The following is a 56,570-nucleotide window of genomic DNA, read 5'->3' as shown; positions in this document are numbered from 1 at the left end:
GCAGGCCGGCCAGCAAAAGGCGGTTCAGTGCGCGCATGGTAACCTTGTCCCTTCTCGTCAATGATCGGTCCATTCTACTTCGGGTCCGGTGAATAAAGGTTGAATTCACGCATGAGCCAAGCCCCCCTCGTCCTGGTGGACGGATCCTCCTACCTGTACCGCGCCTTCCATGCCCTGCCGCCGCTGACCACTTCGGCCGGCCTGCCCACGGGCGCGGTCAAAGGCGTGCTGAACATGCTCAAGAGCCTGCGCCGGCAGTTCCCGGACAGCCCCTTCGCGGTGGTGTTCGACGCCAAGGGCGGCACCTTCCGCGATGAGATGTTCGCCGAGTACAAGGCCAATCGCCCCTCGATGCCGGATGAGCTGCGCGTACAGGTGGAACCGTTGCATGCCAGCGTGCGTGCACTGGGGCTGCCGCTGCTCTGTGTGGAGGGCGTGGAAGCCGACGACGTGATCGGCACCCTGGCCCGGCAGAGTGCAGCGGGCGGGCGTCCGGTGGTGATCTCCACCGGTGACAAGGACATGGCGCAACTGGTCGACGGGCACATTACGCTGGTCAACACCATGACCGGTAGCACGCTGGACGTGGATGGCGTGAAGGAGAAATTCGGTGTCGGTCCTGAGCTCATCATCGACTACCTGGCGCTGATGGGGGACAAGGTGGACAACATCCCCGGCGTGCCCGGGGTCGGCGAGAAGACCGCCCTCGGTCTGCTCACCGGCGTGGGCGGTGGCCTGGATGTCCTCTACGCCAGCCTGGACAAGGTGCCCGCCCTGCCGATCCGCGGCGCCAAGGGCTTGCCGGCCAAGCTCGAAGAGCACAAGGACATGGCCTACCTGTCCTACAAGCTGGCGACCATCAAGTGCGACGTCGAACTGAACGTCGAGATCGACGCCCTGCACCCCGGCGAACCCGACCGCGAGGCCCTGGCCGAGCTGTATCGCACCCTGGAATTCAAGACCTGGCTGGACGACCTGCAGCGCCAGGCCAAGTCCGACGGCGAGCAACTGGAACTCGTCGAAGCTGCGCCCGCCAAGGCCGAGGCACGCTATGAGGTGGTCCTGGAGCAGGCGCAGTTCGACGCCTGGCTGAAGAAGCTGGAAGCCGCCCCGCTGTTCGCCTTCGACACCGAAACCACCAGCATCGACGCCCAGCAGGCGCAGGTGGTGGGCGTATCTTTCGCTGTGGAAGCCGGTGAAGCCGCCTACGTGCCCCTGGCCCACAGCTATATGGGCGTACCGGCGCAGCTCGATCGCGACGCCGTGCTCAAGGCCCTCAAGCCGCTGCTGGAAGACCCGAACAAGGCCAAGGTCGGCCAGCATGCCAAGTACGACATGAACGTCCTGGCCAACGCCACGACGCCTATCGCCGTACAGGGCATCACCTTCGACACCATGCTTGAGTCCTACGTGCTGGACGCCACGGCCACCCGCCACGACATGGACAGCCTGTCCCTCAAGTACCTGGGGCACAGCACCATCCGTTTCGAAGACATTGCCGGCAAAGGCGCCAAGCAGCTGACCTTCGACCAGATCGCCATCGAGCAGGCCGGCCCCTATGCGGCTGAAGATGCCGACGTCACCCTGCGCCTGCACCAGACCCTGTGGCAGAAGCTGGAAGCCATTCCCTCCCTGGCCAAGGTGCTGCGCGAAATCGAGATGCCGCTGGTGCCGGTCCTGGCACGCATCGAGCGCAACGGCGCCTACGTCGACGGCACGTTGCTGGGTCAGCAGAGCCTGGAGCTGGGCGAGAAGATGGTTGCCCTGGAGCGCCAGGCCTTCGAGCTGGCCGGGCAGGAGTTCAACCTCGGCTCGCCCAAGCAGCTCGGCGCCATCCTCTATGAAAAACTCGGCCTGCCGGTGCTGGCCAAGACCGCGACCGGCCAGCCTTCCACTGCCGAGAACGTGCTCGCCGACCTTGCCGAACAGGATTACGAGCTGCCCAAGGTGATCATGCAGTACCGCTCCCTGAGCAAGCTCAAGAGCACCTACACCGACAAGCTGCCGGAGCAGATCAACCCGCGCACCGGACGTATCCACACCTCCTACCACCAGGCGGTGGCGGCGACCGGGCGCCTGTCGTCCTCTGATCCGAACCTACAGAACATCCCGATCCGCACCGCCGAGGGCCGGCGCATCCGCCAGGCCTTCGTCGCTCCCAAGGGTTACAAGCTGTTGGCGGCGGACTATTCGCAGATCGAGCTGCGCATCATGGCCCACCTGGCCAAGGACGAAGGCCTGCTGGACGCCTTCCGCCATGACCGTGACGTGCACCGTGCAACCGCTTCCGAGGTGTTCGGCGTGCCGCTGGACGAGGTCAGCCCAAACCAGCGCCGCAGCGCCAAGGCGATCAACTTCGGCCTGATCTACGGCATGAGCGCCTTCGGCCTGGCCAAGCAGATCGGCGTCGAGCGCAAGGAAGCCCAGGCTTACATCGACCGCTACTTCGCTCGCTATCCGGGCGTGCTGGCTTATATGGAGCGCACCCGCGAGCAGGCCGCGCAGCAGGGCTTCGTCGAAACCCTGTTCGGCCGCCGCCTGTACCTGCCGGAAATCCACTCCAAGAACCAGGCCATGCGCAAGGGCGCCGAGCGCACCGCGATCAACGCGCCGATGCAGGGCACCGCGGCCGACATCATGAAGCGCGCCATGGTGGCTGTGGATAACTGGCTGCAGGAAAGTGGCCTGGACGTCCGCGTCATCCTCCAGGTGCACGACGAACTGGTGCTGGAAGTGCGCGAGGACCTGGTGGATCAGGTTTCCGAGCAGATTCGCCCGCTCATGAGCGGTGCCGCCGAGCTGGATGTGCCGCTGGTGGTGGAAGTGGGCGTGGGTGACAACTGGGATGAGGCGCACTGAGTGCGCCTTCGGGGCAAGCATCTGTTTCACGGCTGAAACAAATGCTTATTTCCTGATCGAATAACCAGATTTTTTTGATAGCAAACTGTTTTTAGGGGCGGTCTGAACTTTCTGCGAGGCGGGGGAGTCACACACATGAATGGCTGGTGAAGCCTTTCGATGCTCCTTTTGCTGTGTTTAGTGTTGGCAGATATCTGAACCCCGCCCTAGCGGTTCAGACTTAGACCCCGAACTTCCCCCTCCCCATACGAAGTCCGGGGTTTTTTTTGCCCGGAATTCAGGCGTCGGCCTCGCCTTCTTCCAGATCCAGCTGCAGCCAGTGCGCCAGCACTGCATGGGCTTCCTCGATGCCCTGGCGCTTGGGCGCCGAGAACAGCTGGATGCTCACGCCCTCGCCCCAGCCCTTGCGGATTTCCTGACGCACCTTGAGCAGGGCGTTCTTCGCCGCGCCGAAGGCCAGCTTGTCGGCCTTGGTCAGCAGGATGTGCATGGGCATGTTGCCGGCGGTGGACCAGTCCAGCATCAGCCGGTCGAAGTCGGTCAGCGGGTGGCGGATGTCCATCATCAGGATCAGCCCGGCGAGGCTTTCGCGGCTGCTGAGGTAGGCCTCCAGGTGATGTTGCCAGTGTTGCTTGAGGGGGATCGGCACCTTGGCGTAGCCGTAGCCGGGCAGGTCTACCAGGCGACGTTCTTCATCCAGGGAGAAGAAGTTCAGCAACTGGGTGCGCCCCGGGGTTTTCGAGGTGCGCGCCAGGCTGGCGTGGGTCAGGGTATTCAGCGCGCTCGACTTGCCGGCGTTGGAACGCCCGGCAAAGGCCACTTCCAGGCCGCTGTCCGGCGGGCACTGGTCGACCTTGGCGGCACTGATGAGGAAGCGGGCCTGTTGGCACAGGCCAAGAATGGGGTTCTTCAATGACATGGGGAATCCAGGGGTGCGACGCGGTGTCGCATAGGGCGGTTTCGTTTCCGTTTATGCCTCGCCAGTATATAATGCCGCAGATTTAGTGTGCGCTTTATCCCCCAGGGTCTGGTGTCCACGGCAACGACCGACGCACGAAAGAATGCGCGGCAATGCCCTCCCGATGAGGTTGATCATGAAGAAAGTACTGCTCGTCGCTAGCCTTGCGGCGCTGTCCTTCGCCGCTCAGGCGGCTCAGGATCCGGAAGCGGTTTTCAACAGGGCCTGTGGTGCCTGTCACTCTGGTCAGCTGCCGATGGCGCCGAAAAAGGGCGACAAGGCTGCCTGGGAACCGCGACTGGCCAAGGGCATCGACACTCTGGTGCAGAGCGTCACCAATGGTTTGAACGCCATGCCGCCGAAAGGCCTGTGCATGGATTGCAGTGCCGAGGACTACAAGGCCGTCATCCAATGGATGAGCCAATAAAGTAGCCCGGCACATAACACCTTTACCCTTTAGCCGTAGTTGGATTAGCTGATGAACAAAGTAATCGTGAGTCTGCTGTTGACCCTGGGCATCACCGGCATGGCCCACGCCGCTGGCGACGCCAAGGCTGGCCAGGCCAAGGCCGCTGTTTGTGGCGCTTGCCACGGTCCCGATGGCAACAGTGCCGCCCCGAACTTCCCGAAACTGGCTGGCCAGGGCGAACGCTACCTGCTCAAGCAGATGAAGGACATCAAGGCCGGTAACCGTACCGTGCTGGAAATGACCGGCCTGCTGACCAACGTCAGCGACCAGGATATGGCCGACATCGCCGCCTACTTCTCCAGCCAGAAGGGCAGCGTCGGTGCCGCCGACCCGAAAGTGGTCGCCCGTGGTGAAGCCCTCTTCCGTGGCGGCAAGCTGGACCAAGGCATGCCTGCCTGCACCGGCTGCCACGCTCCGGACGGCTCCGGCAACCCGACTGCCGGCTTCCCGCACCTGGGCGGCCAGCATGCCCAGTACGTGGCCAAGCAGCTGACCGACTTCCGCGAAGGCAACCGCACCAACGATGGTGACACCATGGTCATGCGCGGCATCGCGGCCAAGCTGAGCAACAAGGATATCGAAGCGGTTTCCAGCTACATCCAGGGTCTGCACTAAGACCCGTTGTCTGGAATCTGAACAAGGGTGGCCTCGGCCACCCTTTTTCGTTCTGCGGCCCGCTACAATGGCCGGAACCCGCTGTGTAGCCGCAGGTCGAATCATCGCCCTCGCGGCCCCATTACCCCTCAAGGAGTGAAGCATGCGTAACCTGATCCTTTCCGCCGTTCTTGCCGGTGCCAGCCTGCTGGGCATGAGCGCCGTCCAGGCTGACGACATCGAGGCCGGCAAGCAGTACGTCGAGCTGAGCAGCCCGGTTCCGGTATCCGTACCCGGCAAGATCGAAGTGGTAGAGCTGTTCTGGTACGGCTGCCCGCACTGCTATCAGTTCGAACCGACCCTCAACCCCTGGGCTGAGAAGCTGCCGGAAGACGTGAACTTCGTGCGCATTCCTGCCATGTTCGGCGGCCTGTGGAACGTCCACGGCCAGTTGTTCATCACCCTCGAAAGCATGAAGGTCGAGCATCAGGTACACAAAGCCGTGTTCGACGCCATCCACAAGGAAGGCAAGAAGCTGGCTACCCCGGAAGAGATGGCTGAATTCCTCGCTGGCCAGGGCGTGGACAAGGACGCCTTCCTCAAGGCCTACAACTCCTTTGCCGTGAAGGGCCAGATGGAGAAAGCCAAGAAGCTGGCCATGGCCTACCAGATCACCGGCGTTCCGACCCTGGTGGTCAATGGCAAGTACCGTTTCGACATCAGCTCCTCGGGTGGCCCGGAGCAGACCCTCAAGGTCGCCGAACACCTGATCGAGAAGGAGCGCGCCGCGAAGTAAGCGGCGCATTCGCCCGATGCTGCGACGCTGGGTGGGTGAGCGGGCGGCGAGCTCGTGCGATGCACGGGTGAACCCCCATTGCGACAGGGGCGGGTTGCCCGCCGATGGCCGCCTGCGCTTGCTCAGCTTCAACATCCAGGTCGGCATCAGCACCGAGCGATACCGTCACTACCTGACCCGTGGCTGGCAGCACCTGCTGCCGCACACGGGCCGCGCCGGAAATCTCCAGCGCATTGGCAGCCTGCTCGGCGACTACGATCTGGTCGCCCTGCAGGAAGCCGACGGCGGCAGCATCCGCTCCGGCTACATCAACCAGGTCGAGCATCTCGCCCAGCTTGGCGACTTCCCCTACTGGTACCAGCAGCTCAATCGCAATCTCGGGCGCATCGCCCAGCACAGCAATGGCCTGCTCAGCCGCCTGCAACCCAGCCTGCTGGAAGACCATCCCCTGCCGGGCCCACCCGGTCGCGGCGCGATCCTGATGCGCTTCGGCAAGGGCTCCGACGCCCTCGCCGTGGTGATGATGCACCTGTCCCTCGGCGCCCGTACCCGCACTCGCCAACTGGCGTACATCCGCGAGTTGGTGGCCGGCTATCGCCACCTGGTGCTGATGGGCGACATGAACACCCACGCCAATGACCTGCTGGAGCGCTCGCCCCTGCGCGACCTCGGCCTCCTGGCCCCGCAGGTCGAAGCGACCTTTCCCAGCTGGCGGCCACAGCGCTGTCTCGACCACATCCTGCTCAGCCCCAGCCTGACCCTGGAGCGGGTGGCGGTGCTCAGCCAGCCCATATCCGACCACCTGCCCGTGGCCGTGGACATCCGCCTGCCGGTCGAACTGCAGGCCGACCTGCCCCTTGCCCTCAGCCAACCCACGCGCGGAATCCCTGCATGAGCGACGACGCCCAGCGCTGGAAAACCAAATACCTGGAAAACCTCGAACAGCAGGAGAAGCTGGAAAGGCGCTGGGATGCCCGCCTCGACCTGCTGCGTCGCGGCCTGGTGCGCAGCTCCCTGGCGGCCGAGGGCTCCGACAAGGCGGTCGACCAGTGCATGCAGGAGCTGCGCGAAATCATCCGCGGCGAGCAGATGGACGCCGGCCTCGCGGCTCTGATTCCGCGCCTGGAAAAGGCGGTGCTGGACTCCGAGCAACGCCGCCAGCAGCGCGTGGAACAGAACGTCAGCGCCCTGACCGGTATCACCAGCCGCCTGCTCGCCCTCGACCTGCCCCGGGAAGTGCGCAAGGGCCTCAAGCAGTTCGCCAAGCGCATCGACGAGCGTGCGCGCCAGTCCCGCGAGCTGCCGGCAGTGCTGGCCGAGCTGGGTGTGCTCCAGGGCCAGGCACTGCAGGCGCTTACCAATGAAGACGCGACCGTCGCCAGGCCCGGTCTGCTGCAGCGCCTGTTCGGCAACGGACGCGACGAGCCTTCGGCCGAAGCCGCACCTGCGCCAGCCGCTCCTGCTGCTCCGCAAGCCGAAGAGCGTGCCCGGGCGGACGCACCTGCTCCCCAGGCAGACGCCCTACCCGAGCCCGTTGACCACCGCCCGCCGACCGAAGCAGAACCTGCCCCTGCCCGACCGCTGCCAGCGCCCGTCGAGCCCGTGCTAGCCGCGCCCGCCTCCACTGCCCCGGTGCGCAGCAGCACCCTCGACAGCCTGCCGCTGGCCGCCTCCATCCTGACTGGCGAGGGCGACCCCGAGTACGCCCTGCCGGCCCAGCCAGAGCCTGGCTACAGCGCCATCGCTCCCCATGTGGCCGACAGCCTGCGGTCACTGCTGGATGAGCTGGACCTGCCTGAACATCACCAGCCCCAGGCAGAAATGCTGCGCCAGCGCCTGCAAGGCGGGCTCAACTGGTACGAGCTGGTGCCGGTGCTGGATGACTTCGGCGTGCTGGTGCTGGCGGTAACCGACAATGGCCACCGCGAGTTCGCCGGCTACCTGAAACAGCTCAACCAGCGATTGGCGCTGTTCCTCGAACACCTCAGCGCCGCCCAGGAAGGTTATGCCGAGTCACTGGACAGCGCCCGCGCCCTGGACGACCAGCTGCGCGAGCACGTCAGTGGCCTGCAGGCCAGCGTGCAGGACGCCACCGACCTGAACCATCTGAAGCAGAGCCTGGAGCATCGCCTCGACGGCCTGCTCGACACCATGAACCGCTACCAGCAGCAGCGTTCGGCGCGCGAGCAGGAAGTGGGCGAGCGCCTGCAGGCGCTGATGGCACGGGTGGCGACCATGGAGGATGAAGCCAAGGTCTTCCACGACAACCTTGAGGTCCAGCGCCAGAAGGCGCTACAGGACCCCCTGACCGGCCTGCCCAACCGCGCCGCCTGGAACGAGCGGCTGGAGATCGAACAGGCCCGGCAGCAGCGCTACGGCGGCGACCTGCTGCTGGCGGTGATCGACATTGACCACTTCAAGCGCATCAACGACGGCTTCGGCCACCTGGCCGGCGACAAGGTGTTGAAGATCATCGCCGGCGAACTCGCCCGGCGCCTGCGCAAGACCGACTTCATCGCCCGCTTCGGTGGTGAGGAGTTCGTCCTGCTGTTGCCCTCCACTCCCGTGGAAGGCGGCAAGCAATTGCTGGAAAACCTGCGTGCGGCCATCGAGGCCTGCCCCTTCCACTTCAAGGGTGAGCGGGTGTCGATCACCCTCTCCGCCGGGCTGACGACCTTGATGGCCGGTGAGCCCAGTGATGTCGCCTTCCAGCGTGCCGACCAGGCGCTCTATCGGGCCAAGCACCAAGGGCGTAATCGCGTCGAGCTGGCGCTGGTGCAGTCGCCGGACGGACGCGGCGAATCCGGTGCCCAGGGCTTGCCTCAACCGGTCTGAATCCTCAGGCCGCGCTGGAGAGATAGGGCTTCCAGTGTTCCGGAATGCGCTCCAGGCGCGGATAGTCGAGCCCGGCGAACTGCGGCTCGCTGAGCATGAACGGCGTGTGCCGCTGTTCGATTGGCAGGCCGCGCAGCTCAGGTAGCCAGAGGCTGACATAGGTCGCCTCCGGATCGTACTGGCGAGCCTGGCGCAGGGCATTGAAGGCCAGTGCGCGTTGCGGGTCGCTGGCGACGCCGGCGAGGTAGGCCCAGTTGCCCCAGTTGCTCGCCGGATCGTAGTCCAGCAGGTGTTCTTCGAACCAGGCCGCGCCGTAGCGCCAGTCCTGCTGCAGGTCGTTGACCAGGTAGGCTGCGACGATCTGCCGACCGCGGCTGGACATCCAGCCGGTCGTCATCAGCTCGCGCATGTTGGCGTCCACCAGCGGCATGCCGGTGCGTCCGTTGCACCAATGCAAGTAGCGCTCATCGAGGGTTTTCGGCGCCCGTGCGGTGGCTTTCAGACCATCTGCGCGGAACAGCGCGCTGCCGTAGCGCAGCAGTGTCCAGCGGAAGAACTCGCGCCAAAGCAATTCCATCCGCAATTGCTGGGTCGACTCGCTACGACCGTGTTGCGCTTCCAGGCGGTGCAGCTCGGCGGCTACGCGGCGTGGCGACAGGCTGCCGTTGGCCAGCCAGGGCGACAGCTTGGACGAGTACTCGCTGCCGATCATGCCGTTGCGCGACTCCTGATACTGATGCACGCCCTGGGTTTCCCACAGGTAATCACGTAGCCGCGCCAGGGCCGCAGGTTCGCCGCCCGCGAACGGAAAGGCGGTGGCCGGCACCCCCAGGGGTTCGCCTAGACCCAGGCGAGACAGGGTCGGCAGTGGCTCCATCAGGCTGGCTGCGCCACTGGGCAGCGGTGGCAGGTTCTGGGGGATGGGGCGTGGCTGGAAGACATGCAGGCGCGCTTCCAGCAGCTCGCGGAATTGATTGAAGACCGAGGGCAGCTCGTTCAGAGGACGTGGCAGCTCTTCCTCGCGCAGCAGGTTATTGCCCTGCAGCTCGGTCAGTTGCACACCCAGGGCATGGCGCACCCGGCGCAGCTCGTCGCGCTCATAAGGAGCCATCTCTTCCAGGGTCAGCACCTCATCCAGGCCAAGGTGCTCCACCAGGGTGGGGATCACCAGTTCGGCGTGGCCCTGCACCACCATCAACCGCGAGCCGTGCTGGCGCAGGCCAGCATCCAGCGCCGCCAGGCTTTCCAGCAGGAAGCGCGCGCGATGTACGCCGAGTCGACGCGGGCCGAATGGCGAGGGGCGAAGCAAGGCGGGATCGAAGACGTAGAGAGGCAACAGGCGATCAGCCTGGAGCGCCGCCTGGAGCGCCGGGTGGTCATCGAGCCTGAGATCCTGCTTCAACCAGAGCAGCGCGCGGCGCATGTCGGTCTTCCTCGGCGAGGTTTCCCTTACCTACAACATTACCTGCGGCGGCCATTTCCAACTCGCCGTTCATCCTGGCCTGTAGGCCCCATGTCCGATAACCACAGTAGCATTCGGCTATAATTCGCGCCCTTTTTCTCCCGGGGCCTGCGAGCGGGGAAGATTTCGCAACAGCTTCACCATCCGCCCCAGGGACTGCGCGCAGACGCCAGCGCAACCGCCCATTACACTTCTGCCCATTGGTACAGGGGAGCACCCCATGGAAATCCTCGGCATTGCCGTACTGATCTTTCTGGTCACCGACCCCTTCGGCAACATCGCCATCTTCATCGCTGCCCTCAAGGGCGTGGCCCCCGAGCGCCGTCTCAAGGTGGCGCTGCGCGAGTTGCTGTTCGCCCTCGCCCTGCTCCTGCTGTTCCTCACCTTCGGCGACAAGATCCTCAGCGGGCTGGGCCTGTCACGAGAATCCATCGCCATCGCCGGCGGCATCATCCTGTTCATCATCGCCCTGCGCCTGATCTTCCCGCGTCCGGAAGGCGTGCTCGGCGACCTGCCCGGTGGCGAGCCGATGCTGGTGCCCCTGGCCACCCCGGCAGTGGCCGGCCCCTCGGCCCTCGCCGTACTGATGACCCTGCGCAACACCCACCAGGGCGAGCTTTGGGAACTCTATGTCGCGGTGATCCTGGCCTGGGCCTGCACTGCCCTGATCCTGCTGCAGGCCGCGTTCCTGCAGCGCTTTCTCGGTGATCGCGGCCTGATGGCCGTGGAGCGCCTGACCGGTATGCTGCTGATCATGCTCAGCGTCGACATGCTGCTCGACAACCTGCAAAGCGTCCTGCACCTGACCCCATGAAGACCTTCGTTCTAAGTCTCGCCTTGCTGCTACTCGGTGGTTGCGCAGGTGGGCTGCAAATCGACGACAGCCAGCGCTCGGTGAGCCAGAGCAGCCGCGTGCAGTACGTGGTGCTGCACTACACCTCCACCGATATGGAGCACTCCCTGCGCCTGCTGACCCGCGACGGCGTCAGCAGCCATTACCTGATTGGCGACCACCCGGCGAAGATCTACCGCCTGGTGGACGAAACCCGCCGCGCCTGGCATGCCGGGGAAAGCGAATGGCAGGGCCGCACCTGGTTAAACGCCAGCACCATCGGCATCGAACTGGTCAACGATGGCTATCGCGATGCCCCGGGCGGGCGGGTCTACCAGAGCTTCAGCGATGAGCAGATCGACGCCCTGATCCTGCTCCTCAAGGACATCGTCCAGCGCCACAATCTTCCGCTGGGTAGCATCATCGGCCACAGCGACATCGCCCCCCAGCGCAAGGTCGATCCGGGCCCGCTGTTCCCCTGGAAGCGCCTGGCCGACGCCGGCCTGGTGCCCTGGCCGGATGCCCGGGCGGTGGCCTGCGAGCAGGCGCGCTTCGCCGTGGCCCTGCCCACCGTCGGCTGGTTCCAGCAGCAACTGGCGCGCCAGGGTTACACCACGCCGCAGACTGGCGTGCTGGACAAGGAAACCCGCAACGTCATCGCTGCCTTCCAGATGAAGTACCGCCAGAAGCTGTTCGACGGCCAGCCCGACGCCGAAACCGCCGCGCTGCTGCTGGTGCTCAATGGGATGCGGCACTGAACAGTAGGGGCGAATTCATTCTCCCGGTCTGCGTTGAGTGCTGCTGTAACCTCTTGAGCCAGGCTGTTTGCCGAATTCTGTGGGTGTTTCTGGTTTCGCCCTCCCGGGCGAGTCCCTTTTGCAAACGCCCAAAAGGAACCAAAACGCTTGCCCCTGCATGCGGGTCCGGCTGCGCCGGACTTCCCTCGCTCCATCGTTGCGCCGGGGGCACGGCGAGAGGGGCCATCCATGGCCCCACACGCCTCTCGCGGCATCCATGCCGCTCGTCCCCTCTGCAACGATTCCGCTCGGCCTCCTGACGGGGCGCAGTCGCTGCCCCACCTCGGTTGTCCAGTTTCAGGCCACTGGCTGCTTCAGGATTGCTTGTGCCTCGCATGCGCGAGTCACCCCTCGCCCGCCTGCGGGAGAGGGGCGGGGGTGAGGGACGTGTCGGCTTGAGCGGAGTCCGGAAGGGCCTGCGTCGCGCGTTACAAGCCAGCGCAGAAATGGCCAATCAATTCGCCCCTACACCGGCAAGGTCATATAGAACTGCGCCCCCTGCCCCGGCCGTGAATAGAGGCCGACGCGCCCGCCGTGCAGCTGCACGATCTCCTTGCACAGTGCCAGGCCCAGGCCAGCGCCGCCCTTGCGGTGGCCGACCTGCACAAAGGGTTCGAAGATCCGCGCCTGCTGGCTGTAGGGCACGCCGTCGCCGTCGTCCGCCACGCTTACCAGCACCCGTTCGCCGTGACGCCGGGCCTGCAGGCGGATGTTTCCGCCGTCCGGGCTGTGGCGGATGGCGTTGCCCACCAGGTTGTCCAGTGCCCGCTCGATCTGCAGACGGTCCAGGCTCACCCGCGGCAGTGGCGGGTGCAGTTCCAGCTCGATCTCGATGCCGCGTTCGCTGGCCTGGGCGCTGTAGCGCTGGCGCAAGGCGCTGAGCAGTTCCTCCAGGTCGCAGGGTTCGCGCTCCAGGGCCTGCACGCCGCTCTGGTAGCGGGAGAAGTCCAGCAGGTCGTTGATCAGTCGCACCAGCCGCTGCATCTCTTCGTCCACGGTGGTCAGCAGGTCGGCCTCGCGGCTATCCGGGTCGAAGCGCAGGCGCTCGTTGAGCAGCCCGAAGGCCATCTGCATGCCGGTCACGGGCGTCCGTAGTTCGTGGGAGGCGCGCAGCACGAATTCCTTGCGTACCCGTTCGAAGGCGCGCTCCTCGGTCACGTCGCGCAGCACCATCACGCCTCCCAGCAGACGTCCGTCCTCCTGCGCCACCGGGACCATGCGCCAGCTCAGCAGGCGCTGCTCGGCGTCGGCCATGACCTCCAGGTCCTCGGGCTCGTCCTCCCGAGGGTCGCCGCGCAGTACGCGTTGGGCCTGCTCGTCCAGTTCCGGCCGGCCGAGTGCCTTCGACAGGAGGAGGCCGTGTGGTACCTCTTCCCAGGACAGCTGCCGCTGGGCCACCGGATTCGCGTGCTGGATGCGTCCCTGGCGATCGAGGATCAGCAGGCCGTCATCGATGCTGTCGAGCACCGCCTTCAGGCGCTGCTGCTCGGCCAGCAGCTTCTCCACGTTGGTTTCCTTGAGCATGCGCAGGGCCTCGGTCATCAGACCGAAGCGGCGGATCAGCGCAGCCATCTCGTTGACCGGCGACAACGGCAGGGTGACCTGGAAATCTCCCCGCCCCACCTGGTCCGCCGCCTTGGCCAGGGCGTCGATGGGCGCGCCGAAGCGACGGGCGATGCCCTGGGCGGTGATGAAGCCGATCAGCAGCACGGCGCCCACGACCAGTCCGAGCAGCCCGGCGATCATCCGGGCGCGGTCACGGGTCGCCGTTTCCGCAGTCCTGACGATGGACAAGGCATGGCTCTGCAGTTCCGCCATGTTGCTGCGCAGGGCCTCAAGGGCGCGGCCGGGTCCTCTCTGGTCCAGCAGGCTGTTGCGCAGGCCGGCAGGCTGACGCATGACATCGAGGAAGACCTGGTAGGAGGCCGCGATCTTCTCGAAATGCTGGCGGGATATCGGGTCGGACGACAGGTCCAGGCCTTCCTTCAGCGCCTCCAGGAATTGCTGCTGGGCGTTCAGGAGGGTGACAGGGTCCACATCCTCGCCCATCAGTTCGACCATCTGGTCGCCCAGGTGCTGGCGCATGCGCTGGACGAGCTCGAGGGTCGTGAAGGACTGGTTGATCAGCTGCTCCCGGGAGCCGGCGATCTGGGTCACGCTGACCAGCCCCAGCAGCAGGCCCACCAGGGCAACAGTGATCAGCGCCGAGATGCTCAGGAACAGCCGCGTGCGCAATCGCATGGCCGTTGCCTAGCTCAGAGGCCGTAGAGCTTTCGCTTGCGGTACAGGGTCGACGCGTCGATGCCGAGGGTGCGGGCGGCCTGGTCCAGGGTTTCGCTGCTGGCCAGCACTCCGGCGATATGCGCCCGCTCCAGTTCCTCCAGGCTCAGAGGCCCGCCCACTCGCGGCGCATTGGCGGCGGGTGCGTCGCCCAACCCCAGGTGGCTGACCTCTACCACCTCCTGGTTGCAGATGATGCTGGCGCGTTCGATCACGTTGCGCAGCTCTCGCACATTGCCCGGCCAGCGGTAACCCTGCAGCGCCGCCGTCGCCTCTTCACTGAAGGCACGCGCGGGGCGCCCGTAGTCGCCAACGAAGCGGGCCAGGAAGCGCTCGGCGAGGTCGAGGATGTCTTCGTGGCGCTCCCGCAGCGGCGGCATGCTCAAGGCAATCACATTGATGCGATAAAGCAGGTCCTCACGGAAGCGGCCGTCGCGGGACATCTCTTCCAGGTCGAGGTTGGTGGCGGCGAGGATGCGCACGTCGGCACGACGGGTCACCGGGTCGCCCACGCGCTCGTACTCCTTGTCCTGGATGAAGCGCAGCAGCTTGGGTTGCAGGCTGAGGGGGAAGTCGCCGATCTCATCGAGGAACAGGGTGCCGCCGTCGGCCTGGCTGACCCGGCCCAGGGTGCTTTCGCTGGCCCCGGTGAAAGCGCCGCGGTTGTGACCGAACAGCTCGCTTTCCATGAGGTCGGCCGACAGCGAAGGGCAGTTGACGGTGACGAAGGATTTCTTCGCCCGCTTGCTCCAGCCGTGGATGGCGCGGGCCAGTTCACCCTTGCCCGTGCCGGACTCGCCGAGGATGAGAATGTTGGCGTCGGTGCCGGCCACCTGCCTTGCGGTTTCCAGCACCGTCATCATCGCCGGGCTCTCGGAGGTCAAGCCTTCGCCGGTGCGGCGCATCTCGCCCTCCAGGGCTTCCAGGCGCGCGGTGAGCTGGCACATTTCCAGTTGCTTGGCCGCAGCCATGCGCAACTGGTCAGGGCTGCAGGGCTTGACCAGGTAGTCGGCGGCGCCTGCCTGCATGGCATCCACCGCCGTATCCACCGCCGAATGCGCGGTGACGATCACCACACGCATCCAGGGAGCCTGCACGCGCATCTGCGCCAGCACGTCCAGGCCGTTGTCCTCGCCCAGGCGCAGGTCGAGGAAACACAGGTCGAACACCTGCCGTTGCAGAATCGCCTCGGCCTGGGCCGCGCCGCCCGCCGTGGCAACGCTGTAGCCCTCATCTTCGAGGCAGTAGCGGAAGGTCCGCAGGATGGCGGCTTCGTCATCCACCAAGAGAATTCGTCCCTGGTTCTCGGTTGCCTGTTCCATGATCTCGCTCCATTTCCGAGTCATAGAAAGTTAGTCCAAGAATCATCGTGCAAGTTGCACGCGCTTTTCCTACAGGATTTGCAGGATGCAAGCGTAGGAAGACTCGGCTGGAGGTCCAGGTCGCTGATTTCCGTGGATTTCCTTCATCTGGAGGGCTGGCACGGGCATTGCCCCTGTTCCCTTACCTGAATGCAGAGAGGGTCCATTTCTGTGGGGGCCGTTTCCAAATCAGGTGCAGTCCGCCCGGAACAGGGATGCTCCGGGCCTTCGGCGGTGCGTGATCTACCCGAGGGATCACGCCGTATCGGTCCAGATTCCGTCGGGTCAGATTGGAAGACGCGAACAACCAGATCGAGTTCATGGAGGTTCATTCAAGGTTTTGAATGGCGTGGGGCAGTGCTGTCGAAGATCCAGCGCCGGCTCGTCCGGCAAATCCAACCCAAGGGAGGACCAGATAATGACCTCTTACCTTTCATACTCGCCCGAAACGCCCGAAACCCCGTTGACGGGTCCACACTTCTTGCTCGGCCTGATAGGGATTCTCGGTCTGCTCGGTCTGCTCTCTGAATGGCTGCCGTACGAGTGGGGTCAATCCACCTGGAGCGATTTCGGTCGCCTGACGCCATAAATCCAGGAACTGCCGGGGGGCGGTGAGGAACATCGCCCTCCCCCCTGGCTCCGCGCTGTGCCGCTGGCTCCGGCCGCGCAGCGCACCTCCAGTTACTCGACCGCAGCCGGTCCTGGCTGCCGGTCTATCCAGCCATCAAGAAATATCGTGCAAGTTGCACGCACTTTTCCTGCACGCCTTGCAGCATGCAAGCGTAGGAAGTCGCGGGCTGGACGCTAATACGCTGATTGATAAGACAATTCTTCAACCTGAGAGACTGGCACAGGCCTTGCGATGTCCCTGGTACCTGAAGGCGCGTCGGTCTTTCTACCTCTTGTGACCGTTGCGCACCCCAGGACCACTCCGCCTGGAACAGGGAGGTTCCGGGCCTTTTGTCAGCGGCGATCCGCCCGGGAGCAGGACGGGAATTGCCGTTGGGGCTGGCAGGGATGCCGGCGCAAGCGAGTGACTTCAGATGTATTCAGGGCCACGAGTGGTATGGCCGTGCGTCTGTAGTCTCGAGGTCGATCGAACATCCGCCCAAGGGGAGGATTCGAGGATGAAAGGTTTTCAGTGGTGGTCGCCCAGGTGGCTCATGGTGCTACTGATCGCGCTCGTGGTAGTGCTCGGAATGCTCGCCGACTACCTTCTGCGCGAGCGCGTCCAGCCTACGCCGCTGCAGATCCCCGCAGTGGAACAAAGCAGCAGGACGGCGCCGGTTCGTGCTGACGGGCCGTTGCATGAAGTGAGTCAGCCCGTGCAGACCGAGGTCGTCACCCAGGTGCGCTGGGTCTTCTGAGTCCGCACAAGGAGCATCGCCATGTGGAGCCTTGCTGTCTTCCGGATCTCTTCGCTGCGCTGCCTCGCCTTGCTGCGCAGCAGCTTCCACAGATTTGCAACACCCATCGACGCGGCGCCCTGCGCCGTGACGATTCTCCAGGGGCAGTCGTGCCGAAGGCCGTTGCGCTGAAAACGCCAAAGCAAAAGGAGAAAGGCCATGTTGAGTTGGGCACTTACGTTTCTCGTCATTGCCATCGTTGCCGCCGTGCTGGGGTTTGGCGGCATCGCCGGGACCGCCGCGGGCATCGCGAAGATACTCTTCATCATCTTCCTGGTGTTGTTCGTGGTGTCTTTCATCATTGGCCGACGAGCGCCCTGAGCAGGTTGCGTGGAGAGCCGGAACAAGGACGACGTCCGGGGACTCTATGTGCAGGTACCGGATGCTTTGCCGTCCGGTAAGTCGCCCAGTCGACATGCCAGTTTCCGCTGGCTCGGCGAGCCGGATCACGAAGTCCGGCGCATCCTCGACGAGCAATTGAAGGCGGAGCCGAACTGGTATTGGAGGTCAGACGGAACAAGGCCCGCTGATGGGCCGGGGGACCAGGGGGCCGGGTTGTTCCGCGTCGTCAGGAGCGGCGTGACCCAGGGGCAGAAGGGGTGCCTCCGCAGCCATGCGGGCCAGGTCAGGAGAGCTGCTGCCGGGAGCTGGATGACCTCCAGTTCCCGGTGGGCAGCGGAAGCACCACGCAGGTAAAGCACCCTCTGTAGGGGCGATTTCAATCGCCATGCAGACCGGAGGTCTGCCTGTTGGCCCATCGGGGATGCTGTGCATCCCTTGGCGAATGAATTCGCCCCTACAGGTTGTTCACCTTCCCCTCATTTCATCTTGCTTACCAAGGTCGCCACATGTGCGCCCTGGAACTTCGCCAGGGCCAGCTCCTTGGCGCTTGGCGTGCGCGAGCCGTCGGCGCCGGCCACGGTGGCTGCGCCATAGGGCGAGCCGCCGCGCAGTTCGCTGATGTCGGTGAGTTCCGGTGCCGAGTAAGGCAGGCCGGCCAGCAGCATTCCGTGGTGGGCCAGGGTGTGCCAGAAGGAGGTGATGGTGGTTTCCGAGCCGCCGCCGGTCCCGGTGGAGGTGAAGACGCTACCGATCTTGCCGATCAGCGCCCCTTTCACCCAGAGCCCGCCGGTCTGGTCGAGGAAGCTGCGCATCTGCGCACTCATGTTGCCGAAGCGGGTCGGCGTACCGAACAGGATCGCGTCGTAGTCCGCCAGCTCCTGCGGGCTGGCCACGGGCGCGGCCTGGTCCAGTTTCGCGCCGGCGTTGCGGGCCACATCCTCGGGCATGGTTTCCGGCACGCGCTTGAGGGTCACTTCCACGCCCGGAACGCTGCGCGCACCTTCGGCGACCGATTCCGCCATGCGTTCGATGTGACCGTACATCGAGTAATAGAGCACCAGGACCTTCTTCATTTCAGCTCTCCATCCAATCGAAATTCTGGGACCCGAGCGGGTCGGACCCAGTCAGCCTAGATGGTGCTCACGCACTTTGCCGCCGCACATTCGGGGATTTTACCCATGCCGAAAATGTTATTCCGCGGCCTCTGGAACCATCGTTCCATCTGATTTTCGTCATGCCGATTCGGCATAGGGTAGGCGGTTACGGCATTAGACGATCGTTAGCCTCCTATGAATCATGTCGCCCCTTTTGCGGTCCGCCCGGCCATCCCGGACGGTGCCGTGCTCCCGACTTCCACAAGAAATCAGAGGGTGACGACTATGACCAAGGCCAGACTGAGCCTCGCATGGCAGATTCTCATCGGGCTGGTGCTGGGTATCGCCATTGGCGCCCTGCTCAACCACTTCAGTGCAGAAAAGGCCTGGTGGATCGCCAACGTCCTGCAACCGGCGGGCGACATCTTCATCCGCATGATCAAGATGATCGTCATCCCGATCGTCATCGCTTCGCTGGTCGTCGGCATTGCCGGCGTGGGCGATGCCAAGAAGCTCGGCCGTATCGGCCTGAAGACCATCATCTACTTCGAGATCATCACCACGGTGGCGATCGTGGTCGGCCTGCTGCTGGCCAACTTCTTCCAGCCCGGCTCCGGTATCGACATGAGCACCCTGGGCACGGTGGATATCTCCAAGTACCAGCAGACGGCCCAGGAAGTGCAGCATGACCATGCGCTGGTCTCGACCCTGCTGAACCTGATCCCCTCCAACATCTTCGCCGCCGTGGCCCGTGGCGAGATGCTGCCGATCATCTTCTTCTCGGTAATGTTCGGCCTTGGCCTGTCCAGCCTGCCGGGCGAGACCCGCGAGCCCCTGGTGAAGGTGTTCCAGGGCGTGTCCGAGACCATGTTCAAGGTCACCCACATGATCATGGCGTACGCACCGATTGGTGTTTTCGCGCTGATCGCCGTGACCGTGGCCAACTTCGGCTTCGCCTCCCTGCTGCCGCTGGCCAAGCTGGTGGTGCTGGTCTACTTCGCCATCGCCTTCTTCGCCTTCATGGTGCTGGGCCTGGTAGCCCGCCTGTTCGGCTTCTCCATCATCAAGCTGATGCGCATCTTCAAGGACGAGCTGATCCTCGCCTACTCCACCGCCAGCTCCGAGACCGTGCTGCCGCGCATCATCGAGAAGATGGAAGCCTACGGCGCGCCGCGTGCCATCAGCAGCTTCGTGGTGCCCACCGGCTACTCCTTCAACCTCGACGGTTCGACCCTGTACCAGAGCATCGCCGCGATCTTCATCGCCCAGCTCTACGGCATCGACCTGAGCATCAGTCAGCAGCTCTTGCTGGTGCTGACCCTGATGGTCACCTCCAAGGGCATCGCCGGTGTTCCGGGCGTGTCCTTCGTGGTTCTGCTGGCCACCTTGGGCAGCGTCGGCATCCCGCTGGAAGGCCTGGCCTTCATCGCCGGTGTCGACCGCATCATGGACATGGCGCGCACCGCCCTGAACGTGATCGGCAACGCCCTGGCGGTGCTGGTGATCGCCAAGTGGGAAGGCATGTACGACGCCGAGAAGGGCCAGCGCTACCTGGCCTCCCTGCCGAGCGCCGAAGCCTCGCCCAAGGGGCGTGCGGTCATTGACTGAGGCACGCTGCGCTGAATGAGAAAGCCCCGACTTGATCGGGGCTTTTTTGTGGGCGCCCTGGCTCAAGTTCCAGCGGGGGCTCGACTGCCCTCACCCCAGCCCTCTACCAGAGGGAGAGGGAGCTGATCGTGCAGGCTGACACGAATTTGCCAATCGCGAGTCACCCCTCTCCCTTTGGGAGAGGGGCCGGGGGTGAGGGAGCTTTGGAATTGCTCGGACTTGAAGACAGATTGAATTCGCCGCTCTACCGGCTGCCCCGCTAGAATCCGCCTCACTGATTTCTGGGGGACTGCAAATGCTCAACGGCCTGTGGCTGAGCTTCTTCCTGGTGGCGGCGGTGGCCGCGCTGGTGCGCTGGATCGGGGGGGACCCGGGGGTGTGGGCGGCGATGGTGGAAAGCCTGTTCGCCATGGCCAAGCTCTCGGTGGATGTGATGGTCCTGCTGTTCGGGACCCTGACCCTGTGGCTGGGCTTCCTGCGCATTGCCGAGAAGGCCGGCCTGGTGGATATCCTCGCGCGCCTGCTTGGCCCGTTGTTCGCCCGCCTGATGCCGGAGGTTCCACGAGGACACCACGCCCTCGGCCTGGTCACCCTGAGCTTCACCGCCAACGGCCTGGGCCTGGACAACGCCGCCACGCCCATCGGCCTCAAGGCGATGAAGGCGCTGCAGGAGCTGAACCCCAGCAGTACCTCGGCGAGCAATGCCCAGGTGCTGTTCATGGTGATGAACGCCTCCTCCTTCGTGCTGTTGCCGGTGACCATCTTCATGTACCGCGCCCAGGCCGGTGCCACGGACCCTGCCCTGGTGTTCCTGCCGATCCTCCTGGCCAACGCGATTTCCACCATGACGGCGCTGCTGTCGGTGGCCTTCATGCAGCGGATCAAGCTGACCGACCCGGTCCTGCTCGCGTGGTTCGGCGGCGCTGCGCTGCTGCTCGGCGGGTTCATGGCAGTGCTGGCCGGCCTGTCGGCGACCGCGTTGACGGCGCTGTCCTCGCTGCTCGGCAACCTGACCCTGTTCGCCCTGATCCTCTGCTTCCTGCTGATGGGGGCGCTGAAGAAGGTGCCGATCTACGAGACCTTCGTGGAAGGCGCCAAGGAAGGCTTCGACGTGGCGAAGAACCTCCTGCCCTACCTGGTCGCCATGCTATGTGCCGTGGGTGCCCTGCGCGCCTCGGGGGCCCTGGACCAGTTGCTCGACGTCATCCGCTGGGCGGTGGAAGGCCTGGGGCTGGACAGCCGCTTCGTCGAGGCGCTGCCCACCGGCCTGGTCAAGCCCTTCTCCGGCAGCGCTGCGCGGGCCATGTTGATCGAGACGATCCAGTCCCAGGGCGTCGACAGCTTCCCCGCGCTGGTGGCCGCCACCATGCAGGGCAGCACCGAGACCACCTTCTACGTGCTGGCGGTGTATTTCGGCTCCGTGGGCATCCAGCGTGCCCGCCACGCCGTGGGCTGCGCCCTGCTGGCAGACCTGTCCGGCGTGCTGGCTTCCATCGGCGTCTGCTACTGGTTCTTCGGCTGATTCGTTACGGCGTCAGCCAGGACCGTAGGGTGCGCTGTGCGCACCGATTCCGGGATCGGCTTCGGCATCAGGTGAAACCGCCGGTGCGCACGGCGCACCCTACCGCTTCGGCCTGATGCTCAATGGGGCTTGGGCGGCAGCTCGGAGGGCGTGACCTTGAAGCGCAGGGTGCCGATCATCTGCCCCGCCTCGGTAAGAACCTGAACCTGCCAGCGCCCCACCGGGTTGCTGGGAAAATTCTGCTTGTGGGTCCAGGCGCGGTAGCCGGCCTCACGGCCGCCGTGGATGCCCAGGGCGATGCGGTCCACTTCGCGGCCATTGAAGCGCCACACGTGGTAGATGCGCTCGTTCAGCCCGCGCGGCGCATTGATCGCGGTGTAGGCATAGAGCCCCTTGCTGCGCAGTTCAGCGGCGCTGACTTCTTCCACGCCATCACCCGGCGTGCGCTGGTGGTTGTCCAGGTCCGGTGTCACCGCCACTTCGGTGAGCCAGAGGGTCGCCGGCGGCACCCAGACCCGCGTCACCCAACCCAGCCCGCCCAGGGCCAGGATCAGTACCGCCAGGCCCAGCACCCGCCACCAGCGCTGCCCACGGAACACCCCGAGCAGGCTCACGAAGGACAGCGCGATGGCGGTGCCCAGCGCCCAGCGGTAGCTCTGTGCGGTGGTCTGCTGGAGGATCAGCGGCAGCGCGGCCAGCAGCACGGCGAACAGCGTCAGCGTGTGATAGGCCAGGAACAGCCAGCGGCGCGGCGCCAGGTGGCGGTTGTAGATCGGGTCGGTGATCGAGCACAGCGCCGCCACACCCAATAGCCCGGTGAACAGGGCCTGGCCGCTGTTCCAGCTGGTGGTGATGGCGAAGAACGGCAGCACGAAGAACAGGCTTTCCTGGTGGATCAGCTGGGTCAGGAAACGCATCAGGGGTGGCGGCAGTTCGATGCCGAAGAGGCGCTCGACGCTGCGTCGGAACAGGTTCTCCAGCATCAGCCAGACCCAGCTCACCAGCAGAAGGATGGCGATCACCTTGGCCACCCGCGCGCCCCGCTCCACCAGGAAGAAGCTCGCCATGCCGGAGCAGAAGCCGTAGAGGGCGATCAGCCGTGGATGGCGTTGCAGCAGCTCGATGAGCTTGAGCACTTGGGGTTTGAAGGTGGACAGCAGCATCGGTCGCGACTGGGCTGTGGGCGAAGGCGCGCAGGATACTGCCCACCGGGAGCCCTGAGAAGGCGCGCCGGACGGCCTGCGGCTCAGCCCAGCAGCAGGCGCATCTTCTGCGGCTGGTCGGCGCGGCCGTTGGGCAGGGTCACCGGAGGCAGGTCCGACAGCCAGCGAAAGGCGAAGCGCTCATAGAGGCGGATGGCGGTCGCGTTGGACTTCAGCACCGTCAGCTCCACCCGACGCATGTCCAGCTGGCGGCAATGTTCGAGCGCCGCCTCCATCAGATTGCCGCCCAGGCCCCGGTTGCGATGGGCCTTCCTCACCTGCATGCCGAGCACGCCGAAGTCTTCCCCGGAGCCATCTTCCATGCGGCAGAAGCTGGCGGGGAAAACCTCGATGGACCCCACCAGGTCGCTGTCGACTTCGGCGACGAACTGCGGCAGATCCAGCGGCAGCGAGCGCAGCAGCATCGCTCGCATCTGCGCGATGGGCGGCGCCTCGGCCCGCAGCAGGAACTCACCCTCGGCACAGACCTCGGCGAAGAGGCGATGCAAGGCTTCGATATCGCTGATGCGCAGCTTCCTGATCGACATGGGCGTCCTGCTCCGGGGAAATGCTGGCACTCTCGCCCAGGGCTCGTTGTCTGGCAATGCCTCAACCGTGCCGGTGGCGTCTCTCCCAGAATTGCTGGGCCAGCGTCTGCAGGTCCGCCGCCAGCTCCGCCACCTGGTGGGCGCTGTGCTGGCTGTGCCCACCGCTTTCGGCATTGCTGTCGGCGGCGATGCGGATGCTCGCCAGGCTGTGCTGGATTTCCTCGCTGGCGGCGCTCTGCTGCTCCACCGCGCTGGCGATCTGCAGGCTCATGCTGCTGATTTCGCTGACCTGGCCATTGATCCGGGCCAGGGAATCGCTGGCGCGCAACGCCTGTTGCAGGCTTTCGGAAGCCTGCCGGCAACTTTGCTGCATCGCTTCCACGGCATCGCCGGCGCCCTGCTGGAGTCTGGCGATCAGTGTGTGGATTTCTTCCGTGGAGTGCCGGGTCCGCGAAGCCAGGGCACGTACCTCGTCGGCGACCACCGCGAATCCCCGGCCGGACTCGCCCGCGCGGGCCGCTTCGATCGCGGCGTTCAACGCCAACAGGTTGGTCTGTTCGGCAATGCTGCGGATCACCTCCAGGATCTGGCTGATATCGCCACTGTGGCTACGCAGTGCCTGCACGGTGCTACTGGCCTGACGAACCTCTTCTTCGAGGCTGGCGATGTGCAGGCGGGTGGCATCCACTTCCTCCCGGCCAGCGCTCGCGGCGGCGTCGGTCTGGTCGGCGGCGCTGGCGCCTTGCTGGGCACTGCGCGCCACTTCCTGGACGCTGCAGGCCATCTGCTCGATGGCACTGGCGACATGCTCGGTATCCAGCTGCTGGCGGCGGGTCGCCTCGCTGGTGCTGGCCACCGACGACGCCAGGTGGCCGGCATGGCCCGCCAGTTGCCGCGCGGATTCAGCGATACGCCCGACCACGGCGCCCGCCTCGGCTTCCAGCATGCGCATGGCGAAGTCGAGTTCGCCGAATTCGTCAGTCCGGCCGCAATAGAGCCACTGGCCGATAGGGTTGTCAGCGATGCGCCTGGCCTTGTCCAGCAGTGCGTTCAGGGGGCGCAGCTGCCAGTGGATCCAGGCACCGCAGGCCCCGAGGCTGGCGAGGGCGGCGGGAACCTCGGCGAAGGGCAGCATGCCGTCGAGTATCAGGGCGAGGCCCAGGCCGGAGAGGCCGGCGGCGCCGCAACCTGCCAGCAGGCGTGCACGCAGGCCCAGGAGCGGACGCCGCAGGGCACCTGGCAGGCGCCCTTCCCGCAGGTTCGCGTAGAGCCGTTCCGCCGCTGCGGCCCGGGCGGGTTCGGGACGGGTCCGCACCGACTGGTATTCCACCACCTTGCCGTCCCGCACCACCGGCGTGACATAGGCACTGACCCAATAGTGGTCGCCGTTCTTGCAGCGGTTCTTCACCAGCCCCATCCAGCTGCGGCCACCCTTGAGGGTCTGCCAGAGATGGGCGAAGGCTTGCGGCGGCATGTCCGGGTGACGCACCAGGTTGTGGCTGCGCCCCAGCAGTTCGTCGCGGTCGAAACCGCTGATGGCCAGGAAATCATCGTTGACGTGGGTGATGACCCCTTTCAGATCCGTGGTGGAGAGGATGTTGGCATTGGCGTCGAACTCGACCGCGCGTCCGCTGACCGGCAAGTTGATCTTCATCGGCTGCTCCCCTGGCTATCTTCGCGGGTGCTGGTGGCCGGACCCGGCAGGCATCCTTCGCCTTCGAACCCTTCTGCGCCCAGCAACAGCGGTTCGAGCATGTCCGGCGGCCGTGGACGGCTGAACCAGTACCCCTGTGCGTAGCGGCAGTCCTGGCCAAGCAGGAAGTCCAGGTGCGCCGGGTCTTCGACGCCCTCGGCCACCACTTCCAGGCCGAGGCTGCGGCCCAGGCCGATGATGGCTCGGGAGATGGCGTTCAGCTCGGGGTCGTCCGGCGCGCCGCCGATGAAGCTGCGGTCCACCTTGAGGATCTGCAGCGGGAAGCGCTTGAGGTAGCCGAGGGAGGAATAGCCGGTGCCGAAGTCGTCCAGGGCAAGGCGGACCCCGAGCACAGCCAGTTCGCGCAGGCAGGCCAGGGTCTCGGCGCTGTCCTGCATCAGCAGGCTCTCGGTGATCTCCAGCACCAGGCTGGTGGGACGCAGCCCGCTCTCGCGCAGGATGGCCGCGACCCGCTGGGCGAACCCCGGCTGCAGCAGCTGTCGACTGGAGAGATTCACCGAGCAACTCAGGTCCTCCTGGCCGACCAGTTGCCAACGGCGTGTCTGCCGGCAGGCTTCCCGCAGCACCCAGTCGCCCACCGCGATGATCTCGCCGGATTCCTCCAGCGCGGGAATGAACTGCAATGGCGATTCCAGCCGGCCATTCCGGCGCCAGCGCAGCAGGGCCTCGACTGCGGTGACCTGCGGCCGGCTGCCATCGATGCGGCAGATCGGCTGGTAATGCAGTTCGAACTCGTCGCGAGCCAGCGCGTGGGCCAGGGCGTTGTGCAGGTCGAGGCGCTTCTGGGCCGCTGCCTGCAGTTCGGTGCTGTAGCGGGCGAACTGGGCCTTGCCGGCTTCCTTGGCGCGGTACAGGGCCAGGTCGGCGGCCTGGAGGGTGTCCACTGCCTGCCCCTCGGCCAGCAGTCCGGTAATGCCGATGCTGGCGCTGACCGCCAGGCTGTGGTCGTCCAGGTGCAGGGGTTGGTGCAGGCTGTCGAGCATGCGTTGGGCGACCTGTTCGGCGTCGGCCAGGCAGGCCAGGTCGTCCAGCAGCACCACGAACTCGTCGCCGCCGAAACGCACCAGGTGGTCCCCCGGACGCAGGCAGCGGGTAAGGCGCTGGCTCACCTCCACCAGCACGCGGTCACCCATGGCGTGGCCCAGGCTGTCGTTGATCAGCTTGAAGCGGTCGAGGTCGATGAACAGCAGCCCGGCGTCCCTTGCTCCGGGACGCTGGCGGCGTTGCAGTGCCTGTTGCAGCAACTCGTCCAGGCGCAGGCGGTTGGCCAGGCCCGTCAGGGGATCGTGGCGGGCGGCGTGGCGCAGTTGCTGTTCGGAGAGCTTGCGCTGGCTGATGTCGGTCTGCGAGCCGGCCATGCGCCCTTCTTCCGCCACGCCGCGCACCAGTACCCAGAGGTAGGCGCCGTCGCGACGGCGGATACGGTACTCGTGATTCAACCAGGGTGTGTCGCCGCGCAGGTGGGCATCCACCGCCTGGCGCAGGCCCGGCAGATCGTCCGGATGAACCCGGCCAAACCAACTGGAGCTGCCCTCGCCCAGGCTGTCGCGGCCCAGGCCAAGCATCGCCGCCCAGCGTTCGGAAAGGTAGATCCGGTCCGTTTCCAGGTCCCAGTCCCAGAGGCCGTCGTTGGCTCCGCGCAGCGCCCGGGCAAAGCGCGCTTCGCTGTCCTCCAGGGCCTGGCGTTGTGCGCTGCTGTAGGTGTCGATGGCCAGTGCCATGTCGAAGAACACTGCCTTCAGCAGGCTCGCGTAGATCGTTTGGTCCTCGCCTTCGCCCAGCACTGCGCCGAGCATGTGGTCCAGGTACAGGCGGTAGGCGCCCAGGTACCACTTGAGGTCGACCCCCACGTGCTGGTGCACCAGGCCCACGCGCAACCGGTCGAGCACGTAGCCACGGTCGTAGGGGCCACGCCAGAGCCGCTGGTAGTAGTCGAGCTGGCTGTGCTTGAGGCGTTTAAGGGTGACCGGATCGTGGAGGATGCCGGCGATGGGCTCGAACTGCGCCAGGTGGTCGTACAGGCGTTCGACGAAGGCCTGGTGGCAGTCGTCCAGACTCGCGCCCCGGCTGGCCAGGTGTGTCGCGTCCTTGTCCTGCCAGTCCAGGTAGCGGCAGCGCATCGTGACTTCCGCGCGTGACAGGCCGATGCGGCCAAGCATTCCCTCGAGTTGTCGTTCCAGGCCCATGCATCCTCCCTTGGATGTTTTCTGCGGGCATAAAAAAAGCGCCGTGATCGACATCCCTCGGAGGAGATGCCGATCACGGCGCTTTGTCTTGCAGGCCCCTTGCGTCCTGCCCGGCAAAGCCGGCTTCCGCATTGGCGGAACCTTGCGGTCCCGTTTTTACCTCAGTCCTCGGGAGGCGGCAACTCCCCCAGTGCCTGTTCGAGTCGTTTGCGCAGGCGGCCCAGTTCACTGGAACGGAAGGCGTGGCGGGTGCGGTCCAGCACCTCCACCGCCTCGTCCAGCAGGGCCTGCACACGACCGGAATGGTTCAGCGGCGCGTCCTTCAGCCAGCGGCACAGCGGGGCCTTCGAGCAGTCGCTGCTGGTGGTCAGCACGGTGCATTCCAGGGCGTTGTACGTCAGAAGCTGGCGCGCCTGGTCGGCGAGCACACGGTCATCGCTGATCAGCAACAGGGGCGGGAGGATGCGGGGCATGGCGGATTAGTCTGATATCAATTGGCCATCGACTTTATCTGCGCGCCTGTGGACAAATATTGATCCGCATCAGTTGTCGCGATTGGCCACTCGTGCTGGCGATGTCGGCCACTGTCGCTCCCGGGACGGACGACTAAGCTGCTCTGGCCTTGCGCCCGTGAGCGGCGACAGAAGAACAACAAGAGAACCCATCGATGAACTACGACAGTAGTCAGCAACTGATACTCGGGCTGGTGCTCGCCGCGCTGATCTTCGGCGTGGCGCTGGAGCTGCGCCTGGCCCATTTCCTCCTGGTCCTGCGACGGCCCCTGCCGGCACTGCTTGGGCTGCTCTGCCAGTGCCTCCTGCTGCCCTGGCTGACCTTCGTGGCCACCCTCTTCCTCGACCTGCGCCCCGGCCTTGAGCTGGGCATGCTGCTGGTGGCCGCCTGCCCCGGCGGCAACCTGTCCAACGTCATCACCCACCTGGCACGGGGCAATACGGCGTTGTCGGTGAGCGTCACCAGCCTGTCGAGCCTGCTGGCGATCCTCAGCCTCCCGCTGAACTTCGCCGCCACCGCCAGCCTCAACCCGGACACCGCCGCCTTCCTGCATGGGCAGATGAGCAGCCTGGACGTGGACGCCAGCGGCATCATCGGCGGCCTGGCGGTGCTGCTGGTACTGCCACTGCTGGCCGGCATGGCGGCGGGCAACCTGGCGCCGGCCTTCAGCGCCCGTGTGCTGCCCTGGTTCAAGCGCTTCTCGCTGCTCGCCTTCGGCCTCTTCCTGGTGGTGGCTGCAGCGGGCAACTGGCAACTGCTGGTGGCCAACGCCGGGTTGGTGCTGCTGGTGGTGGTCGGACACAACGCCGGCGCCCTGCTGCTGGGCTGGAGCGCCTCGCGCCTGGTCGGCCTCGCCGACGCGGACCGCCGCGCCCTGACCATCGAGGTCGGCATGCAGAACTCCGGGCTGGCCCTGGGGCTGATCCTCACCCAGTTCGGCGGCCAGGTGGACATGGCCCTGGTGGCCGGCTTCTGGGGGCTCTGGCACATCGTTTCCGGCCTGGTGCTGGTGGCCGTCTGGCGGCGCAATCCGCCGCGCGGCAAGGAGGAACTCTCATGCGCGTCCTGATCACCGGCGCTGCCGGTTTCATCGGCCAGCAACTGCTGCGCGACCTGGCCCTGCGCCACCCGGACTGGACGCTGGTGGCTGCGGACATCCGCCCGCTGAGCCATCAAGGGCTCAAGTCGAGCATCGAGCCGGTGTCGCTGGACATCAGTCTTCCCCGCGAAGTGGATGCCTGCGTCGAGCGCTGGAAACCCGATGCCATCGTGCACCTGGCCTCGGTGGTGACGCCGCCACGCGGGATGAGCGAGGCGCGCCTGCATGCCATCGACGTCGGCGGCACTCGCGCCGTGCTGGATGCGGCAGTGGCCGAGGGCGTCAGCCAGTTGATCGTTACCAGCTCGGGCGCTGCCTACGGCTATTACCCGGAAAACGCCGAGTGGATCGATGAACAGCATCCGCTGCGCGGCCACGACCTCTTCGCCTATGCCCGCCACAAGCGCGAGGTGGAACTGCTGCTGGCTGACGCGCGCAAACAGCATCCGCAACTGCGCCAACTGGTCCTGCGCCCCGGCACCATCCTGGGTGAGCAGGTGAATAACCAGATCACCGAGCTGTTCCAGAAGCGCTCGGTACTGGGCATCAAGGGGCATGACAGCCGCTTCGTGTTCATCTGGGACCAGGACGTGGTGGCGATCATCCGCGAAGGCCTGGAGCGCAGCGCAGAAGGCATCTACAACCTGGCGGGCGATGGCGCGCTGAGTATGGCCGAGATCGCCGGCATCCTCGGCAAGCCCTATCGACCACTGCCGGCGGACCTGCTGCGTGCCGCCCTGGCCCTGCTCAAGCCCCTGGGCCTGACCCAGTACGGCCCGGAGCAACTGGACTTCCTGCGCTACCGCCCGGTGCTGGACAACCGCCGCCTGAAGGACGAGTTCGGCTATCGGCCGCAGTATTCGAGCCGTGAGGCGTTCCTGGCGTTTCTCAAGGCGCGTGGAATAGCGTCGAAGCTGAGCTGAATCCTTGTAGGGGCGAATTCATTCGCCAAGGGATGCGCAGCGTCCCCCCTGTTCATCCTCAGGGCCGCCCTTCGGGCTGCTTGGCGAATGAATTCGCCCCTACGAAGAGCAAAAGAAGCTCAGCTCCTGTGCTTCTGCCGGTACTCCCCCGGCGTCAGCCCGGTCCACTGGCGGAAAGCGCGGAAGAACACGCTGGGCTCGGAATAACCCAGCAGCACGGCGATATCGGCAATCGGCAGGCGGCCCTCCTCCAGATGGCGCTCGGCCAGGTGGCGGCGGGTGTCGTTGAGCAGTTGCTGATAGCTGCTGTCTTCTTCCGCCAGGCGCCGTTGCAAGGTCCGTTCGCTGATGCCGAGGGCCGCAGCCAGGGCGCCGCGATCGGGTTCGCCACGGGCCAGCTGGGCGCCGAGCAGCGCGACGACCCGCGCCCGCAGCCCTTCACTGGGCAGGCGCGCCAGTAGCGCTTCGGCGTGCTGGCGCAGCACCGCCTGCAGTGGCGGGTTGGACTGCTTCAGCGGTGCCGTGCGCAAGGCCAGGGGCAGCACCAGGGCGTAATCCTCAGCCTCGAACTGCAATGGGCAGGCGAAGCACTGCTGGTAGAGGCTGGTGTCCGCGGGCGCGGCGTGCACGAAGCAGGCCTTGAGCAGACGCAGGTCCGCCAGCAGCGGACGCATCAGCTCCAGCCAGAACGCCATCAGCGCCAGCACCCGCGCACGGGTCGCCGGCAGCGTCGGGTGCAGCGGGCGGTACAGGGTCCAGAGTTCATCGCCGCGCACTTCCAGGGCCAGGCTGCCGCCCTCGCCCACCAGCCGCTGGTAGCGCAGCTCGGCCTCCAGGGCTTCGCCCAGGGTTGGGCTGCTTTGCAGCAGGTAGCCGAGCACACTGAACTGCCCGGGCGCCAGGGCGCGGCCGATGGCCAGGCCCGGTTCGGGATGCAGCAGGCGGCTGTGGATGGTTCCCCAGAGCGCTTCCTGGGTGCTGAAGGGGATACGCGCGTCCGGGTCGGCGAGGCGGCTTTCGTCGAGGTTGCTGGCGCGCAACAGTTCTTCCCGGGCGAGGCCGAGCTGGGTGGCGGCGTGCAGGACGGCCTGGGTCAGACTGGCGCTGACCGAGGCGCTGGAAGGGTCATGAGGCGTCATGCCCGGATTCTGCCCAAGCGGCCCGCACGCTGTGAAGAGCGTGATTCAGCGATGCGAACCGATTTCCGGCTCGAAGAAGCGCGAGGGCGCGACAGACTCGTGCTCGTCCTCCACCACATCGGGGGCGTCCGGGTTATCCAGCACCGCGTAGGCGATGGCACAGAACAGCGAGTTGAGACGCTTCATGTCGCCGATCAGGCCCAGGTGCAGGGCGCTGGTCTCGATGCTTTGCACCACCTGCTGGTGCAGCCGCGAGACGTGGGCGTGGGCGAAGCGCCGTTCAAGGATGCGGAAGCGCTGTTTCGCGCGGCGCAGGCGCTTGGCGTTTTCCAGGTCGCCATTGAGGAACACCGAAAGGGCCAGGTGCAGGTTCTCCACCAACTGGTCGTGGAGACTGACGATCTCTCCCAGGCCCTCATCGGAGAAGGCCCGGCCCTGGGCGTTGTTCTTGCTCTGCACGTCGTCGAGCATGCGCTCGATGATGTCCCCGGCCTGCTCCAGGTTGATGGTCAGCTCGATGATTTCCGCCCAGCGCCGGCTGTCGCGCTCGCCCAGGTCTTCGCGCGGCATGCGCGCCAGGTAGAGCTTGATGGCGGTATAGAGGGCGTCGATGTCGTCGTCGAGGCGGTGGATGTCCTTGCCCAGCAGCGGGTCGCCACCGCGCAGCAGGTGCAGCAGGTTGTTCAGCATCTGCTCGACGATATCGCCCATGCGCAATGTTTCGCGCACGGCGTTGGCCAGCGCCAGGCTGGGGGTTTCCAGGTCGGCGGGGTCGAGGTGGCGCGGCTTGGCTACATCGTCGGGCTGCGGGCGGTCTGGCAGCAGCCAGTCACAGAAGCGCGCCATCGGCACCGTCAGCGGCAGGCAGAGGGCGCAGCGCACGCTGTTGTAGAGCAGGTGGAAGGCGATCACCAGTTCGGCGGTGGAAATCGGCCAGCTGTCGATCCAGTTGGCCAGTGGCCCCACCAGCGGCAGCACCAGGATGCAGCCGGCCAGCTTGAACAGCAGGCTGCCAAGGGCCACGCGGCGCCCGGCGGGGTTCTGCAGGGTGCTGCTGAGCAGGGCGAGGACGCCGCTGCCGAGGTTGGCGCCGATCACCAGGCAGAGCGCCACCTTGAGGGAAATCACCTTGGAGGCCGCCAGCGTGGCGGTGAGCAGCACGGCCGCCAGGCTGGAGTACGAGACCATGGCGAACAGCGCACCGGTCAGGGCGTCCAGCAGCACGTCGCCGGTCAGCGAGGAGAACAGCACCTTCACCCCCTTGGCGGTGGTGATGGGTTCGGCGGCGGCGATGATCAGCTGCAGGGCGAGGATGATCAGCCCCAGGCCGATGCCGACGCGCCCCAACTGCCCCAGGCGGGTCTGCTTGCGGGAGAGAAAGAAGATCACCCCGAAGAAGATCAACAGCGGCGACAGCCAGGACAGGTCGAGGGTCAGCACCCGGGCCATCAGCGCCGTGCCGACGTCGGCGCCGAGCATGATCGCCAGCGCCGGCGCCAGCAGCATCAGGCCCTGGGCAACGAAGGAACTGACCAGCAGTGCGGTGGCGTTGCTGCTTTGCACCAGGGCGGTGACGCCGATACCCGAGGCGAAGGCCAGGGGTCGGCGGCGTACGCTGCGGCTGAGCAGGCGGCGCAGGTTGGAGCCGTACACGCGAAGAATGCCCGTTCGCACGATGTGCGTGCCCCAGATGAGCAGGGCGACGGCCGAGAGGAGATTGAGCAAGGTCAGCATGGTGGCCCTCCTGGCGATCTAGAAGGCGGCTCTGCCCATGGGCGGGAAGCGGCGGCCCCGGCAGGCGATCTGTAACAATATTGTCATCGTTGGACCGTCCCGGCCCTGACTGATTACCGCTGCGTGCCTGACTTTTTCTTCACCTGCTGACAAGTAAAGCCCGTCTCCGGGGTTTGTGCTCGTTGCCGATCAATAAGTTGGCGCAAAAAGCTGAGGTGGTTTCCGCATGGGTTTTCCCGATCCCGTGGCGCGTGATGGGGGCGACGGTCGCCCGGCGCACCCTACCCACAAACAAAAAGCCCGGCATCCGCCAGGCTTTGAGGTTTTGCAGGCTGCGATCAGCTGATGCGCTGGGCCTGCAGCAGACGGTCGGCACCGCCTTCGGCGATACGGTTGGCACCGGTACGGTCGGCACCGCTTTCAGCGACGCGGTTGGCACCGGTGCGGTCGGAACCGCTTTCAGCGACGCGGTTGGCACCGGTGCGGTCGGAACCACCTTCAGCCACGCGGTCCAGGACCATGAAGCTGCCTTCGGCGGCAACCGGGTCGATGACCTGGAGGGTGGTGCCTTCCTTCGCTTCACCCAGCACCGGCTGGTAGGCGGCCGGCAGGGCAAAGGCGGAAGTGCTCAGGGCGGCGATGAACAGGGCAGCGAAGGCTTGGGTTTTCATGATCTTTGGCTCCGTGAAGGGGGAGGAAACTTCTTCTGGAGCTCATGTTACGGATGGGGTTCTGATTAAAAAGTGATCACTCGGCATAGAGAACATCAACGCTGTTGATGTGAGTGCCGGGCCTTTCGAATCAATGAGTTGGCGTGCTTCGGTGCTTGCGCCCAAATAAAAAACGGGGCCATTCGGCCCCGTTCTTCATTGCTTCGGCTTACTGCCCAGGAATGTCCTTGCGCAGTTTCACCGGGTCTTCCTTGCGACCGCGAGCGATGCGCATGCGGATGTTGAGCGCCTCAACGGCCAGGGAGAAGGCCATGGCGAAGTAGACGTAACCCTTCGGTACGTGGACTTCGAAGGACTCGGCGATCAGCACGGTGCCGACCACTACCAGGAAGGCCAGGGCCAGCATCTTCAGGCTCGGGTGCTTGTCGATGAAGTCGCTGATGGTGCCGGCGGCCAGCATCATCACCAGTACGGCGACGATGATCGCAGCGACCATCACCGGCACATGGGAAACCATGCCGACGGCGGTGATCACCGAGTCCAGGGAGAACACGATGTCGATGATGGCGATCTGGATGATGGTGCCGATGAAGTTGCGCGCTGCGCCGTTGGGCGCGGCTTCGGATTCATCTTCGCCTTCCAGGCTGTGGTACATCTCGGTGGTGCTCTTCCACAGCAGGAACAGGCCGCCGAAGAAGAGGATCAGGTCACGGCCGGAGATGCCCTGGCCGAACAGCTGGAACAGGTCGTTGGTGAGCCGCATGATCCAGGTGATGGAGAGCAGCAGCAGGATGCGGGTGATCATCGCCAGCGCCAGGCCGAAGAAGCGGGTGCGCGCCTGCATGTGCGGCGGCATGCGGCCCACGAGGATGGCGATCATGATGATGTTGTCGATGCCGAGGACGATTTCCAGGGCGGTCAGGGTGAAGAAGGCGACCCAGATTTCCGGGCTGGTCAGCCATTCCATGATGCGTTGATCCTCACAAGTTTCTTGGTCTAGGGATGGAACACGAACAAGCCGGAAAGAGCTTACGCAGTTTCCGGCTTGAGCGAATGTCAGTTAGCGACTGTCAGTGTGATCCGAAGAGCGGGAACACACCCAGCAGCAAGGCGGCGACGAGGATACACAGACAAATCATCACCGCCCACTTCAACGTGAAGCGCTGGTGGTCGCCGAACTCCACCTTGGCCAGGCCCACCAGCAGGTAGGTGGAGGGCACCAGCGGGCTCAGCAGATGCACCGGCTGGCCTACGATAGACGCCCGCGCCATCTCCACCGGACTGATGCCGTAATGGCTTGCCGCCTCGGCCAGAACCGGTAACACGCCGTAATAAAAAGCGTCGTTGGACATGAAGAAGGTGAACGGCATGCTCACGACCGCCGTGATCACCGCCATGTACGGGCCCATGGACGGCGGGATGACCGCCAGCAGGCTCTTGGACATGGCTTCCACCATGCCGGTGCCGGACAGGATGCCGGTGAAAATGCCGGCGGCGAAGATCAGGCCAACCACCGCCAGCACGTTGCCGGCATGGGCCGCGACCCGTTCCTTCTGCTGCTGCAGGCAGGGGTAGTTGATGATCATGGCCAGGCTGAAGGCGATCATGAACAGCACCGGCAGCGGCAGCAGCCCGGCGATCAGGGTCACCATCAGGGCGGCGGTCAGCGCGCCGTTCACCCACAGCAGCTTGGGACGACGGGCTTCCGGGTACTGCGACACGCTGATTTCGTCATGGTTGATCTGGTCATCCGGCAGGTGCAGCACGCCGAGGCGGGCGCGCTCGCGTTTGCCGTAGGCCCAGGCGAGGCCGAACAGGGCGATGGCGCCGACGATCATGGCCGGGATCATCGGTACGAAGATGTCCGACGGGTCCACGTGCAGGGCGCTGGCGGCGCGGGCGGTAGGGCCGCCCCAGGGGGTCATGTTCATGATGCCGCCGGCGAGGATGATCAGGCCGGCCATGATCAGCGGGCTCATGCCCAGGCGGCTGTACAGCGGCAGCAGGGCGGCAACGCAGATCATGTAGGTGGTGGCGCCGTCGCCGTCGAGTGAGACGATCAGGGCCAGGGCGGCAGTGCCCATGGACACTTTCAGCGGGTCACCCTTCACCAGCTTGAGGATCTTGCGCACGGCCGGGTCGAACAGGCCGGAGTCGATCATCAGGGCGAAGTAGAGGATGGCGAACATCAGCATCACCCCGGTGGGGGCGAGCTTGCTGATGCCTTCCAGCATCATCGGGCCGATGCCCGCGGCGAAGCCGCCGATCAGGGCGAAGGTGATGGGGACGATGATCAGGGCGATCAGGGCGGACAGGCGCTTGGTCATGATCAGGTACATGAAGCAGATGACCATGGCGAAGCCGAGCAGAGTCAGCATGGCGGTTCTCCGGACGTGATTCGGGCGGGGCGGGTGGAAATCAGCGCTGGGCCGAAGACGTGCGGAGGACGGGCGGAGGAGTGCCGGGCAGGCAGCGGGAGCAGAACATATCGATCACCAATCTTGTTGTTTTCGGGTTACCGGTCTGGTGCCGGTAGTGGGGCGGATGCTAAGCCCGCAACCTTTCAGCCAGCTTTCGGCGGTGATCGGTACCGATTACGTGGCGATTTGTCGACGAACGGTGGACTTGCCTCTGTGGCGTCAGGCGGACAGCGTGCGCATCACCAGCAGCAGGCTGCCGGCGGCGAGCAGGGTCTGCAGGGTGATGATGCCGGCCATCAGGTGGCTGTCGCCGCCGAGCTGGCGGGTCAGCACATAGGCCGTGGGCGCGGTGGGCAGGGCGAAGAACAGCACCAGGATGCTGCTTTCCATGGTCGGCAGGCTGAGCACGCGGGCCACCAGAAAGGCGAGGGCGGGCATGGCCAGCAGGCGCAGGGCGCAGTTCCAGGCCAGGGCGGGAGCCTCGCCGGCCAGTTCCTGTGGCCGCAGCGCCGCACCGACGCAGAGTAGGCCCAGTGGCAGGCTGGCCACTGCCAGCAGGTTGAGCAGGCGGTCGGTGCCGCCGGGCAGGCCGATGCCGGCCAGGTTGACCAGGGCGCCGGCCAGGCAGGCGAGGATCAGCGGGTTCTTCGCCACCGGCAGCAGCAGGCCGCGCAGGTTTACGCCGCGCTCGGCGGTCAGGGCCCAGACCGACATCAGGTTCACCGTCGGCACCATCAGGGCCAGCATCAGCGCCGCAATGGCCAGGCCATCCTTGCCAAAGAGGCTGCCGATGGCGGCCAGGCCCAGGTAGGTGTTGAAGCGCAGGATGCCCTGGGTGATGGCGCCGAAGCGCGCGGCTGGCCAGTTCAGCAGGCGTCGTGCGAGCAGCAGGGCGGCCCAGCCGATGCCGAGGCCCAGGAACACCGCCAGGGCCAGGCGGGGTAGCGCCGGGTTGTGCAGCGGTGCGGTGGCCAGGCTGCTGAAGAGCAGGGCGGGGAACAGGATGAAGTAGTTCAGGCGCTCGGCGGCGGGCCAGAAGGCTTCGCCGGGGAAGTCCCAGCGGCGCAGCAGGTAGCCGCCGATGATCAGGGCGAAGAGGGGCCAGAGGGCCTGGAAGAGGGTGAGCACAGCGACATCCAGTCAGCGGGAAGCCTTCATCTTCGGTATGCAGACGGCCCTGCGCAACCGCCTGCTAGCGTTATTCAGGACCCAGCGAACGGAGACTGCCATGTCCGAACTGCACACCGGCGGCTGCCACTGTGGGCAGCTGCGCTACACCGTCGAGGCGCCCTTGACCGATGTTGCCCACTGCCATTGCTCGATCTGTCGGCGGACCACCGGCGGCATCGTCACCACCTGGGCCACGGTACCTCTGGCGAGCTTCCGCTGGACCGACGGCACGCCGGCCGAATACGCCTCGTCCGCCAATTGCATCCGCTACTTCTGCGCGAACTGCGGCAGCCAGTTGGCGTTCTTCACCCAGCTTGCCCCGGACACCCTGGACCTGACGGTGGCCACCCTGGACCGGCCCGAAACCGCTCCGCCGGACCGGCATATCTGGGTGAAGAGCCGCCTGCCGTGGCTGCACCTGGACCCGCAGTTGCCGGAGGAGGATGAGGAGCAGCTGTGAGTCGGGACCGCGTAGGGTGTGCTGCGCGCACCGAAATCTCTGCACGGGGTGCCGGTGCGCATTGTTCAGCCGCAATGGCGGGCCTTTCGTAGGTTGGGTAGAGCTCCGCGAAACCCAACGGCCCCGAGTGCGGAATCGTTGGGCTTCGCTTCGCTCTGCACCAACCTACGGAGAGCACATGGCGTGCTTTACGGAAGGACCAACCCGCCGGACTGCTTGTGCAACTGGCGCAGGTGCGTGCCAATGGCCTTGAGGTTGGCTTCGGTGGCATTCAGCTCGGCCATGCGCTGGGGTTCCAGCAAGCTGCGGACTTCGCGGTCGAGGTCGTCGTTGAGCTTGCGCATGGTCTGCTGGCGGCTGCTGCTTTCGGCTTCCAGGCGTTGCCACTCGGCGCTTTGCGGCAGGCCGTAGCCACCTTGCAGCAGTTCAGCCGGGCGGCTGAGGAAACCGCTGTTGGCGAGCATCTGCTCCAGGGTGCCGCCGGCCTTGGCGAATCGGGTCTGCCCGGCCTGTTCGCGGGAGTTGAGGTAGTTTCGCTTGAGCTCGTCCTGGGCCAGCAGCAACTGGCGACGTTGGGCGGCTTGTTCCAGCAGGAGCAGGGCGGCGCTGGCGCGAAGGTCAGCCTTGTCGAACCAGGGGCGGCGCTGTTCGGCGGGCAGTTCCAGCCAGTCTTCCACTTGTTCCTGCGGCACGTTCAGGCGCTCGCGGAGGATCTTGAACATGGCCTGGTAGCGATCACGGAAGGAGTCGAAGCGATAACCCAGGCGCAAGGCCTCCTTGGGATCTTCCAGGGGCGTGGGGTCGGCCACGCCGCGGCCTTCCAGCAGCTTCAGGAGGCCGTTAGGCATGATGCTGTCGAGGTCGCGCAGGGCCGGGTGGTCGGTGCCGCTGCGCAATAGCTTGAGCGTTTCCACGGCGCAGTTGTTGGAGAGGAACCAGTAGTCGCCGTCGTAGCTCCAGTGCATCTCGGCGGCGTGTTCCACCAGGGTTTCCACTTCCGCGCGGCTGAGCTTGAGCGGCACCGAGGCCAGGCTGCGCAGCTCGACCTTGGTGTACTCCTCGATCACCTGGTGCAGCGGCAGCACGAACAGGCGCGACGGATAGGCGCCGGTGAGGCCGTCCCAGCTGGAGAGCTGCACGTCGCCAACGAAGGCGCGGTAAGACAGCACCAGGTGCTGGTCGAGATCGAGGCGGCAGTCCGGCCCGCGCGGGCGGCCGGGGGCGCAGATCACCAGGCGCAGCATGCTGTGGCCCCAGCGGCTCACCCAGTTCTGGTTGGCTTCGGCGAACAGGTAATCCACCTCGTAGACGCGCTCGGGGTCGAGCTTGCCCAGGGGCTGCTTGTCGAAGTCGCGGCCGGCGTTGAGATAGGCGTAGCCGTCGTTGCAGGTGCCTTGCCGTTCCGGTGCCCAATCGAAGTGTTCGCGGTAATAGCGATAGAGCGTCGGGCGGCGGCAGCCATAGGCCGGGTCGAGGAGGAAGTACTCCATGTTCACCGCGACGAATTCGCGGGGGTTCGACAGCTCGTAGATGTCCGGGCTGCGCGCCACCTGGTGGTTGTCCTGCTCGCGCTGGCCACGTCTGCCCACGTACTGCGGCCAGCCAGCGAGGTCGAGCAGGCGCGGGTCGTCGCTCAGGGTGAAGCGGCGTTCGGTCTGCCCGCGGCAGTTGCCGGGCAGCCCCACCAGGCCGTTGCTGCCGGCCTGGTTGCGGCAGCGGAACTGCTGCGTCTTCTCGGCGGCGGACCAGAGCCGTGCGCGGTCGTAGAGGTGGGTCAGTTCGTGGAGGACCGTTGCCAGCAGTTCGCGGCGCACCGTGCCGTGCACGCGATTGGTCTTCTGGGGCGCCGCGCTGCCGTCGGTGAGACCCGCCAGCAGGCTGCGGTTGAGCACCAGGGCATCCAAGCGGGTGGCCCGGCCGTAGCCGTTCTCCGGCAGGTCGTCGCTCCAGCCCACTTCCACTTCCCGATCCAGGCGCTGGATGAAGGTCGGCGGCAGGGCCGCAAGGGCCTCGTCCAGCAATTGCTGGCTGGCCTGACGCTGGGCTGCGGTCAGCCCTTCGTCATCCAGTGCCAGGCGCAACTCGGCCTGGGCGCTGCCTGCCAGTAACAGACTGCCCAGGCAGATTCGGCGAAACCAGGTGTTCAGGGGCTGATGCTCGTGAGGGTCAGAGGGCGACGATGGTTTCCGCCAGGGCCATGTCGCTGGCCTCGCGGGCTTGCGGGAACTGTTCGCGCAGGGCGGCGAAGGCGGCTTCCAGCTGGGCGCCACGGATCTCGCCGGCGCTGGCGACGAAGCTGGCGGCGTCGTCACGGGCCGCCACGACGACCTTCATGTCGCGGATCGAGGTGGTGGTGTCGGAGGTGAAGTCGAGGGTGCGATCCAGCGCGCGGACGATGATGTTGCTGGTCGCCACCAGGGTCTGGGCCTGGGCGGCACCGGCAACGAGGGAAAGGGCGATGGCTGCGACAGACAGCGAGCGGCGCATGGAAGCTCTCCGTTGGAAATTTCTAAGGCATTGGACGGAATTGCCCGTCGGCAGTTCTCAGCCTCGGGCGCAGGGCGCGAAGGTTAGCGGAATGGGCGGACGAGAGCCAGGCGGCATGCGGCGTGCAGCCTGTTGGGCCGCGACTGGCGCGGCCCGGCGGGTGCCGTCAGAGGGCGAGGATGGCCTGGGCCAGTTGCAGGTCGCTGGCCGCCAGTTGCGGCTGTGCGCTGCGGATGTGCTTGAACGCGGCTTCCAGTCGGGCCCCGCGGATATCACCGTTGCTGGCAACGAAGCTGGCGGCGTCTTCGCGAGCGGCGAGCACGATCTTGTCGTCGTCGAAGGACGAGGAGGTAACGTCGGACGTGGCATCCGAGGTGGCCTTGACGGCGTTGACCACGGCGTCAGTGGTAACCACGAAGCTGGTGGCCGAGGCGCTGGTGGCGAGCGCCAGCAGGGCGGCCGCGCTGAGCAGGCGAATAGAGGTCATGAGGGGCTCCTTTTACTGACCGGGACGGCGGCGTGATAAATGCCACCGGCTGGGAGGAAAGCCTAGTCAATATGGCTGTTCCAGGCCAGTACTGGCTAAGCGCTCATGAATGGCGACTGCGCGTCGGCGAGGTGATGGGTTCGCCTCGATGCGTCCGACGCGCGGGGCCGCACATCCGCACTCAACGCCAGAAGGGACGCTCCAGCTCCTGGTAGCGTTCGCTCGGACTGATACCCACATCGGCCAGGGCGCGGGCGTCCAGCTGTGCGAGCTGGTGCCGCGTGCGCGCATTACGCTGCCATTGGGCCAGGGTGGCGAACAGGCGCAGGTACCAGTGGGTGCGCAGGCGGCTGGATTCGAACTGGGCAGTGGCAGAGGCAGTAAGAGTGCGGTCCATGGCGCTTTTCCTTCCCGCAGCAATGCGGGGATTGGTTATGGGAGGCCATGATCTCGTTCTGCTGAAAAACTGTGCAGTCACAGCGAGGGTGAATTGTGCTGTAGCAGATGAGTTTTCTTGGAAACTGTATCGGTCTGATCCAGTGCAGCTGTGTTGGGGCTGCGTCGTAGGGTGCGCCGCGCGCACCGGGAAGTCCGGGAATGTCGGTGCGCCGCGCACCCTACAGTTCGCTCTTCAGTTGCCGGAAAATTCCGGGCCCCAGAAACGACGAAACCCGTCGCGGGCGGCGACGGGTTCTGTCTGGGGTGTTGCATCCGGGCCTCTAGACCCGGCGAACTGCTTAGCGCCAGAAGGGCTTGTTCAGTTCGGCTTCGCGCTGTGCTTCGCTGATGCCAGCGTCGGCCAGCAGGCGATGGTCCAGCATGGCCAGTTGATGACGGCTGGCGATGCGGCGCTGCCACAGCAGCAGGGTGGAAACAGTGCGCAGGGCCCAAGAAGATTTCGGGGATTGTTCGGCACTTTCGAAAATCAGGTCGGAACTGAGGGTACGTTCCATGGCGGCAGGTCCTTCCCGCTTGTGGCGGGGCTTGGTTATCAACTGGTGCCTATGATGGACCCGGAACAGCCGCCTCTGTAGTCACAGTTGCTCTAAATTGTGCTGGCCTTTATTAGCATGCTTATCAACTGTTTTGCTGAAATATTGCACAACTGTATGGGTTACCCGTTGAATCACTCGTAATTCAACAGGAAACCACAGTTTTTTCTGTGCAAATAACGAGCAGCAGGGTTTTTGAACAGTACAGTTCTGAATTTTCAGAAACTGTTTTTAGGCCACACCGTCAGAATCAATGGTTACAAGCCCATAACTGTTTTGCTCCAACCGGATCAGTTGGCCAGCATCCGACCGGTTTCTTCCAGATTGATATGCCAGGACATGGCTTCTCGCAGTACATGGGGGGTATGGCCGCCCTTCGTGCAGGCTGCGTCGAAGTAGTTCTGTAATGGTTGGCGGAAATCCGGGTGCACACAGTTTTCGATGATCACCCGCGCGCGCTCGCGGGGTGCCAGGCCGCGAAGGTCGGCCAGGCCTTGTTCGGTGACCAGGATGTCCACGTCGTGCTCGGTGTGGTCCACATGGCTGACCATGGGCACCACGCTGGAAATGGCGCCGCCCTTGGCGATGGACTTGGTGACGAAGATGGCCAGGTGGGCGTTGCGGGCGAAGTCGCCGGAGCCGCCGATGCCGTTCATCATTTTCGTCCCGCCCACGTGGGTGGAGTTGACGTTGCCGTAGATATCGAACTCCAGGGCGGTGTTGATGCCAATGATCCCCAGGCGCCGCACCACTTCGGGGTGGTTGGAGATTTCCTGCGGGCGCAGGACCAGCTTGTCCTTGTAGCGCTCGAGGTTGCCGAAGACGTCGCTGTTGCGACGGGCGGAAAGGGTGATGGAGCTGCCCGAGGCGAAGCTCAGCTTGCCGGCGTCGATCAGGTCGAAGGTGGAGTCCTGCAGCACCTCGGAGTACATGGTGAGGTCCTGGAAGGGCGACTCGATCAGGCCGCACATAACGGCGTTGGCGATGCTGCCGATGCCAGCCTGCAGCGGCGCCAGGTTATTGCTCATGCGCCCGGCTTCCACTTCACGCTTGAAGAAGTCGATCAGGTGATCGGCGATGGCCTGGGTCTCGTGATCCGGCGGCAGCACGGTGGACAGGGAGTCCGGCTGGTCGGTGATGACGATGGCAGCGATCTTGGCCGGGTCGATCGGGATGGCGGTGCCACCGATGCGGTCGTCCACGCGGGTCAGCGGAATCGGTGTGCGGGTCGGCCGGTAGGTCGGGATATAGATGTCATGCAGGCCTTCCAGGTTGGGGTTGTGCGCCAGGTTGATCTCGACGATCACGCGCTTGGCGAAGATCGCGAAGCTGGCGGAGTTGCCCACGGAGGTGGTCGGCACGATATGGCCTTCCTCGGTGATGGCCACGGCTTCGATCACCGCGATGTCGGGCAGCTTGAGCTGGTGGTTGCGCAGTTGCTCGACGGTTTCGGACAGGTGCTGATCGATGAACATCACCTCGCCGGCGTTGATCGCCTTGCGCAGGGTGCTGTCCACCTGGAACGGCATGCGGCGGGCCAGCACGCCGGCCTCGGTGAGTTGCTTGTCGAGGTCGTTGCCGAGGCTGGCGCCGGTCATCAGGCTGATCTGCAGCGGCTGCTCCTTGGCGCGTGCGGCCAGCGCCTGGGGCACGGCCTTGGCCTCACCGGCACGAGTGAAGCCGCTCATGCCGACGGTCATGCCGTCTTCGATCAGGGCAGCGGCCTCGGCCGCACTCATCACCTTGTCCAGCAGGGAGGACAGGCGCACGCGCTCGGAGTACATGGGGGAAAACCTCGGACAACGGGGTAGGAGCCGCGCAGTCTAGGGACTGGCGGGGTGCCCGGCTTCTATACCAAGGTCGAAGAAATGGCTCTATTTTGGGCCTTTTGTCGGTTAATGGCTCGGCGGGTCGGAATACCTGTAGGGGCGATTTCAATCGCCAAGCAGGCCGAAGGTCTGCCATCTGCAATCTATTCGGGGCCGCTGCGCAGTCCTTGGCGAATGAATTCGCCCCTACAGGGAAAGCAAAGACAAAACCGTCCCCCAAAAGAAAAACCCCGGCACCAGGCCGGGGTTTTCGGTATCGCGGGACAGGGCTTAGTCGACAGCCTTGACCATGTCCTCGATCACCTTCTTGGCGTCGCCGAACACCATCATGGTCTTGTCCATGTAGAACAGTTCGTTGTCCAGGCCGGCGTAGCCGCTGGCCATGGAGCGCTTGTTCACGATGATGGTCTTGGCCTTGAAGGCTTCCAGGATCGGCATGCCGGCGATGGGCGACTTCGGATCGTTCTTCGCGGCCGGGTTGACCACGTCGTTCGCGCCGAGCACCAGCACCACGTCGGCCTGGCCGAACTCGGAGTTGATGTCTTCCATCTCGAACACTTGCTCGTAAGGCACTTCGGCCTCGGCCAGCAGGACGTTCATGTGGCCCGGCATACGGCCGGCAACCGGGTGGATCGCGTACTTCACGTTCACACCACGGTGGGACAGCTTCTCGGACAGCTCCATCAGCGCGTGCTGGGCACGGGCCACCGCCAGGCCGTAGCCGGGGACGATGATCACGCTGTCGGCGTTGGTCAGCAGGAAGGCCGCGTCGTCGGACGAACCGGACTTCACCGGACGCTGCTCCTTGCTGCCACTCGCTGCACCGGCATCCGCTTCGGCACCGAAGCCGCCGAGGATGACGTTGAAGAAGGAGCGGTTCATCGCCTTGCACATGATGTAGGAGAGGATCGCACCCGAGGAGCCCACCAGGGAGCCGGCGATGATCAGCATCGAGTTGTTCAGCGAGAAGCCGATACCGGCCGCCGCCCAGCCCGAGTAGCTGTTCAGCATGGACACCACCACCGGCATGTCCGCGCCACCGATCGGGATGATGATCAGCACGCCGATGACGAAGGCCAGCGCCACCAGCAGGGCGAAGGCGCCGATGTTGCCGGTGAAGGTGAAGTACAGACCCAGGCCGATGATCGCCAGGCCAACCAGCAGGTTCAGCTTGTGCTGGCCGGCGAACTGCACCGGGGCACCCTGGAACAGGCGGAATTTGTACTTGCCGGACAGCTTGCCGAAGGCGATGACCGAACCGGAGAAGGTAACGGCACCGATGGCCGCGCCGAGGAACAGTTCCAGGCGGTTACCAGCCGGGATGGCGTCGCCCAGGGCAGCGACGATGCCCAGGGATTGCGGCTCGACCACGGCAGCGATGGCGATAAATACCGCAGCCAGACCGATCATGCTGTGCATGAAGGCGACCAGCTCCGGCATCTTGGTCATCTCGACGCGCTTGGCCATGATCGAACCAGCGGTACCGCCGACCAGCAGGCCGACGATCACGTAGCCGATGCCCTGGGTGGCGAGGTCCGCGCCCAGCTTATAGATGAGGCCGATGGTGGTGAGCACGGCGATGGCCATGCCGACCATGCCGAACAGGTTGCCGCGACGCGACGAAGTCGGGTGCGACAGGCCCTTGAGCGCCTGGATGAAGCACACCGAGGCGACGAGGTAGAGAACAGTGATCAGGTTCATGCTCATGGTCAGTGTTTCTCCGCAGCCGCTTTCGGCGCTTTCTTCTTGAACATTTCCAGCATGCGACGGGTGACCAGGAAGCCACCGAAGACGTTCACCGCGGCCAGTGCCACCGCCAGGGTGCCCATGGCTTTGCCCAGCGGGGTGACGGTGAGGGCGGCGGCCAGCATGGCGCCGACGATCACGATCGCCGAGATGGCGTTGGTCACGGCCATCAGCGGGGTGTGCAGGGCCGGGGTGACGTTCCACACCACGTGGTAGCCGACGTAGATGGCCAGCACGAAGATGATCAGGTTGTAGATGCCGTCGGAAATAAGGTCCATGGTCTCTATCCTTATGCGTTTACTTTTTGCGGAGCAGCGGTCCCGGCGGGAGCGCCGTTGCTACGCACGACATTGCCGTCGCGGCACATCAGGCATGCGGCGACGATGTCGTCTTCGAGGTTGACGTTGAGCTGGCCGTCCTTGTCGATGATCAGCTTGAGGAAATCCAGCAGGTTGCGCGCATAGAGGGCGGAGGCGTCCGCCGGCACCATGGCAGCCAGGTTGCTGTGGCCGACGATGGTCACGCCGTGCTTGACCACTACCTGGTCGGCTTCGGTCAGCGGGCAGTTACCGCCCTGGGCAGCGGCCAGGTCGATGACCACGGAGCCCGGCTTCATTTCGGCAACGGTGGCCTCGTGCAGCAGGGTCGGTGCCTTGCGGCCCGGGATCAGCGCGGTGGTGATGACGATGTCGGACTGCTTGGCGCGCTCGTGCACGGCCTTGGCCTGACGCTCCATCCACGAGGCCGGCATCGGACGGGCGTAACCGCCAACGCCTTGGGCGCATTCGCGCTCTTCATCGGTCTCGAACGGCACGTCGACGAACTTGGCGCCGAGGGATTCGATCTGCTCCTTCACCGCCGGACGCACGTCGGACGCCTCGATCACCGCGCCCAGGCGCTTGGCCGTGGCGATGGCCTGCAGGCCTGCTACGCCGGCACCGAGGATGAGGATGCGCGCGGCCTTAACGGTGCCGGCGGCGGTCATCAGCATCGGCATGAAGCGCGGGTAGTGGTGAGCCGCCAGCAGCACGGCCTTGTAGCCGGCGATGTTGGCCTGGGACGACAGCACGTCGAGGCTCTGGGCGCGGGAGGTGCGCGGCGCCGCTTCGAGGGCGAAGGCGGTGATGCCACGAGCGTTCATGCGCGCGATGGTCTCGTTGCTGAAGGGGTTGAGCATGCCCACCAGCACGGCGCCGGCACGCATGTGGGCCAGCTCGCCTTCGGTCGGGGCAATCACTTTCAGCACCAGGTCGGCACCGAAGGCGGCGGCGTCGTTGCCGATGGCGGCACCAACGGCTTCATAAGCGCTGTCCGGAATGCTGGCGCTGACGCCGGCACCACTTTGGACCGTCACCCGGTGGCCTTGGCTCACCAGCTTCTTGATGGTTTCGGGCGTCGCGGCAACCCGCGTCTCGCCAGCATGGCTTTCGAGAGGAACACCGATGTGCACTTCAAATCTCCTGCGTGATCGATCTGGTGAACCAGTGCACTGCGGATGGTGCTCTGGCGAGGCGGATCCGCCTTTCAACAGCCTGGTATCGCAACAGCCGAAACCTGGTGGCGCGGCATTCTGCAATCGGAACCTCAACTGCTTCAAGCAGTTCTGGAGTAAAACGGCACAATAACTACAAGTCACGATTAGACTTGTTGTCCCTGGCTTCCGTTCCAGCCCCCGCCATCACTGATGGAGGCAGGCCTTCACCAAGGAATCCGGTGCCGGTCTCCATCCCCAGGCTGAATGACTATCCATCAAAGCAGCGCCAGTACAGGCTTTGGGTACGTGACATCCTGCCGTTAATGGCTGGCGCACTGTTAGTAAGACTTTTTAATAGTTGCCATAAGGCTGCGGAAAATGGGCGTTCTGTAGCTTTTGAAAATGTTTGACTACAGAGTCAGGATTGCGATTTCAGCCGATTGGCAAGGAGAAGGGTAGTTCGCGCGCAACCCAGTCGCCTCGCGGGCTGCGCCAATTTGTCGCGGGTGCCGTAATGGGAACGGACGATGTCGCTCGGGTGAAATTCGGGCAGGCGATACCAGGGGGTGTCCGGCTTTTGCCGGCGGTTGCGTACGCAGGGTGGAAACCACGGGAAGGATTTCCACCCCGCCGGGGGATGCAAGGCGCGTTGCCGATTGAGGCCCCTAGACCAGCAATCCCAGGGTCTTGGCGCGCATCACCGCCTGGGTCCGGCGTTTCACGCCGAGCTTGCTGTTGATCTTCTTCGTGTGGGTTTTAACCGTGTTCACCGAAATGAACAGGTAGCCGCCGATTTCCTGGTTGGAGAAGCCTTCGGCCAGCAATTGCAGGACGGCACGTTCGCGCTGGCTGAGCAGGCTGCCCTGGTCGTTGTCGACCGAGCCGGCGCTGTCGCAACGCGGGTAATCCCGCAGCAGGCATTGCATGCCCAGGCGCTCGGCCTGTTCCAGGGCCTGGCGTTGCAGCTGGCTGGCCTCGGCACGGCCGAGGGCGTGCCAGGTGGTGGCCAGGGCGAGTTGCACTTCGCAGGCCAGGGGCACGAACTGTAGCGCCTGGCAGTGCTCCAGCAGTGTCTGGAGCATGACTTCGGCCTCTTCGGCGCGCCCGGATTCCAGTTGCGCGCGAGCCAGCAGCAGCTGGTTGCGCAGGGGTAGCGTGGGGTAGTCCAGCGGTGCCATCCAGCGGCAATCGCCCTCGAAGTAGCGCTGGATGCGCAGGGCGACCGGCTCGATGCGCTCCCAGCGTCCCTGGCGGGCCAGCACGCGCATGCCCTGCAGGTTCAGCACACCGCTGTAGGCGTAGCGCCAGACCTGGCGGCAGTGCATCTGCCGTTCGGCTTCGCGCAGTTCCTGGTAGGCCTCGTCGAATTGGCCACGACGGGCGCGGAGTTCCGCCAGGCCGAGGAAACCATGCAGGGCGAAAGGGTCCTGGCATTCGTGGGCCTGCTCCAGGCCGGTGCGCAGGGCACGTTCGGCCTCGTCGGGTCGATCGGCGATCAGGTGCAATTCCGCCTGGATCAGGTGCAGGCGGCCGAGCATCAGGCTGTCTACCTGCTTGCGCCGGCCGATCAGCGCGAAACTCTGCTCCAGCAGGGTCTGGGCCCGACCGAACTCACCACGCAGCAGGAGCAGGCGAATGCGGTCCAGGTTGAGCAGCACTTCGAACAGCAGGCTGCCGTGACGGCGGGCGATCTCCAGCGCCTTTTGCAGGTGGGGCTGCGCCTCTTCGGGAACGCCGCTGGCCATGGCCACCCGTGCCAGGCTGGAGTAGCAGAACAGGATGGGCATCCAGTCGTGTTCGGGCAGGTGTTCCAGTGCCTCGCGGCAGTGCAGCTGCGCGTTGGCGACGGACTGGCCGCGCAGTGCGGTGAGCACGCCGTGCAGGGCCTGCCAGTTGGCCAGCAGCTTGCGGTTACGCAGGGCCGTCGGTTGCGGCAGGAAATGGCCGAGCTTGGCGATGCAGGCTTCGGCTTCGTCCAGGCGCCAGGAAATCAGCAGTCCCCAGGCATTCAGGCTGAGCAGGCGCGGCGTGCTTTCCAGCAGGGCCGCGGGTAGGCGCGCGCGCCAGGCCAGGAGGTGGGCCAGGTGCTGTTCGCCGGTCAGCCATTCCTGGCCGAGGCGCTCCAGGTAGTTGGCCGCCGCTTCCGGTTGGCCGGCACAGAGGGCCTGCTCGATGGCGTCCTCCACCTGGCCGGCGGCGATGAACATGCGGCAAGCGCTGAGGTGCAGGCGGGTGGCGGCGGCTTCGCTGATGCGGTGGCGCAAGGCGCGGGCCACGGCCGGCAGCACGCGGTACCAGGTGCCGTGTTCGTCCAGCGGCATGCAGAAGGCCTGCCGCGCCAGCAGGCGCTCGAAGAGCCCGGCGCCGTCGCTCTCTTCCCAGAGGTGCTGGCAGAGCTCGGCCGACACCTTCGGCAGGTGCGCCAGGGCGAACAGGCAGTTGGCCTCTTCAGGACTCAGGCGGTTGAGCAGTTCGTGGTCCAGGTATTCCCTGAGCCAGCAGTGGTTGCCGCTAGCGCTGGTGGGCGCCTTGGCGGAAAGGTGCAGGCGCACGCCGGCGCACCAGCCTTCGGTTTCCTGCCAGAGCTCTTCGCGCAGGGCGGCACTGGTTCGCGGCGCCAGTTGCTCCACCAGTTGTTCGTGCTGCTGGCGATCGAAAGCCAGCTGGGTGGCGTCCAGTTCCAGCAGTTCTCCGGCCAATAGCAGGCGCGGCAGGTTCCAGGCCGGACGCTGGCGTACGCTGACCAGCAGGCGCAGGTCGGGCAGGGCGCGTGCCAGGAGCTGGTCGATGCAGTCATCGAGCCCGGCGGGGGGATGGCCAGGGTAATCATCCAGGACCAGCCATACCGGTTCGCCGCGATGCGCCAGCAGCTGCTGCAGGGCTTGGGTGGTGGGCAGGGTAGGGACGTTCTCGGCCAGTTCGGCGGCGAGTTGCGCGAGCAGTTGCTCCGGCGTCAGCGCCTGGCCGGCGAGGTTGAGCCAGATGACCAGTGCCGGCTCGGCCTGGGCGCGGAGAAATTCGTTGATCAGCACGCTCTTGCCGAAGCCGGCCGGGGCGCAGAGCAGGCGAAGCTGTGCATCCTGGGCGGCGAGGCGTTCGACCAGTCGCGGACGTGGGACATGGGCCGGGGGCAGGCGTGGCAGGCGAGACGGAAGGACGTGCGGTGTCTGGCCGTGACGGGGCATGAGGCGGTTCTCGCGGAGTTGTTGTTATGGGTGAACCGGACCCTCGCAGACTAGATCGGCCCCAGGTGGGCTAGAAGTAGCATGCACGGCGCTGATGGGGCGCCATAACACGGCAGTGCGGAAGAAAGGGGCGCCCCTGGATCGGGGCGCCCGGAGGGGTCAGCGGATGCCGGCGTTGCGCAGGGCGGCCGGGGTGTAGTCGGCACCGGTGGCGGCAAAGCCGAACTCGATGCCGTGCTTCTCTTCGTTCTTCAGGCCGAGGGCGATGTAGCGACCGGCGATGATGTCGTAGAGGGCTTCCACCGCGTAGGTGGCCACCTGGCGCTGGTAGTGGTAGCTGGCGTGGCCTTCACCGACGCGCCAGAGCTGGCCGCGACCGTCGTAGTGGTCGGCATAGGCGATCTGCCAGCTGTCCTCATCGATGAAGTAGTGGCGCTTGGCATAGATGTGGCGCTCGTTGGGCTTCAGCGTGGCGACCACCTCCCAGACGCGGTGCAGCTCGTAGCGGGTCAGGTCCTGGTTCAGGTGGCCCGGCTGGATGATCTCCTTGTAGGTGAGCTTGGGCGATTCCAGCTTGTAGCTGTTGTAGGGGATGTACATCTCCTTCTTGCCGATGAGCTTCCAGTCGTAGCGGTCTGGAGCGCCGGAGAACATGTCGAAGTTGTCGGCGGTGCGCATGCCGTCGGCGGCGGTGCCCGGGCCGTCGTAGGCGACCTGCGGGGCGCGGCGCACGCGGCGCTGGCCGGCGTTGTAGAGCCAGGCCAGGCGCGGTTCCTTCACCTGGTCGATGGTCTCGTGAACCAGCAGCACGTTACCCGCCAGGCGCGAGGGTGCCAGGACACGCTGCTTGAAGTAGAGCAGCACGTTGGCGGACTTCTCCTTGTCCAGCTCGTTCATGTCCGCCGGGAAGGCCACCTCGTCCTGGAACTGCACCGGCGTGAAAGAGCCGTTGGTCTGCGGGGTGGCCTGGACCACCAGGCGCCGGGCGTTGCCGCCGCGGTAACGGGTGATGTGGTTCCACATCACCTGCACACCATCCTTGGGAATCGGGAAAGCGTAGTAGTGGCTGTCGGCGAAGTTGGACAGGCCATTGCCGCCGTCCACCGGCTGGGTGCTCAGCGCGCTCTGCTTCGCCGCGTCGTAGATGGGCTGGGGTGCGGCGGCGCTTCGGTGGCTGGGGTAGACCGGGATCTTGTAGGTGCTGGCGTAGCGCTTGAACATCGCCATCTGCCCAGGGGACAGCTTGTCCTTGTACTGCTCGGCGTTGGCGGCGGTGATGGTGAACAGCGGCTGTTCGTTGGCGTAGGGGTTGCCGACGAAACCGTTGGAGTCGACCTCCGCGGCGTTGGTCGGCAGCCCGCCGGTCCAGGCCGGGATGCTGCCGTCGGCATTACCGACCTTTTCCGCACCCAGCGGGGTGAGGCTGGTACCGAGCTGCGCGGCTTCCTCCTGGGTGACGGCGGCCATGACGTTGGCGGCGATCAGGCTGAGGGCCAGCACGCTGCTTTGCAGGAATCTTCTCTGGGTCATTCTGGGAGTCCTTGCGGTCAGAAGTTGAGGCCGAAGCTGAGGGCGACGAAGTCGCGGTCAGTGGTCGGGTTGAAGTGGCCGCCGAAGAAGTCGGTGTACGACAGGCTGGCGGTGTAGGTGTTCTGGTACTCGGCGTTGAGGCCGAGACTGATGGCCTTGGAGCCTTCGTTGAAGTTCGGGCCGTAGCCGTCCACGTCATGGGACCAGGCGATGCTCGGGGTCAGGTTGATGCCGGCGAAGACGTTGCTGTAGTCCAGGCTGGCGCGGGCGCGGTAACCCCAGGAGCTGCTGGTGTAGAAGCCGTCGTCGTTGCACTCGCGCTGCAGCGGGCTGGCGGCGGTGAGCGCCAGGCACACGGCCTGGGAGGACAACTGACCGGGGCCGTAGATGGGGTCGCGGCCAAAGCGCAGTTCGCCGATGTCGTCGTCCAGGCCACCGATGTGGTTGTAGCCGACCTCGCCTACCAAGGTCAGGCGGCTCGCCCCCATGACCTGGTCGATGAACTGGGTGGCGGTGACCTGGGCCTGGGTGACCGGCTTGCGTTCGTAGCCGTGCAGGTCCTCGCCAGCGCGGTTGAGGGAATGGCCGCTTTCGAAGATCGGCGAGTTGGGCACGCCAAGGGCAGCGAAGGACAGGTCGGTACTGTTGAGCTGCAGTGGCATGTTCGGGCGGAAGCTGACTTCACCGGCCAGCGAGGTGCCTTCGATGTTGGTCTGGAAGCTCAGGCCATAGAGGCGGATGTCTTCCGGGTACTCGATGAAGTAGCGCGCACCAGGGGCGCCCGGAATGATCGCGGGGCTCGGGGTGGTGGTGCGGATGGTGGAGAAGATCGGGCCGCGGCTGTGGTAGTTCATCGCATAGGCACCGAACTCTGTGTCGTTGAATTCGGGTACGAACCAGCGCAGGGCCACGCCGAACTGGCCGCTGTCGCGGGCGTCGCGGTCGCCGGCGCGGGGAATGTACAGGTTGTTGCCTGTGGCCGGACCTGTGTTGTTCGACTCGCCGGGGGGCAGGTCCGGACCGGCGACCACCAGGCGGTCGACGCAGCCGTCGGCCACCACGTCCGAGGTGGAGAAGAAGGTGCCGCAGTTATCGGCCACCGTCTGGTCCCATTCCAGCTGGTAGAAGGCCTCGGCCGAGAGATTGTCGGTCAGGCTCTGGGACAGGTAGATCATGTTCACCGGGATCAGGCCTTCCTTGATCTCGGCGCCGGGGCGACGGAAAGCCGCCGCGTCGATGGGGTTGATCGAGTTGATGCTGTTGCCGATGAAGGTGCTCTCGCCCCAGCTCACCACCTGTTTGCCGACACGGAAGCTGCCCGGCAGGTCCCCCAGGTTGTAGTTGTGATAGAGGAAGGCATCGAGCAACTGGGCGCCGGAGGCCTTGGCGCCTTCTTTGCGGTTGTGATCGTCGATGTCATAGAAGAGCCGGTGCTCGTCCTTCAGTTCGAAGTCGTACCAGTACTTGCCGCGCAGGAAGACTCCGCTGTCGCCGTACTTCAGCTCCAGGTCGTGAATGCCCTTGAAGATCTTCGAGAAGGTTTCCCCCTTCTTGAAGTTCAGGCGTCCGTCGTCGGAGGTACGCGACAGTGCTTCGCCGCCACTGGCGGTAGAAATGAACTCCGGGTCCGGCGAGCGTACGGCCCAGCTGGCGCCGACCGAGAGGGAGGAGTCGAACTGGGCTTCGATTTCACCAATGTTGAACGTGATGGCAAAGGCCTGGGCGCTGCAACCCAGGGCGATGGCGGCGGCCAGCGTGTGCGGCCGGAAGATTCCGCGCATTGTTCTTGTTGTCATGCGGCTCTCCAGAGCGGGTCTTGGGAGGCCTCATGCTAATCAGCCGCTACCTGCGCCATAACTGCCTGAACGGGCGATTTCACCTATCACCCGAGTGGGTGATAGGTGCGTTGTGCAGGTGCCTGGAGCGGGCCTTCCTCCGTCCGCTGAGCGCGGGCGAGCGGGGCGGTGCTACCTGGGGTTACAGCGCCGGGTCAGTCCAGTCCGGCCTCGCTCCGGTAGGCGCGCGCGGCGTCTACCAACCAGTCGCGGAAGGCGATCAGGGCGGCAGATTCGAGCTTGCGCTCGGGAATGATCAGGTAATAGGCCTTGTCGCTGCGGAAGCTGTGGGAGTGGGCGATCACCAGGCGGCCGTCGGCCAGTTCGCGCTGGATCAGGAATGGCGGGATCAGCGCCACGCCCATCTCGTGCATCGCAGCTTGGGCAAGCATGGAAAAGAGTTCGTAGCGCGGGCCGCTGAGGTCGCGGGCGACGTTCATCCCGAGGGAGCTGAACCACTGGCGCCAGGCGTAGGGGCGGGTGGTCTGTTGCAGCAGTGGCAGGCGGGCGATGGCGTCGGCGTCCAGGCCGTGCTGGCCCGCCAGCAGCGCGGGGCTGCATACCGGCACCGAGTTTTCGTGCATCAGGAAGTCGGCGCGAGTACCCGACCATTCGGCATCACCGAAGTAGAGGGCGGCATCGAAGTCGGTGTCGGCGAAGAGGAAGGGGCGGGTGCGGTTGGTCAGGTTGACCGTCACTTCCGGATGCAGGCGCTGGAAGTCCTTCAGCCTGGGCACCAGCCACTGGGTGCCGAAGGTGGGCACGATGGCCAGCTCCACGGTCATCGCGCCTTGCTGACCCATCACCGCGAGTGTGTCGCGCTCCACTGCGTCGAGCTGGGCGGCGATGCGTCGTGAATAGGCCAGGCCGGCCTCGGTCAGCTTCACCCCGCGCCGTGAGCGGCGGAACAGTTCCAGTCCGAGAAACTCTTCCAGGCCGGCAATCTGTCGGCAGATGGCGCTCTGGGTCAGCGCCAGTTCATCGGCGGCCTTGGTGAAACTCTGGTGGCGGGCAGCGGATTCGAAGGCGACCAGGGCGCCGGTGCTGGGTATCTTGCGGCGCATGCTGTACCTCCGGTTCACAAATAAAGGCTTGAAAATGGGGTTTTTGGCTTTTCGGAGTGAGAAATTAGCACAACGGCATGCGAAATCCTCGTTTGTCCGATAGGGCCTAGGCTGTCTAGGATGCGTCAACACTAATAAGGCAGTGGCCCGCGATGGCCCGCCCCCTGAACCCCGCTTACCGAGGACACTCCCCATGGCCGCCAAAGCAAGCTTCAACTGGATCGACCCGCTGCTGCTGGATCAGCAACTCACCGAAGAAGAGCGCATGGTGCGTGACAGCGCCCAGCAGTTCGCAGCCGACAAGTTGGCCCCGCGCGTCCTCGAGGCCTTCCGCCATGAGCAGACCGATCCGGCGATCTTCCGCGAGATGGGCGAAACCGGCCTGCTCGGCGCGACCATTCCGGAAGCCTACGGCGGCAGCGGCCTGAACTATGTGTGCTACGGCCTGATCGCCCGCGAAGTCGAGCGTATCGACTCCGGCTACCGCTCGATGATGAGCGTGCAGTCCTCCCTGGTGATGGTGCCGATCAACGAGTTCGGCAACGAAGCCACCAAGCAGAAGTACCTGCCGAAACTCGCCAGCGGCGAATACATCGGCTGCTTCGGCCTGACCGAGCCGAACCACGGTTCCGACCCGGGCTCGATGATCACCCGCGCCAAGAAGGTCGACGGCGGCTACCGCCTGACCGGCAACAAGATGTGGATCACCAACAGCCCGATCGCGGACGTCTTCGTTGTCTGGGCCAAGGACGATGCCGGCGAGATCCGTGGCTTCGTGCTCGAGAAGGGCTGGCAGGGCCTGTCCGCTCCGGCTATCCACGGCAAGGTCGGCCTGCGCGCCTCCATCACCGGCGAGATCGTGATGGACAACGTGTTCGTTCCGGAAGAGAACGCCTTCCCGGATGTGCGCGGCCTGCGTGGTCCGTTCACCTGCCTGAACTCCGCACGCTACGGCATCTCCTGGGGTGCCCTGGGTGCCGCCGAAGCCTGCTGGCACACCGCTCGCCAGTACGTGCTGGACCGCAACCAGTTCGGTCGTCCGCTGGCCGCCAACCAGCTGATCCAGAAGAAGCTGGCCGACATGCAGACCGAGATCACCCTGGCGCTGCAAGGCTGCCTGCGTCTGGGTCGCATGAAGGATGAAGGCACCGCCGCGGTGGAAATCACCTCGATCATGAAGCGCAACTCGTGCGGCAAGGCGCTGGATATCGCGCGCATGGCCCGCGACATGCTGGGCGGCAACGGCATCTCCGACGAATTCGGCGTGGCCCGTCACCTGGTCAACCTGGAAGTGGTGAACACCTACGAGGGTACCCACGACGTCCACGCGCTGATCCTGGGTCGCGCGCAGACCGGCATCCAGGCGTTCTTCTGATCATCCGCCGGGCCTCTCTTCTATATATAGGTGCGAGGCCCGGGTCCTTTAGCGAACCCAGGTGATCCCATGGCTGGCGCTCTCTCCCATATCCGTGTGCTCGACCTCTCCCGCGTGCTGGCTGGCCCCTGGTCCGGCCAGATCCTCGCGGACCTGGGGGCCGAGGTAATCAAGGTCGAACGACCGGGCTCAGGCGACGACACCCGTGCCTGGGGGCCGCCCTTCCTCAAGGGCGCCGATGGCCGGGATACCAGCGAGGCCGCGTATTTCCTCTCGGCCAACCGCAACAAGCAGTCGGTGACCGTCGACTTCACCCGTCCCGAGGGCCAGAAGCTGGTTCGCGAGCTGGCGGCGAAGTCCGACATCCTCATCGAGAATTTCAAGGTGGGTGGCCTGGCGGCCTATGGGCTGGACTATGAGTCGCTGAAGGCCATCAATCCGCGCCTCATCTATTGCTCGATCACCGGTTTCGGCCAGTTCGGTCCCTATGCCAAGCGTGCCGGTTATGACTTCATGATTCAGGGCCTGGGTGGGTTGATGAGCATCACCGGCCGCGCTGATCAGGAAGAAGGGGCCGGTCCGGTCAAGGTGGGTGTGGCGCTGACTGACATCCTCACCGGGCTCTATTCCTCGGTGGCGATGTTGGCTGCACTGGCCTCGCGGGACATTAGCGGCAAAGGTCAGCACATCGACATGGCACTGCTCGACGTGCAGGTGGCTTGTCTCGCCAACCAGGCGATGAACTACCTGACGACGGGCAATCCGCCCCGGCGTCTGGGTAACGCCCACCCGAACATAGTGCCGTATCAGGATTTTCCGACTGCGGATGGGGATTTCATCCTCACCGTGGGTAACGACAGCCAGTTCCGCAAGTTTTGCGAGGTCGCCGGTCATCGGGAGTGGGCGGACGACCCGCGTTTTTCAAGCAACAAGGCGCGAGTGGCGCACCGTGCTGAACTGATTCCGATGATTCGCCAGGCCACCGTCTTCAAGACCACGGCCGAATGGGTGAGTGCATTGGAGGAGGTCGGCGTGCCCTGCGGGCCGATCAACGACCTGGCGGCGGTGTTCTCCGATCCCCAGGTGCAGGCACGCGGCCTTCGCGTCGAGTTGGAGCATCCCCTGGCCGGCGTGGTGCCGCAGGTGGCCAGTCCGCTGCGCCTTTCCGAAACGCCAGTGGAGTACCGCATGCCGCCGCCGCTTCTCGGCGAACACACCCAGGAAGTGTTGCAGCGCATACTGGGCCTGCCGGCGGAGCAAGTGGAAGCCTTGCGCAAGGCGGAAGTCATCTAGCCCTTCTTATATAGGTACGAAAGGCGTGCTGAAGATACTTTCAAAAAAGTGTTGACGGCAGATTCTGCATCCCTATAATGCGCCCCACTTCCGGCGCAGTCGCCAAGCAAAACTACTTGTAAATCAATGAGTTAAGTGTTTGGGGAGGATGCTGGAAGGGTTCGCTTCAAACAGTTCGTCACTGACGAATGAAGCTGAATCGGAGGTGTTGACAGCGAGTTTGAACGCTGTAGAATGCGCCTCCCGCTGACGAGAAGAGTGAATCGGATCGGAAGCGCA

47 protein-coding genes and 1 pseudogene (1 of these 48 running past the window's edge) are annotated in these 56,570 nt (G+C 65.1%); 18 read left to right on the top strand and 30 right to left on the bottom strand.

The window, feature by feature from the left end:
• On the bottom strand, window positions 1–37 hold the beginning of the coding sequence (locus E8E91_RS07910; RefSeq protein ID WP_280375294.1) for a DUF2782 domain-containing protein. 245 nt of this gene lie to the left of the window's left edge; only the first 37 of its 282 coding nucleotides appear in the window; its start codon is at window positions 35–37; its stop codon lies off the left edge, out of view.
• 74 nt (window positions 38–111) lie between these two features.
• Between E8E91_RS07910 and polA the strand changes: the two genes are divergently transcribed.
• Window positions 112–2,859, top strand: a complete 2,748-nt coding sequence (polA, locus tag E8E91_RS07905; protein ID WP_280375293.1) for a DNA polymerase I — start codon at window positions 112–114, stop codon at window positions 2,857–2,859.
• A 277-nt stretch (window positions 2,860–3,136) separates the two neighbouring features.
• Here polA and yihA read toward each other — a convergent pair whose 3' ends face one another.
• Window positions 3,137–3,778 (bottom strand): ribosome biogenesis GTP-binding protein YihA/YsxC, encoded by a 642-nt coding sequence (gene yihA, locus E8E91_RS07900; protein WP_280375292.1) that lies wholly within the window; start codon window positions 3,776–3,778, stop codon window positions 3,137–3,139.
• Window positions 3,779–3,953: 175 nt separating this feature from the next.
• Between yihA and E8E91_RS07895 the strand changes: the two genes are divergently transcribed.
• The 5 genes from E8E91_RS07895 to E8E91_RS07875 all read left to right on the top strand — a co-directional run bounded on the left by E8E91_RS07895 (window position 3,954) and on the right by E8E91_RS07875 (window position 8,511).
• The gene (locus E8E91_RS07895) at window positions 3,954–4,244 is read left to right on the top strand and encodes a c-type cytochrome (protein ID WP_280363484.1); all 291 of its coding nucleotides are present in this window, start codon (window positions 3,954–3,956) and stop codon (window positions 4,242–4,244) included.
• A gap of 51 nt (window positions 4,245–4,295) precedes the next feature.
• Entirely contained in the window at window positions 4,296–4,901 is a 606-nt protein-coding gene (locus E8E91_RS07890; RefSeq protein ID WP_280375291.1) for a c-type cytochrome, read from the top strand.
• A 142-nt stretch (window positions 4,902–5,043) separates the two neighbouring features.
• A complete protein-coding gene (gene dsbA / locus E8E91_RS07885; RefSeq protein WP_190828911.1) occupies window positions 5,044–5,676 on the top strand; it encodes a thiol:disulfide interchange protein DsbA in 633 nt (210 codons plus the stop codon).
• A 16-nt stretch (window positions 5,677–5,692) separates the two neighbouring features.
• Window positions 5,693–6,571 carry an endonuclease/exonuclease/phosphatase family protein gene (locus E8E91_RS07880; RefSeq protein WP_280363489.1) on the top strand — a complete coding sequence of 293 codons (879 nt, stop codon included), beginning with the start codon at window positions 5,693–5,695 and terminating at the stop codon, window positions 6,569–6,571.
• Window positions 6,568–8,511: a GGDEF domain-containing protein gene (locus E8E91_RS07875; RefSeq protein ID WP_280375290.1), complete on the top strand. Its 1,944-nt coding sequence runs from the start codon at window positions 6,568–6,570 to the stop codon at window positions 8,509–8,511. Before E8E91_RS07880 ends, E8E91_RS07875 begins: the two co-directional genes overlap by 4 nt.
• A gap of 4 nt (window positions 8,512–8,515) precedes the next feature.
• Here the strand turns inward: E8E91_RS07875 and E8E91_RS07870 are convergent, their stop codons facing one another.
• Window positions 8,516–9,934 carry a DASH family cryptochrome gene (locus E8E91_RS07870; protein WP_280375289.1) on the bottom strand — a complete coding sequence of 473 codons (1,419 nt, stop codon included), beginning with the start codon at window positions 9,932–9,934 and terminating at the stop codon, window positions 8,516–8,518.
• A 259-nt stretch (window positions 9,935–10,193) separates the two neighbouring features.
• On the opposite strand from E8E91_RS07870, the gene E8E91_RS07865 reads away from it, so the two are divergent.
• Window positions 10,194–10,787, top strand: a complete 594-nt coding sequence (locus E8E91_RS07865; RefSeq protein WP_190828904.1) for a MarC family protein — start codon at window positions 10,194–10,196, stop codon at window positions 10,785–10,787.
• The gene (locus E8E91_RS07860; protein ID WP_280375288.1) at window positions 10,784–11,563 is read left to right on the top strand and encodes an N-acetylmuramoyl-L-alanine amidase; all 780 of its coding nucleotides are present in this window, start codon (window positions 10,784–10,786) and stop codon (window positions 11,561–11,563) included. Before E8E91_RS07865 ends, E8E91_RS07860 begins: the two co-directional genes overlap by 4 nt.
• 504 nt (window positions 11,564–12,067) lie before the next feature.
• On the opposite strand, the gene E8E91_RS07855 is transcribed toward E8E91_RS07860, so the two are convergent.
• Entirely contained in the window at window positions 12,068–13,843 is a 1,776-nt protein-coding gene (locus E8E91_RS07855; protein ID WP_280375287.1) for a KinB sensor domain-containing domain, read from the bottom strand.
• 14 nt (window positions 13,844–13,857) lie between these two features.
• Window positions 13,858–15,204: a sigma-54-dependent response regulator transcription factor AlgB gene (algB, locus tag E8E91_RS07850; protein ID WP_280375286.1), complete on the bottom strand. Its 1,347-nt coding sequence runs from the start codon at window positions 15,202–15,204 to the stop codon at window positions 13,858–13,860.
• 1,166 nt (window positions 15,205–16,370) lie between these two features.
• On the opposite strand from algB, the gene E8E91_RS07845 reads away from it, so the two are divergent.
• From E8E91_RS07845 to E8E91_RS07835, 3 genes and pseudogenes are all read left to right on the top strand, one after another.
• The gene (locus E8E91_RS07845; protein ID WP_280375285.1) at window positions 16,371–16,610 is read left to right on the top strand and encodes a hypothetical protein; all 240 of its coding nucleotides are present in this window, start codon (window positions 16,371–16,373) and stop codon (window positions 16,608–16,610) included.
• Window positions 16,611–16,808: 198 nt separating this feature from the next.
• A complete protein-coding gene (locus E8E91_RS07840; protein WP_190828893.1) occupies window positions 16,809–16,970 on the top strand; it encodes a DUF1328 domain-containing protein in 162 nt (53 codons plus the stop codon).
• Window positions 16,971–16,985: 15 nt separating this feature from the next.
• Window positions 16,986–17,150 (top strand): annotated as a pseudogene (locus E8E91_RS07835) (Ivy family c-type lysozyme inhibitor); the annotation flags it as partial.
• A 317-nt stretch (window positions 17,151–17,467) separates the two neighbouring features.
• Here E8E91_RS07835 and wrbA read toward each other — a convergent pair.
• Window positions 17,468–18,064: an NAD(P)H:quinone oxidoreductase gene (gene wrbA, locus E8E91_RS07830; protein ID WP_280375284.1), complete on the bottom strand. Its 597-nt coding sequence runs from the start codon at window positions 18,062–18,064 to the stop codon at window positions 17,468–17,470.
• Between the two features lie 306 nt (window positions 18,065–18,370).
• Here wrbA and gltP point away from each other — a divergent pair, with 306 nt between their 5' ends.
• Window positions 18,371–19,693 (top strand): glutamate/aspartate:proton symporter GltP, encoded by a 1,323-nt coding sequence (gene gltP, locus E8E91_RS07825; RefSeq protein WP_280375283.1) that lies wholly within the window; start codon window positions 18,371–18,373, stop codon window positions 19,691–19,693.
• 295 nt (window positions 19,694–19,988) lie between these two features.
• Window positions 19,989–21,215, top strand: coding sequence for a spore maturation protein (locus tag E8E91_RS07820; protein WP_280363510.1), 1,227 nt, complete (start codon window positions 19,989–19,991; stop codon window positions 21,213–21,215).
• A gap of 119 nt (window positions 21,216–21,334) precedes the next feature.
• On the opposite strand, the gene E8E91_RS07815 is transcribed toward E8E91_RS07820, so the two are convergent.
• The 5 genes from E8E91_RS07815 to E8E91_RS07795 form a co-directional block, all read right to left on the bottom strand.
• Window positions 21,335–22,378, bottom strand: a complete 1,044-nt coding sequence (locus E8E91_RS07815; RefSeq protein ID WP_280375282.1) for a DUF5924 family protein — start codon at window positions 22,376–22,378, stop codon at window positions 21,335–21,337.
• Window positions 22,379–22,461: 83 nt separating this feature from the next.
• Window positions 22,462–22,965, bottom strand: a complete 504-nt coding sequence (locus E8E91_RS07810; protein ID WP_280375281.1) for a GNAT family N-acetyltransferase — start codon at window positions 22,963–22,965, stop codon at window positions 22,462–22,464.
• Between the two features lie 61 nt (window positions 22,966–23,026).
• Window positions 23,027–24,619: a PAS domain-containing methyl-accepting chemotaxis protein gene (locus E8E91_RS07805; protein ID WP_280375280.1), complete on the bottom strand. Its 1,593-nt coding sequence runs from the start codon at window positions 24,617–24,619 to the stop codon at window positions 23,027–23,029.
• Window positions 24,616–26,865, bottom strand: coding sequence for an EAL domain-containing protein (locus E8E91_RS07800; RefSeq protein WP_280375279.1), 2,250 nt, complete (start codon window positions 26,863–26,865; stop codon window positions 24,616–24,618). The genes E8E91_RS07805 and E8E91_RS07800 overlap by 4 nt, the downstream gene beginning before the upstream one ends.
• A 161-nt stretch (window positions 26,866–27,026) precedes the next feature.
• Window positions 27,027–27,338 (bottom strand): hypothetical protein, encoded by a 312-nt coding sequence (locus E8E91_RS07795; RefSeq protein WP_280375278.1) that lies wholly within the window; start codon window positions 27,336–27,338, stop codon window positions 27,027–27,029.
• 194 nt (window positions 27,339–27,532) lie between these two features.
• Here E8E91_RS07795 and E8E91_RS07790 point away from each other — a divergent pair, with 194 nt between their 5' ends.
• A complete protein-coding gene (locus E8E91_RS07790; RefSeq protein ID WP_280375277.1) occupies window positions 27,533–28,447 on the top strand; it encodes a bile acid:sodium symporter in 915 nt (304 codons plus the stop codon).
• A complete protein-coding gene (locus E8E91_RS07785) occupies window positions 28,435–29,400 on the top strand; it encodes an NAD-dependent epimerase/dehydratase family protein (RefSeq protein WP_280375276.1) in 966 nt (321 codons plus the stop codon). The genes E8E91_RS07790 and E8E91_RS07785 overlap by 13 nt, the downstream gene beginning before the upstream one ends.
• 119 nt (window positions 29,401–29,519) lie before the next feature.
• Here the strand turns inward: E8E91_RS07785 and E8E91_RS07780 are convergent, their stop codons facing one another.
• The 6 genes from E8E91_RS07780 to E8E91_RS07755 form a co-directional block, all read right to left on the bottom strand.
• Complete coding sequence (locus tag E8E91_RS07780) at window positions 29,520–30,539, bottom strand: AraC family transcriptional regulator (RefSeq protein WP_280375275.1); 1,020 nt, start codon at window positions 30,537–30,539, stop codon at window positions 29,520–29,522.
• A gap of 45 nt (window positions 30,540–30,584) precedes the next feature.
• Window positions 30,585–32,273 (bottom strand): Na/Pi cotransporter family protein, encoded by a 1,689-nt coding sequence (locus E8E91_RS07775; protein WP_280375274.1) that lies wholly within the window; start codon window positions 32,271–32,273, stop codon window positions 30,585–30,587.
• A gap of 338 nt (window positions 32,274–32,611) precedes the next feature.
• Window positions 32,612–32,944 carry a phage infection protein gene (locus tag E8E91_RS07770; protein WP_280375273.1) on the bottom strand — a complete coding sequence of 111 codons (333 nt, stop codon included), beginning with the start codon at window positions 32,942–32,944 and terminating at the stop codon, window positions 32,612–32,614.
• Window positions 32,945–33,152: 208 nt separating this feature from the next.
• The gene (locus E8E91_RS07765) at window positions 33,153–33,911 is read right to left on the bottom strand and encodes a TerC family protein (protein WP_280375272.1); all 759 of its coding nucleotides are present in this window, start codon (window positions 33,909–33,911) and stop codon (window positions 33,153–33,155) included.
• A gap of 103 nt (window positions 33,912–34,014) precedes the next feature.
• Window positions 34,015–35,322, bottom strand: coding sequence for a CitMHS family transporter (locus E8E91_RS07760; protein WP_280375271.1), 1,308 nt, complete (start codon window positions 35,320–35,322; stop codon window positions 34,015–34,017).
• A gap of 261 nt (window positions 35,323–35,583) precedes the next feature.
• On the bottom strand, window positions 35,584–36,504 hold the full coding sequence (locus tag E8E91_RS07755; RefSeq protein WP_280375421.1) for an AEC family transporter: 921 nt from the start codon (window positions 36,502–36,504) through the stop codon (window positions 35,584–35,586).
• An 88-nt stretch (window positions 36,505–36,592) separates the two neighbouring features.
• On the opposite strand from E8E91_RS07755, the gene E8E91_RS07750 reads away from it, so the two are divergent.
• The gene (locus tag E8E91_RS07750) at window positions 36,593–36,994 is read left to right on the top strand and encodes a GFA family protein (RefSeq protein WP_280375270.1); all 402 of its coding nucleotides are present in this window, start codon (window positions 36,593–36,595) and stop codon (window positions 36,992–36,994) included.
• A gap of 188 nt (window positions 36,995–37,182) precedes the next feature.
• Here the strand turns inward: E8E91_RS07750 and E8E91_RS07745 are convergent, their stop codons facing one another.
• The 13 genes from E8E91_RS07745 to E8E91_RS07685 form a co-directional block, all read right to left on the bottom strand.
• Window positions 37,183–39,114 carry a DUF4105 domain-containing protein gene (locus tag E8E91_RS07745; RefSeq protein WP_280375420.1) on the bottom strand — a complete coding sequence of 644 codons (1,932 nt, stop codon included), beginning with the start codon at window positions 39,112–39,114 and terminating at the stop codon, window positions 37,183–37,185.
• A 46-nt stretch (window positions 39,115–39,160) separates the two neighbouring features.
• Window positions 39,161–39,481, bottom strand: a complete 321-nt coding sequence (locus tag E8E91_RS07740; protein WP_280375269.1) for a DUF2388 domain-containing protein — start codon at window positions 39,479–39,481, stop codon at window positions 39,161–39,163.
• A 166-nt stretch (window positions 39,482–39,647) separates the two neighbouring features.
• On the bottom strand, window positions 39,648–39,968 hold the full coding sequence (locus tag E8E91_RS07735; RefSeq protein ID WP_280375268.1) for a DUF2388 domain-containing protein: 321 nt from the start codon (window positions 39,966–39,968) through the stop codon (window positions 39,648–39,650).
• A 181-nt stretch (window positions 39,969–40,149) separates the two neighbouring features.
• Window positions 40,150–40,365 carry a DUF1127 domain-containing protein gene (locus E8E91_RS07730; RefSeq protein ID WP_280363551.1) on the bottom strand — a complete coding sequence of 72 codons (216 nt, stop codon included), beginning with the start codon at window positions 40,363–40,365 and terminating at the stop codon, window positions 40,150–40,152.
• A 340-nt stretch (window positions 40,366–40,705) separates the two neighbouring features.
• Complete coding sequence (locus tag E8E91_RS07725) at window positions 40,706–40,921, bottom strand: DUF1127 domain-containing protein (RefSeq protein WP_069081447.1); 216 nt, start codon at window positions 40,919–40,921, stop codon at window positions 40,706–40,708.
• A gap of 329 nt (window positions 40,922–41,250) precedes the next feature.
• Entirely contained in the window at window positions 41,251–42,744 is a 1,494-nt protein-coding gene (locus tag E8E91_RS07720) for an acetyl-CoA hydrolase/transferase family protein (protein ID WP_280375267.1), read from the bottom strand.
• A gap of 315 nt (window positions 42,745–43,059) precedes the next feature.
• A complete protein-coding gene (locus E8E91_RS07715; RefSeq protein ID WP_280375266.1) occupies window positions 43,060–44,496 on the bottom strand; it encodes an NAD(P)(+) transhydrogenase (Re/Si-specific) subunit beta in 1,437 nt (478 codons plus the stop codon).
• 2 nt (window positions 44,497–44,498) lie between these two features.
• Window positions 44,499–44,813, bottom strand: a complete 315-nt coding sequence (locus E8E91_RS07710; RefSeq protein ID WP_044405771.1) for an NAD(P) transhydrogenase subunit alpha — start codon at window positions 44,811–44,813, stop codon at window positions 44,499–44,501.
• Between the two features lie 11 nt (window positions 44,814–44,824).
• The gene (locus tag E8E91_RS07705) at window positions 44,825–45,985 is read right to left on the bottom strand and encodes a Re/Si-specific NAD(P)(+) transhydrogenase subunit alpha (protein WP_280375265.1); all 1,161 of its coding nucleotides are present in this window, start codon (window positions 45,983–45,985) and stop codon (window positions 44,825–44,827) included.
• Window positions 45,986–46,674: 689 nt separating this feature from the next.
• A complete protein-coding gene (locus E8E91_RS07700; RefSeq protein ID WP_280375264.1) occupies window positions 46,675–49,194 on the bottom strand; it encodes a LuxR C-terminal-related transcriptional regulator in 2,520 nt (839 codons plus the stop codon).
• Between the two features lie 159 nt (window positions 49,195–49,353).
• Complete coding sequence (locus E8E91_RS07695) at window positions 49,354–50,724, bottom strand: DUF1329 domain-containing protein (protein ID WP_280375263.1); 1,371 nt, start codon at window positions 50,722–50,724, stop codon at window positions 49,354–49,356.
• A gap of 17 nt (window positions 50,725–50,741) precedes the next feature.
• On the bottom strand, window positions 50,742–52,520 hold the full coding sequence (locus E8E91_RS07690) for a DUF1302 domain-containing protein (RefSeq protein ID WP_280375262.1): 1,779 nt from the start codon (window positions 52,518–52,520) through the stop codon (window positions 50,742–50,744).
• Window positions 52,521–52,714: 194 nt separating this feature from the next.
• Window positions 52,715–53,623 carry a LysR family transcriptional regulator gene (locus E8E91_RS07685; protein ID WP_280375261.1) on the bottom strand — a complete coding sequence of 303 codons (909 nt, stop codon included), beginning with the start codon at window positions 53,621–53,623 and terminating at the stop codon, window positions 52,715–52,717.
• A 193-nt stretch (window positions 53,624–53,816) separates the two neighbouring features.
• Here E8E91_RS07685 and E8E91_RS07680 point away from each other — a divergent pair, with 193 nt between their 5' ends.
• On the top strand, window positions 53,817–54,998 hold the full coding sequence (locus E8E91_RS07680; protein WP_120653726.1) for an acyl-CoA dehydrogenase: 1,182 nt from the start codon (window positions 53,817–53,819) through the stop codon (window positions 54,996–54,998).
• 69 nt (window positions 54,999–55,067) lie between these two features.
• Window positions 55,068–56,291 (top strand): CaiB/BaiF CoA-transferase family protein, encoded by a 1,224-nt coding sequence (locus tag E8E91_RS07675; protein WP_280375260.1) that lies wholly within the window; start codon window positions 55,068–55,070, stop codon window positions 56,289–56,291.
• Window positions 56,292–56,570 lie beyond the last annotated feature (279 nt).

Origin of the sequence: Pseudomonas sp. BN515, assembly GCF_029873155.1 — a bacterium.
In the GTDB taxonomy this organism is placed as follows: domain Bacteria; phylum Pseudomonadota; class Gammaproteobacteria; order Pseudomonadales; family Pseudomonadaceae; genus Metapseudomonas.
Note: the sequence above shows the minus strand (reverse complement) of the source record. Positions and strands in the feature narration are given on the sequence as shown.

Bases quoted from the DNA above. Each gene is read 5' to 3' on its own strand.
- polA (WP_280375293.1), top strand. From the start codon at position 112: ATGAGCCAAGCCCCCCTCGTCCTGGTGGACGGATCCTCCTACCTGTAC.
- yihA (WP_280375292.1), bottom strand. From the start codon at position 3,778: ATGTCATTGAAGAACCCCATTCTTGGCCTGTGCCAACAGGCCCGCTTC.
- E8E91_RS07895 (WP_280363484.1), top strand. From the start codon at position 3,954: ATGAAGAAAGTACTGCTCGTCGCTAGCCTTGCGGCGCTGTCCTTCGCC.
- E8E91_RS07890 (WP_280375291.1), top strand. From the start codon at position 4,296: ATGAACAAAGTAATCGTGAGTCTGCTGTTGACCCTGGGCATCACCGGC.
- dsbA (WP_190828911.1), top strand. From the start codon at position 5,044: ATGCGTAACCTGATCCTTTCCGCCGTTCTTGCCGGTGCCAGCCTGCTG.
- E8E91_RS07880 (WP_280363489.1), top strand. From the start codon at position 5,693: ATGCTGCGACGCTGGGTGGGTGAGCGGGCGGCGAGCTCGTGCGATGCA.
- E8E91_RS07875 (WP_280375290.1), top strand. From the start codon at position 6,568: ATGAGCGACGACGCCCAGCGCTGGAAAACCAAATACCTGGAAAACCTC.
- E8E91_RS07870 (WP_280375289.1), bottom strand. From the start codon at position 9,934: ATGCGCCGCGCGCTGCTCTGGTTGAAGCAGGATCTCAGGCTCGATGAC.
- E8E91_RS07865 (WP_190828904.1), top strand. From the start codon at position 10,194: ATGGAAATCCTCGGCATTGCCGTACTGATCTTTCTGGTCACCGACCCC.
- E8E91_RS07860 (WP_280375288.1), top strand. From the start codon at position 10,784: ATGAAGACCTTCGTTCTAAGTCTCGCCTTGCTGCTACTCGGTGGTTGC.
- E8E91_RS07855 (WP_280375287.1), bottom strand. From the start codon at position 13,843: ATGCGATTGCGCACGCGGCTGTTCCTGAGCATCTCGGCGCTGATCACT.
- algB (WP_280375286.1), bottom strand. From the start codon at position 15,204: ATGGAACAGGCAACCGAGAACCAGGGACGAATTCTCTTGGTGGATGAC.
- E8E91_RS07845 (WP_280375285.1), top strand. From the start codon at position 16,371: ATGAAAGGTTTTCAGTGGTGGTCGCCCAGGTGGCTCATGGTGCTACTG.
- E8E91_RS07840 (WP_190828893.1), top strand. From the start codon at position 16,809: ATGTTGAGTTGGGCACTTACGTTTCTCGTCATTGCCATCGTTGCCGCC.
- wrbA (WP_280375284.1), bottom strand. From the start codon at position 18,064: ATGAAGAAGGTCCTGGTGCTCTATTACTCGATGTACGGTCACATCGAA.
- gltP (WP_280375283.1), top strand. From the start codon at position 18,371: ATGACCAAGGCCAGACTGAGCCTCGCATGGCAGATTCTCATCGGGCTG.
- E8E91_RS07820 (WP_280363510.1), top strand. From the start codon at position 19,989: ATGCTCAACGGCCTGTGGCTGAGCTTCTTCCTGGTGGCGGCGGTGGCC.
- E8E91_RS07815 (WP_280375282.1), bottom strand. From the start codon at position 22,378: ATGCTGCTGTCCACCTTCAAACCCCAAGTGCTCAAGCTCATCGAGCTG.
- E8E91_RS07810 (WP_280375281.1), bottom strand. From the start codon at position 22,965: ATGTCGATCAGGAAGCTGCGCATCAGCGATATCGAAGCCTTGCATCGC.
- E8E91_RS07805 (WP_280375280.1), bottom strand. From the start codon at position 24,619: ATGAAGATCAACTTGCCGGTCAGCGGACGCGCGGTCGAGTTCGACGCC.
- E8E91_RS07800 (WP_280375279.1), bottom strand. From the start codon at position 26,865: ATGGGCCTGGAACGACAACTCGAGGGAATGCTTGGCCGCATCGGCCTG.
- E8E91_RS07795 (WP_280375278.1), bottom strand. From the start codon at position 27,338: ATGCCCCGCATCCTCCCGCCCCTGTTGCTGATCAGCGATGACCGTGTG.
- E8E91_RS07790 (WP_280375277.1), top strand. From the start codon at position 27,533: ATGAACTACGACAGTAGTCAGCAACTGATACTCGGGCTGGTGCTCGCC.
- E8E91_RS07785 (WP_280375276.1), top strand. From the start codon at position 28,435: ATGCGCGTCCTGATCACCGGCGCTGCCGGTTTCATCGGCCAGCAACTG.
- E8E91_RS07780 (WP_280375275.1), bottom strand. From the start codon at position 30,539: ATGACGCCTCATGACCCTTCCAGCGCCTCGGTCAGCGCCAGTCTGACC.
- E8E91_RS07775 (WP_280375274.1), bottom strand. From the start codon at position 32,273: ATGCTGACCTTGCTCAATCTCCTCTCGGCCGTCGCCCTGCTCATCTGG.
- E8E91_RS07770 (WP_280375273.1), bottom strand. From the start codon at position 32,944: ATGAAAACCCAAGCCTTCGCTGCCCTGTTCATCGCCGCCCTGAGCACT.
- E8E91_RS07765 (WP_280375272.1), bottom strand. From the start codon at position 33,911: ATGGAATGGCTGACCAGCCCGGAAATCTGGGTCGCCTTCTTCACCCTG.
- E8E91_RS07760 (WP_280375271.1), bottom strand. From the start codon at position 35,322: ATGCTGACTCTGCTCGGCTTCGCCATGGTCATCTGCTTCATGTACCTG.
- E8E91_RS07750 (WP_280375270.1), top strand. From the start codon at position 36,593: ATGTCCGAACTGCACACCGGCGGCTGCCACTGTGGGCAGCTGCGCTAC.
- E8E91_RS07740 (WP_280375269.1), bottom strand. From the start codon at position 39,481: ATGCGCCGCTCGCTGTCTGTCGCAGCCATCGCCCTTTCCCTCGTTGCC.
- E8E91_RS07735 (WP_280375268.1), bottom strand. From the start codon at position 39,968: ATGACCTCTATTCGCCTGCTCAGCGCGGCCGCCCTGCTGGCGCTCGCC.
- E8E91_RS07730 (WP_280363551.1), bottom strand. From the start codon at position 40,365: ATGGACCGCACTCTTACTGCCTCTGCCACTGCCCAGTTCGAATCCAGC.
- E8E91_RS07725 (WP_069081447.1), bottom strand. From the start codon at position 40,921: ATGGAACGTACCCTCAGTTCCGACCTGATTTTCGAAAGTGCCGAACAA.
- E8E91_RS07720 (WP_280375267.1), bottom strand. From the start codon at position 42,744: ATGTACTCCGAGCGCGTGCGCCTGTCCTCCCTGCTGGACAAGGTGATG.
- E8E91_RS07715 (WP_280375266.1), bottom strand. From the start codon at position 44,496: ATGAGCATGAACCTGATCACTGTTCTCTACCTCGTCGCCTCGGTGTGC.
- E8E91_RS07710 (WP_044405771.1), bottom strand. From the start codon at position 44,813: ATGGACCTTATTTCCGACGGCATCTACAACCTGATCATCTTCGTGCTG.
- E8E91_RS07700 (WP_280375264.1), bottom strand. From the start codon at position 49,194: ATGCCCCGTCACGGCCAGACACCGCACGTCCTTCCGTCTCGCCTGCCA.
- E8E91_RS07695 (WP_280375263.1), bottom strand. From the start codon at position 50,724: ATGACCCAGAGAAGATTCCTGCAAAGCAGCGTGCTGGCCCTCAGCCTG.
- E8E91_RS07690 (WP_280375262.1), bottom strand. From the start codon at position 52,520: ATGACAACAAGAACAATGCGCGGAATCTTCCGGCCGCACACGCTGGCC.
- E8E91_RS07685 (WP_280375261.1), bottom strand. From the start codon at position 53,623: ATGCGCCGCAAGATACCCAGCACCGGCGCCCTGGTCGCCTTCGAATCC.
- E8E91_RS07680 (WP_120653726.1), top strand. From the start codon at position 53,817: ATGGCCGCCAAAGCAAGCTTCAACTGGATCGACCCGCTGCTGCTGGAT.
- E8E91_RS07675 (WP_280375260.1), top strand. From the start codon at position 55,068: ATGGCTGGCGCTCTCTCCCATATCCGTGTGCTCGACCTCTCCCGCGTG.